Genomic DNA, 57,671 nt, shown 5'->3' with positions numbered 1-57,671 from the left:
TACGGTCGCCAGGAAATCGCCGACACCCTGCATGCCCAGGCGTTGCGCCTGCCCTACTACCACTCGTTCTCGTCGATGGCCACCGACACGCCAATCCTGCTGGCCGAGAAGCTGATCCAGCTGTCGCCGGTGCCGATGTCCAAGGTGTTTTTTGGCAACTCCGGCTCCGACGCCAACGACACCCAAGTCAAGCTGGTGTGGTACTACAACAACGCCCGCGGCCTGCCGCAGAAAAAGAAAATCATCGCGCGCAATCGCGGTTATCACGGCGTGACGGTGGTAGCGGCGGGCCTCACCGGCTTGCCGGGCATGCACGCAGGCTTTGACCTGCCGCTGCCGTTTATCCGCCACACCACCGCCCCGCACCGCTTGTGGCAAGCCGAAGCCGGACAAAGCGACGCGGCCTTTGTCGCACGCCTGGCGGCTGACCTGGAAAACCTGATCCTGGCCGAAGGCCCGGACACCGTGGCCGCGATGATCATGGAGCCCGTCATGGGCGCCGGTGGCGTGATCGTGCCGCCAGCCGGTTACTACCCGGCGATGCAAGCTGTACTCGACAAGTACGACGTGCTGCTGATTGCCGATGAAGTGATCTGCGGTTTCGGTCGCCTGGGCACCCAGTTCGGCAGCGAAAAAATGGGCATGCGCCCCGATCTGATGACCGTCGCCAAGGGCATCACCTCAGCCTACGTGCCGCTGTCGGCGTGCATCATTTCCGAGAAAATCTGGCAAGGCCTGCTGCTGGGCGGCGAAAAATACGGCGCCTTCGCCCACGGCTACACCTACAGCGCCCACCCGCTGGCTGCTGCGGTGGCCTTGACCAACCTGCAAATCATTGAAGACGAAGGCCTGGTGGCGCAAGCCGCGGCGCGTGGTGAGCTGATGCATCGGCTGCTGCGCGAGACCTTCGCCGATCACCCTGCCGTCGGTGAAATACGTGGCGTCGGACTGATGGGCGCGGTGGAGTTTGTGGCCCGCCGCGATCCGGCCACTCCGTTCGATCCGGCCCTCAAGGTCGCGCCGCGCATTGCTCGCGCCGCACTGGAAGAAGGCCTGATCACCCGCGCCTTGCCTCAGGGCGATTCGATTTCCTTCTCGCCGCCGTTTGTTATCAGCGAGGAAGAAGTGGCCGAAATGGTCGCGCGCGCCCGTCGCGCCGTGGACAAGGTCTTCACCCAGTTGCACGCCGAAGGCCACTGGAAAGGCTGAAACCCCGGAGCCACCGACGCACCTCGCGCCGGTGGCTTTTTTATCAGGCGTCGGGGTGCTTGCGCCGGTAGGCACGCCACGTCGTCGCCCAGCGTGCCGGGTCTTCCAGCGGACCCGTGTCGAGGCGCCCGATCGGATGATTGTGCGGCGCAGTGCGCACCAGTTCGGGGGTGTCGTAGGCTTCCTGGCACACCTGCGCCAGCACCGCGATCCAGTAATCGATGTCTTCCTTGGACCACATCTCGCCCGCCTCAGGTGTAAACGGCTGAGCGATCACCCAAGGTTCGTGCGCCAACCAAAAGGCATCAACCCCGTAATCAACCATCCGGTTCTGCACATCGTAAGCGCTGATTCCTGTTTCGCGCTCCAGCACTTCAAGGCTATAGCGGGTCATTTCCAGACGCCATGCCTTGACCTGCGGATGCGAACACGTCACCCCGCGAATCTCGCTGAGCTTTTTGCCCATGTAGTTGTTGGCCAGCACCGACAGGTCCGAGGCCTCGGCAATGCCTTCGATCCCCATGGCCCGCACCCAGGCGTAGGCCTTGATCACCTGCGGCATATTGCCCAAAAACTCGCGCACCCGGCCAATGCCCAGCTCAGTGCCCGCCTCTAGCCGAAACCCTTCCGGTTCTTGCACCAACAACGGGCCGGGCAGATAGGGAATCAATTCTTCACTGCAACCATAAGCCCCCACCGCCGGGCCGCCACCGCCCTTGGGCGCACCGAAGGTTTTGTGCAGCATGAACATGCACGCATCAAAGCCCAGGTCACGGGCCCGCACTTTGCTCATCACTCCGTTGAAGTTCGCGTGATCGTAGAAGCACAAACCTCCCGCCTCTTTGACCACCCGCACCCATTCGGCAATGTCCGGATTGTAGATGCCCATGTCGTCCGGGTTATTGATCATCAGCGCCGCCGTGCGCGACGACACGGCCGCCTTGAGCGCATCGAGCGAGGGATAGCCGTTTTCTTCCAACGGCAACGTGATGATTTTGAAACCCGCCGTGGCGGCCGTCGCCGGGTTGCACGGGTGCGACTGGATCGAGGTGATGATTTCGTCTCGGGTGTCCAGTTCGCCGCGCGCTGCGTGATAAGCACGGGTCACGCACACGTGCAAAAAGGCCGCATCGGCGCCACCCGCCGCCTGAAACACAAAACGGTCCATGCCCGACAGCGCACGCAGGTTCAGGTCCAGGTTATGCATGATTTGCAGCGAACCCTGTAACGTCGAATCGGGCTGGCGCGGGTGCAGTTGCGCCACGTCGTCACGTGCAGTAATCGCCTCATTGACGCGTGCGTTGTACTTCATGGTGCAGGTGCCAAACAGCGAAATCCCCATCATGCCCAAGGTCTGCTGCGACAGATGCAGATAGTGGCGCAGCACATCAGGCTCGGACATTTGCGGCAGTTGCGGCACGGCTTTACGACGCATCGCTGCCGGGATCGCACTCAGGTCACACGGCACACTGGGCGCCGCAAAGACCACGCCGCGCCGCCCCGGACGGGACAAGGTCATGACCACCGGCTCGTCCCAGACAGCCGCCTGATAGCGGCGCAATTTGACAGGTTCATTCATGGTTCAGTACCTCGCGAAGGGCATCGACCAAGCGGTCGATATCAGCGTCCTGATGCAATTCGGTCACACAGTACAAAGCAATTTGGCCCATGCCGGGAAACTCCTGGCCAAGGTCGTGCCCGCCGAAAATCCCCCGCGCCAGCAAGGCTTGATTGATCATCGCCACCGACTGGCCGCTGGCAGTGAAATCGACCACAAACTCTTTGAAGAAGCCGCCGCCATAACGGATCGAAACCCCCGGTAATTCACCCAAGCGACGGGCCGCCTGCTGCGCCTGGGCCACGATCAACTCACCGACATCGACAAACCCCTGCGGCCCCATCAGCGACATGTACACCGCATTGGCGATGGCCCACAGGTACACCGAGTTGCCGGTCCAGTCCTTGCCGTTCTCACGCAGCCCGTAAGACGATTGCTCGGCCAGTGACAAGCCAAAACCGACTTCACCGGGGCGCGAAGTCGTGGTGATACTGACCAGCAGCGTCGGGTATTCGCGGGCATAACGCTCTTCGTCGCGGGTGGCGATAAAACCGCCCAGCCCACCGCCGCCATACATCGGAATGCCCAGCGTCTGCGTGGTGCCGACCACAATGTCGGCACCGTAGTCCGGCGGCGGTGCCAGCACCCCCAGCGAGATCGGGTCGACACCGACCACAAACTCCGCGCCATGAGCATGAGTCAGCTCGGCGATGGTCGCCGCCGCACCGTCGATCAGGCCAAAGTAATTCGGCGTTTCCAGATACACCGCTGCCACATGGCTGCCCAGCTTGCGCTTGAGGTCGTCCAGGTCCATGGCCCCGGTCAATGGATCGGCGGCGACAAACTCCACAGTCAGCTCATTGGCCATCCGGGGCTCACAGTAATTGCGAATCACCGCCAGTCGCTCCGGATCGATAATCATCGGCAGCAGCAAGGTGCTGCGCCCGTTGAGCCGCGAGGCCATGCGCAAGGCATGCCCGGCCGCGCAGCCCCAGCTATAGACCGGCAAGCCGACATACTCGCAACCAACCAGTTCACCCAACTGACTGCTGAACTCGAACCATGCCTGACAGCGCCCCTGATCTGAAGAAGGTGTGCCCCACACCGAGGTCAGAAACTCACTGCGCCCGGCAATTTCATTGCAGATCGCTGGCACGTGATGCTGCCAGCAACCGCCCCCTAGAAAACTCAGCATCTCGCTGCAATTGTGGTTTCGAGCGAGCGTTTCACGCAGATGACGACTCAAGGTCGCCTCTGAACGCATAGCGCCCATAAGTTCGGGAATTTCTTTTAAGCGATGCGCCTCAGGAATCTGTTCGAAAAGCGCTTCAATGCAATCGACACCAAGCACATCGAGCATCTCCTGCTTGATATCAGGCACAGCATTCGCCATAAACGGATGGGCAGAACTGGGTTGACTCATCTTACCTCCGGACGCAATATTGGAATGAATGCGAACTTTAGTTTGTATTGCGCACAATCTACGTGGCAATGCTGACGCTCGCAACCGCTCAATGAGCCGAAGGCAGGTATCGATGGCATTCAAAATTGGCGTGGTCATTAACCCCTTCGCCGGGCTGGGCGGTCCCGTAGGCCTCAAAGGCAGCGATGGTGCCGAGACCGTTGCCCTCGCCCTTGCGCTGGGTGCCAGACCGCAGGCCCATGAGCGCTGTGTTCGGGCCTTGAAGCGCTTGGTCGGCGGTGATGTGCAAGTCTTTACCGTGGCGGGCGAGATGGGCGAACGGGCTTGCGAATCAGCAGGCTTGCCCGCGCAAATCGTCGTTACGCCAGCGCTTGAGCACTCGTCCCACGACACAGTTCAAGCGTGCCGCGCATTGCTCGCGCAGTCCGTCGACCTGCTGCTGTTCGGCGGCGGCGATGGCACGGCCCGCGACGTGGCGACCGCCTTATCCGCAACGCGCACGCCCCTGCTGGGTATTCCTTGCGGGGTGAAAATGTATTCCGGCGTGTTTGCCCGCTCTCCCGAACATGCCGGTGAACTCGCCCGACATTGCCTCAACGGCCAAGTCGCCAGCCGCGAAGCTGAACTGCTCGACATCGACGAACACGCCTCGCGTGCCGACCGCGTCAGCACCCGCCTATACGGCTACGCCCCGGTGCCCGCCGACCCGCGGCACATGCAAAGTGCCAAGTCTGGCAGCAGCCATCCGGACCGGGCCATTGAAGCCGAAGCCGCGCTATTCGCCGCCCGCATGCTCCCCGGACACGTTTACTTCCTCGGCCCCGGCAGAACCCTTCAAGCACTGGCTGGCCACCTCACGGGGGACGGCACACTGCTGGGCGTTGACGCCTACCTCGACCACACCTTGATTTGCCGCGATGCCAACGAGCGCGACCTCTTGACGCTCGCGGCCCGCTACCCGGCCCATGTGGTGGTCAGCCTCACGGGTGGCCAAGGCTGCCTGTTCGGGCGCGGCAACCAGCAAATCAGCGCTCGCGTGCTGGCAGCCATCCCCGCAGCCCATCTGCACGTACTGGCCAGCGCGGCAAAAATTGCCGCATTGCCCCAAGGCCAGATGTTTGTCGACAGCGGCGATCCGGCTGTTGACGCCCGCCTCAGTGGTTTTATCCGCGTACACACCGCCCCCGGACGCAGCGCCATGGTGCGCGTCGTGCACTGACTTTCTTGCCCCCTGACAACACCTGGAGAACCCATGAACACACCTTCCCCCCTGGTCGCCATTATTGGCGCAGGCAGCATCGGCGTGGCCTTCGCCATCGTCTTCGCCCGAGCGGGCTGGCGCGTGCGCCTGCAAGACCCGGATACCCGGCGCCTGCAATTGGCCCACGAAGAAATCAACAGTCGCTGCGTCGAGTTGCAGCATTACGGCCTGCTGCAAGAAACCCCTGAAACCCTGAACGCCCGCGTCGAACTGTGCAGCGACCTGGCCAGTGCCGTGGCAGGCGCCCGCTTGATCCAGGAGTGCGCACCCGAGCGCCTTGAACTGAAAATCGAGCTGTTCCGCCAATTCGACTGCCTCGCCCCGCACGACGCCATCCTTGCCAGTTCTTCGTCGGCACTGACCGCCTCCAGCTTCGCCGACACCCTGCCCGGCCGCAGTCGCTGCCTGGTGGCACACCCTGGCAACCCGCCGTACTTGTTACCGGTGATTGAAATTGTCCCGGCGCCTTTTACCGACCCGCAACACGTCGAGCGCGCCATGGCGCTGTACACAGAGGCAGGCTTATCGCCCGTGCGCCTGAACAAAGAAATCGAAGGGTTTGTGTTCAATCGCTTGCAAGGGGCCCTGCTGCGAGAAGCCTATTGCCTGGTACGCGACGGCGTCAGCTCGGTCGCCGACATCGACAAAGTCGTGAGCCAGGGCCTGGGCCTGCGCTGGACCTTTATGGGCCCCTTCGAGACCGTCGACCTCAACACCCGTGGCGGGATTGGCTCGCACGCCCTGAAAATGGGCCCGGCCTATGCCCGCATGGGCGCCGAACGCGGCCAGCACGACCCCTGGACCCACGATCTGGTCGCCAAGGTCGAAGCCCAACGCCGCGCATTGGTCCCACTGCAAGACTGGGAGCAACGCGTGGCGTGGCGAGACCGGGCATTAATGGAGCGCGCCCGTGATGAGTTGAAGCGCCAACTCAAGTAGATCATTACCTTTGCAACACCGATTCCCCGGCCTTGGGTGGCAGCCGCAGGTTATCCAGCAGCGCGAGGGTTGCGATCACTGCCACACACAGGAAGGTCAGTTGGAAGTCGGTCGTTTGCGCCTGCCCCGCATTGCCATGCAGGCTCATGGCAAAGCGCAACAGCAAGGCGCCAATGGCCACGCCCATCGCCATGCTCAATTGGAAGAACATGCTGAACAAGGTGGAAGCATCGCTTATCTGGGTTTTGGGCACGTCGGCAAAACCCAAGGTGTTGTAGACGGTGAACTGCATGGAGCGGGACAAGCCGCCCACGAACAGGATGAACAGGATCAACGCCCAGCTCATGTGTTCATCCAGCAAGGCGCAGGCGGCAATCGCCAGCACCCCGAGGATGCCATTGACCATCAATACCGGGCGAAAGCCCCAGCGCTGCATCACCCAAGTGGTGAATGGCTTCATGGCCAGGTTGCCGGCAAATACCGCCAGCACCAACAGCCCAGCATCGAATGCCGACAGGCCGAACGCCAGTTGAAACATCAGCGGCAGCAAGAAAGGCAAGGTGCTGATCGCAACCCGAAAAACCGACCCACCGAGCAGGCTCACACTGAAGGTGCGCACGCTCATGACGCCCAGCGCCAGCAGCGGTTGCGCGTGCTGGCGCATGTGGCGCCAGGCAAACAGGCCGAGCAGCAGACCTGCACCGCTCAACAGCAGGCCCGGCAGGAGACTGCCGCGGTTTTGCCCAAGCATTTCCACGCCATACAACAACGCCGAACTGGCGATGCCCACCAGCAGAAAACCACTGAAATCGAAGGCCCGGGCACTGACGTCGTGCGCCTTGGGAATCAACACCAAGGCGCCGATCAACGCGAGCAGGCCCAAGGGCAGGTTGAGGTAGAAAATCCACGGCCATGAAGCGTGAGTGACGATAAAACCGCCCACCGGCGGCCCGACTATCGGGGCCACCAGGCCGGGCCAGGTGATGAATGAAATCATCCGCACCAGGTCTTTCTTCTCGGTGGCGCGCAGCACTGCCAAACGCCCGACCGGCACCATCATCGCCCCGCTGATGCCTTGCAGCACCCGCGCCATGACGAACGTTTCGAGGCTTTCACTCAGGCCGCACATCAACGACGACAGACTGAACAGCACGATGGCCACGCTAAAAACCCGCCGCGAGCCGAAGCGATCGGCCAACCAGCCACTGAGGGGAATAAACACCGCCACCGCCAGCATGTAGGCGCTCATGCCGATGTTCACGTCCACGGCGGTCACGCCAAATGTCCTGGCCAGATCCGGCAACGCGGTACTGATCACCGTGGCGTCGAGGTTCTCCATAAAGAACGTGACGGCCACCAACAGGGCGATCAGGGTTGAACGGCGTGGGGACATTAGGCACCTCTGTTCAGCGATGGCAACGCCCGACACTTTACGCTCGATGCATCAATAGAAGGGTGAAAAACGTAGTACCCCTCTATTACCTACCGGCCTGCGCTTGGGCTCATGATCAATTGAAAGGTGCTTATAACAAGAATCAGGCATTCCAAAAAAAGCAGGTAGAGGCAATGGCAAAGTTTATTCACAGCATGATCCGCGTAGGCGATCTCGAAAAATCCATGGGTTTCTATCAGCAGGCGTTTGGGCTCATCGAGTCTCATCGCCTGGACTTCGATGATTTCTCCCTGGTGTATTTACGAGATGTCGAAAGTGGCGCAGAAATCGAGCTGACCTGGAACAAAGGCCAAACCGAATACACCCATGGCACGGGCTACGGGCACACCGCCTTCGTGGTGGATGATCTCGACCAGCAGTTCAATCGGCTGACCGAGCTGAAGTTATCGCCCGCCCCAATCAAGGAGTTCAAACGGGACGGTGCGTTGCTTGCGCGCTTCTTTTTCATCCAGGACCCCGATGGCTACAAGATCGAGGTATTGCAGCGTGGAGGTCATTACCAATAAAAGCGGCTGACGGGACAGGTGTTACGCCATAGCGCCCTATGACCTTTCCCGTGAACCCGCGATCTATGATTTGCCTGTGACACTGTTACTCCTAAATAAAAATAAGAAGGAGACATTTCATGCAAGACCTAAAGGTCAATCGTCGTCGTTTCCTGCAAGGAAGTGGCGGTTTTTTGTTAGGCACCCTCATGTTCGGCTCCGGCCCCATTGCGTTACTGGCTCCCAGCCGGTCATGGGCCATGGAAATGAACACACTGCCCAGCGATACAGCATCCAAGTTGCTGCTCGTGGTGCGCCGCATTTATCCCCATGACCGTATGGAAGACGCTGTCTACGCCTTTGCCGTGAAGGCGCTTGATGAGCGCGCGTCTGCCGATCCTTCCGTGTTGCCACAGCTTGAGAAAGGCTTGTCTGAACTGGACAGCCTGGCAGGCGGCAAGTGGTCGAGCCTCAATGAAAACCAGCAAGTCGCCCTGCTCGAAAAAATCCAGGATTCAGCGTTTTTCAAACAGGTGCGCGCAACCTCGGTCAACTCGCTCTACAGCAATGAACTGGCTTATGAGCATTTTGGCTACGAAGGGGCTTCCTTTCCCAAGGGTGGCTACCTGATGCGTGGCTTCAATGACCTGAAGTGGCTACCCGCCGCGCCAGCCGAAGCCAGTCCCCGTGCGTTTTCTTGAGGAGCAGCGAGCATGACGACTTACAGTTTTGACGACGATTCAGTGGTCATCATCATCGGCTCCGGCGCTGGGGGCGGCACGCTGGCCAACGAGCTGTGCCAAAAGGGCATCCCGGTGGTGCTGCTTGAGGCCGGCGCACGGCAATCCCCGGCGACGTTCATCAACGATGAATGGCCTTCGTTTGCACAATTGTCCTGGGGCGACACCCGCACCACATCGGGCTCTTGGCAGATTGCCAAAGACTTCCCCAACCTGCCCGCCTGGATCTGCAAAACCGTGGGCGGCACCACCACCCATTGGGCGGGCGCCAGTATTCGCCTGCAAGAGCACGAGTTTCGCGCACGCCAGATGTACGGCGACGTTAAAGACGCCAGCGTGCTGGACTGGCCCTTGACCCTGGCCGAGCTGGAACCCTATTACGAGCGCGCCGAAAACAAGATGGGGGTTACACGCACGAACGATATTCCCGGACTGCCAGGCAATAACAACTTCCAGGTGATGTACAACGGCGCCACCAAACTCGGTTACAAGGAGTGCTCGACCGGGCACATGGCGATCAACAGCCGTGGCCGTGATGGACGCGCGCAATGCATGCAGCTCGGGTTCTGTTTTCAGGGCTGCAAGATGGGCGCGAAGTGGTCAACGCTCTACACCGAGATCCCCGCCGCTGAAGCCACCGGCAAGCTTGATCTGCGTACCCAGGCGCATGCCGTGCGCATTGAACACGACGCCAAAGGCCGCGCCAACGCCGTGGTGTATGCCGATGCCAAGGGCCAGTTGCAGCGGCAAAAAGGCCGCATCGTGGCCATTGCCGGCAACGCCATCGAGACACCGAGGTTGCTGCTGAACTCCTCCAGCTCGATGTTTCCACACGGCTTGGGCAACGGGGCGGGCATGGTCGGCAAGCACTACATGCGCCACACCACCGGTTCGGTTTTTGCTGAATTCAGCGACCCGGTGCACTTTTATCGCGGCACGATCATGGCGGGATTGATCAGTGACGAGTCGCGTTTCAACCCGGATCGCGGTTTTGTCGGCGGCTATGAAATGGAGACCATTTCCCTAGGACCTTCGTTTATGGCCGCGTTTTTCAATCCGGGTGCCTGGGGCCGGGATTTTACCCGCGTGATGGACAACTACACGCACCTGGCGGGTATGTGGCTGGTGGGCGAAGACATGCCCCGCGAGACCAACCGCATCACCTTGAGTGACACCAAGGACCACCTGGGCATCCCCGTGGCCAACGTGCACTACGACGATCACCCCAATGACCTGGCCATGCGCGAACACGCCTTCAAACAAGGCAGCGCGGTGTACGAAGCGGTGGGCGCGCTGAAAACCCACCGCGTTCCGCCCTACCCTTCAACCCACAACCTGGGTACCTGCCGCATGAGCCTTAAAGAAGCTGATGGGGTGTGCAACAAACATGGCCAGAGCCACGAAGTGCCCAATCTGTTTATCTCGGATGGGAGTCAGTTCACCACCAGCGCGGCAGAGAACCCTACGTTGACCATCGTCAGCCTGGCCATTCGACAAGCGGATTACATTGCCGAGGCGTTGAAAACCAAGGCGGCGTAATAGACAACAAACCCACCTTGGAGCTGCTGAAGGCTGCGATCTTTTGATACCGGTTTTTGCCCCCCGTATCAAAAGATCGCCCCTGCACACAAGCACTGCACGCTGATGCGCCGTTCAATGGCTCATGAAATTCAAAGCGTCATGATTGGCCGTAAAAGCGCCTGTCCTTCGTAAAGCGCCGACAAATACCGTTCACGCATCTCCTCAACAGTCATGCGCGACGCGTGAGTCGTTAACGTCAACGTTGCCTGCAATTGCCCTTCCCTATCAATCAGCGGCACGCTCAGCACCCGCATGCCCACTTCGTATTCCTGATCCACCATTACGTAACCCCGCTCGCCCGCCAAGGTGATTTCGCGGCGGATCATTGCTTCGTCGGTGAGTGTGTAAGGCGTAATGGCCTGAGGCAGGTTGCGTTTGAAGTAAGCGCCAAGCGCTTCCTGCGAAAAACTCGCGAGCCACAGTCGTCCGCTGCCGGTGCAGTACATCGGCACCCGTGACCCGGGGCGGATCGACATTGAGGTTATGTGGCTATAACGACTGCGCACCACATGCACAATGTCATCACCGTCGCGAACACCTACCGACACATGCTCCTGGGTGGTACGTGCCACCTGCTCGACAATGGGCCGCAACATACGCGGCAGCACGGCAGAATCGACATAAGCCTGTCCGATACGCAAGGTCTTGGCGGTTAACCAGTAATGGCGGCCGTCAGTCTGCGCAAAGTCGTCATGCACCAAGGTCAGAAGAAAACGCCGGGCAGCGCTCTGGGTCATACCAGCCATGCGCGCTACTTCAGGCACGCTCAGACGCGGGTGCTCTTGAGAAAACAACTGCAACAGCGCAAGGCCTTTTTGCAGGCCGACGATCAAATCCCGTGGGTGGATGGTGGGTTGCTTCATCACTTGGACTCTTTTATTGCACATTGACTGCGATTATCGCACTGACAATGCGATTATCAACCTGACCAGCCTCAGGCTCGATTGTTCGCTGTGTTCACCGCTTGCAGTATTGGCCCTACAACACAGCCAATAAGCGGGAACATCCCATGATTCAGGGTTCGACTGAACTGGTCGCCATCGTCGGCTCACCGGTAGCCCAGGTGAAATCGCCGGAAAATTTCAATCGCTGGTTCGCCGACCACCAGCAGAACGTCGTCATGCTCGCCATCGACCTTGCGCAGCCGGCTTTGGATGACTTCCTACAGACCCTGCGCGGCTGGCAAAACTTGCGCGGGTGCGTGGTGACCGTGCCTTACAAGCAGATGTTGGCCAGCCGCCTGGACAGCGTCAGTGACCGCTCGGCGGCGCTGCGCTCGGTCAATGTGATTCGCCGCGAACCCGACGGCCGACTGGTGGGCGATATCGTGGACGGCGAAGGTTTTCTCAACGCTGCTCGCAAGCAGGGTTTCAATCCAAAAAACAAACAGGCCCTGGTAATTGGCACTGGCGGCGTGGGAAGCGCAATTGCGTATTCGCTGTGCCAAGCCGGGGTGAGCCACTTGGTGATCAGCGACATCAGTCACGAGCGTGTCGAGGTGCTGGGTGAACTCTTGCGCAGCACGTTCCCCGAGAGTGTGATCAGTACCAGGCCGGCTTCGCTTGAGCACTTCGACCTTGTCGTCAATGCCTCACCCGTCGGCATGGGGGCAACCCGCGATGACGGGCCCCTGCCTTTGCCAGCAGCGCTGATGGAAACCCTGAGCGCCAACACCCTGGTGGCCGATGTCGTGACATCACCCGCGGTGACACCGTTTCTCGCCTTTGCCCGAAGCCTCGGCTGCCCAATTCAGACTGGCCCCCAAATGGCCCTGGCCCAGTTGGGCAACCTCGGTCACTTCATCGGCGTGACTCCGTTGGATATCTGATTTTCCGGCCGTGTCCTTAACAGGCGTTAACAATGAACACTACGACCTCTCTGCCGCCTGCCGATGCAGACCTGACCTATGACGTGATTGTCCTGGGTAGCGGGGCCGCCGGTTTCGCCGCCGCAGTGACTGCCAGTTGCCACGGTCTCAAGGTCCTGCTGGTGGAAAAGACCAATGCCTTCGGCGGTACATCGGCGATTTCCGGTGGGGCTGTGTGGCTGCACGATACCGATCAGGCCCGGGTCGCCGGGCATCACCTGCCCGCCGAACAGATGCGCCGTTACCTGAAAGAAGTGATCGGTGTTGGCTACAACCCGCAATTGATCGATGCCTTCATCGAGCAGGGGCGTGAAGCTCTGCGGTACCTTGAAACCCACAGCGAACTCAAATATAGCTTGCGGCCGCTCTCGCCCGACTATTACCCGGACTTGCCGGGAGGCACTCAAACCGGCCGCGCGCTGGAAATAGACGAGTACGACGGGCGCCGCCTTGGTGAGCATTTCAAAGCCCTCAAACGCCCCCCGGACGGCATGCTGCTGTTCGGCGGCATGATGGTCAACCGTGTCGACATTCAACACTTTTTGAGTTTCAAGCGTTCGCCGAAGTCCCTTTGGCACTGCCTGAAACTGATGGGACGTTATGCCATCGACCGTCTCAGCCACCCACGCGGCACCCGCCTGACCGTAGGCAATGCCTTGATCGCGCGCCTGGCCACCACTGCCCTGACCAACGGAGTCGATATATGGCTCCAGGCGACGCCCGAGGAGTTGATCACCGAACAGGGCTCGGTCAAGGGGGTGCAGATTTCCAGAGGGGGAGTCACCCGTTCGGTATTCGCGCGTGGCGGCGTGGTGCTGGCCATGGGCGGCTTTGCTGCAGGAGCGCATGCCGCAGAACAGCGGCCATACACTGATTCGGAGCACTGGAGCATGTCACCGCCCGCCAACGTCGGTGACGGGCAACGGTTGGCTGCGTCGGTCAACGCTGCAATCGGTCACAACCTGTCGGCGAATTTCTTCTGGGCCCCGGTCTCTGTGTTGCACAAGGCCGACGGCAGCATAGAACGCTTTCCGCATCTGGTCACCGACCGCGCCAAACCTGGCGTGATCGCGGTCAACCGTGCCGGACAACGCTTCGTCAATGAATCCGACTCCTACCACTGTTTCGTCGAGGGCATGTTCGCCAATAACGGCGCGAACGCCCCCTGTTGGTTGATCTGTGACAGCGAAGCCCTGAACAACTATGGCATCGGCCTGGCACGACCGCGCCCCGTCGACAACAGTGCTCTGATCGAGGCTGGTTATCTGCTGCGTGCCGACAGCCTCAGCGAATTGGCGCGCATCGCCGGCATCGACGCGAGCGCTCTGGAGCACACCCTGGCGCAGTTCAACGCCGATGCCGAACACGGTGTCGACCGCCAGTTCGGCAAGGGCAGTACGGCCTACAACCGGTACATGGGCGACCCGCTACATCAGCCGAATCCATGCCTGAAACCGCTGCTCAAGGCGCCGTTCTATGCCGTGCGTTTGTTTACCGGCGACCTGGGTTCAGCCCGTGGACTCGTCACTAATGGCCAGGCCAACGTGCTCGATCGCAGCAACACGCCGATCCCCGGACTCTACGCCGCCGGCAACGAAATGAATTCAATCATGGACGGCACCTACCCAGGTCCCGGAATCACCCTCGGCCCCGGCATCACATTCGGTTACCTCGCCGCCAGCGATATTGCACGCCGACTCGATCAACACACGACATAACCATCCTGCACTGGAGAACACCATGTACTACGAACTGCGCACCTACACGATTAAACCAACCAAGCTCGGCGACTGGCTGGCCCTGTACAAAAGCGCCGCATTGGCCGTGCAGCAAGAACACTTGGGCAATCTGGTTGGCTTCTTCACCACCGAAATAGGTGAGGTCAATCAAGTGGTGCACATCTGGGGCTATGACAGCCTTGACGATCGCATGACACGCCGCAACGCCATGGCGGCAGATGCGCGTTGGCAGGAATTCGCGCGGCAGAACAAGGCGCTGGATGCGGTGGTGACGCTGGAGTCGCGACTGCTGCGTCCGACCGACTTTTCCCCGCTCAAATAACCCCGTCGCAGCATCGCGCCGCTTCTGATCGGGAGCGGCCAACCTCATTCACTCTCGCGGTATTTTTTATGTGCATCAGCGACCCCCTGCTTTGTGATGTCCTAGTCGTCGGCTCTGGTGCCTCTGGGCTGGCAGCGGCGGTGACTGCCGGGCAACTGAACCTTGACGTCATCGTGGTGGAAAAGGAGCCGCAACTAGGCGGCACCAGCGCTTGGTCAGGGGGCTGGCTGTGGATTCCGCGCAACCCATTGGCCATCGCCGACGGCATCGTTGAAGACGTGGAGCAGTCGAGGGTGTACCTGCGTAACGAACTGCACAGCGAAGTGCTCGACCCTCGCGTGGAGGCGTTCTTAGAACAAGGCCCGAAGATGGTTGATTTTTTCCAACGCCATACTGAGGTGCAGTTTTTCTCCGGCAGCAAAATGCCTGACTTTCACGCCAGCGAAGGCCACGCAAAAGGGGGGCGCTCGGTCTGTGCGCAACCCTTTGACGGTCGCCTCCTTGGCCCTTGGATCAACAAACTACGACGCCCGCTCGACATGATTAGCCTGGCAGGAATGGGCATTGCCGGCGGCGCCGACCTCAACCATTTTCTCAATGCCCGCCAGTCACCGTCCTCATTGCTCTACGCCGGTAAGCGCCTGTTGCGCCACGCCCGCGACCTGCTCCGTCATGGTCGGGGCATGCACCTGGTGAACGGCAATGCACTGGTCGCCCGCTTGCTCAAAAGCGCCCTGGATTGCAAGGTCCGCCTGCTGACTGACACGCCCGTGCGAGAACTGCTACGTGAGGGTGAGCGGGTGGTCGGGGCACGCGTCGAGTCTGCCGGACGCTTGATCGAAATTCGAGCCCGACGTGGTGTAGTGCTCGCTTGCGGTGGTTTCCCCCACGACCGGCAGCGCATCGCACGCCTTTTCAAGCATGCGCCCCATGGCACCGAACATTTCAGCGCAGCGCCCAAGGGCAACACCGGCGATGGCCTGCGCCTGGGCGAGAGCGTCGGGGCATGCGTGGCATCCGACCTGAGCAATGCCGCCGCTTGGGCACCGGTGTCGCGTGTGCAGCGCAAAGATGGGGGGTTCAGCGGTTTTCCGCACCTGATGGAACGAGCCAAACCCGGGTTCATCGCCGTGCGCAACGATGGCCGACGCTTCGTCAACGAAGCCGACTCCTACCACGACTACATGTGCGCACTGTTTGCAGCCACGGGTTCCGGAGAAACCCCGACATCGTGGCTGATCTGCGATCACCACGCCCAACGTCGCTATGGTCTGGGCTGGTCCAAACCTTTTCCGTTCCCAACTGCGCGGTACGTACGCGAGGGCTACCTGTTCAAGGCCCCGACGTTGATCGAATTGGCACGCCAATGCGGCATCGATGAGCAACAACTGGAAGCCACCGTCAGCGCCTTTAACATTGACGCCGAACTGGGTCGTGACCCGCTCTTCCATCGCGGAGAATCGCACTACAACAAAGCCCAAGGCGAAGTTCTACACGGGCCAAATCCGTCCCTTGGTAGCCTGCGCAAAGGGCCGTTCTACGCGGTTAAGCTGGCGCCCGGCAGCCTTGGCACCTTCGCCGGTCTAAAGACCGATGCCTGCGCGCGGGCATTAGACGAACACGACTCGCCCATTCCAGGGCTGTTTGCCGTGGGCAATGACATGAACAGCATCATGAACGGCCATTACCCTAGCGGTGGCATCACTCTCGGTCCGGGTATGACCTTCGGTTACATCGCAGCAAGAGTGCTTGCCGGCCAGCCAGTGAACTGAAAAACACCCGATTAACTGGCCGCTTTATAAAGGTGAAGGGCCGCCGAGCAGATGAACGCTCGCGGGGTGATCAAAAAGCCATCGGGAGTCTGCAATGAGCACTACGGAAAAAAAGGCAATACCTGCACGATTGGCGTCCACCTATCCAGATGTTCAACAGGCATTGGACGCTATTATCCCAAGCAAAAAGATGGAAGTGGCAACGCGTATCGTTTTGTGGGCAGCCAATGAAGCTGGCTTAAACACAGCCGATATAGTTGTCGCACTTTCAAAAAATGATCCCGTGCTGTTCGACGAACTTATCGCCGACATGGAGGAGCAGCAATTCAGACTCTTTGAGCTCGGAGACGAGAGGCACCTAGCGTTTTTCAATAAGGCCCGTGCTTATAACGCTAGCGCATGGTTAGTCCGTGGCGTTCCACATGAAGCAATATACGAGTCCATTTTTTCGACGGAGAAAACGCTCGTCGCTGATGACTTTTTCAAGAAAAAATAAACGCTGCGACCCGTAAGCATTTCATCTAATCCACGTCGTTTTTTAAACGCCTGTTAATGGGCGATATCGATCGAAAAATGCTGCGCTTCAGTACTCATCAACAATCACCCAACGCAAACAGTGACTAGGTTTTGTTATTAATCACCCATTAAATCGATGCATTTAAACGAATCGTGATGCCTCGCCTACAAGTACGACAGCACGCCCAAGCATGGACAAAACCGACAACTATCGAGACTTTTACACCCATTAAGAGGGGCATTAGCCAACGCCAAAAAAATTCGCTAAGGTAAGGCCCAGGTACTCTCGTAGACTATAAATATAATGAACACGATTCCCTACTATGTCCTGTTCGGCGAGTCGACTCCGCCGGTCTGGCATGACTTCCTGCACGTCGAATCAATCTCACACCGCTCAGGTAGTTACAACTGGGAGATCGCCGCCCATCGTCACGACGGGCTGTTACAGATGCTGTACCTGCAAAGTGGCGAAGGCCAAGTGCTACTGGACAACCAGTGGGTCAAGGTCAAGGCGCCGTGCTTGCTATTTATCCCTGAACAAATCGTTCATGGCTTCGCTTGGCACGGACAGGTCGACGGGCATGTGATTACGGCCGTCCAGCACCCGCTGGTAAACATCATCCAGGTGCTCTCCCCCCGCCTATTACCGCAGATCCAGAAGCCCTATATCGTTGCTCTACCGCATTGGGCGCCAGTCGATAACCCGCTGATGCCGCTGTACCGAGCGTTGTACGAGGAGTATCACGGCCGTGGGCGGGAGCACGTTGCGTGCAGCATGTCATTACTCCTCGCACTGGTGATCCAGATGCTACGCCTGAGCGAGGACACCGAAGGCCTGCCTGCGCACCATCATGATCGACGTAGCCAGCAGATCATTGCCTTTCGCGAATTGGCGAATCAGCATTTTCGCGAACACCTGTCGCTCAATGACTACGCCAGTCGCCTCGGTATTACCGTGGTAACCCTAGGACGCCTGTGTCATGAACAGTTGGGAATGACGCCAATGACCTTGCTGAACGCCAGGCTGATCCTTGAAGCCAAGCGCGAGTTGGCCCATTCGTCCCAGAGCGTTAAGCAGATAGCCCATGGCATGGGCTATCTCGATGTCGGCTACTTCAGCCGATTCTTTCGCAAACACACTCAGCTCAGCCCCAGCGAGTTTCGCCAGCAGGCCCACGCCTCGCGCCAGTGAACGCTCAACCGCAGCGCGCTCGGCCAACACGCGCGGTAGCTTGACCCATTCTTGTAACGGCCCGCGTAATCACCCCAGCTTTTCCCCTGTGTGTCTGGGCACTCGCGATAGAGCTACCTTCTCGGCCGATTGCAAAGGTTGTGTCAATAGAGAGGCGTGCCGACACTGGCAATAAATCGCCAACGCGGCAACGCCAGCCGGAATCAGCATCGTCATGCAGATCTCAGCCAGCGACCAACCCAGACTGAGCATCTGCGCACCTGCGAATGCACTCAAAACAGCCCCTATCCGACCGACACCGCTCATCCAGCTAGCGCCCGTGGCGCGGGCTTGAGTGGGGTAATAACTGGCCGCCAAGGCGTTCATGCCGACGGACACCCCGTTGAGCCCGAAGCCGACGATACAGGCGACTGCACACAGTAAAACAAAATGACCGGTGGACTGGCCGATGGCAAAGATCGCCACACCGCAGCCCAAAAATGCAAGCGTCAACACGTTACGCTTGCCCCAACGATCCATCGCCCAGCCCACGAAAATGGCACCCGCTGGACCACCAACCTGAAAGATAGCGGTGACCACAGCCGCATCAGCAACGCTGTATTGGCCGACCTCTTTTATCAACGTCGGCAACCAGCCGCTAAAGAGGTAAACCATAAACAGGGCAATGATGTAGCCGACCCAGAGCATCAGCGTGCCAAACAGATAGCGCCGCGATAGCACCAGACCAATGGCGCCAGCCGCAGGCTTGCCCACTTGGGGCATCAGAAACGTTATGTTTGCAGTCACCAGACCAGGTGCCAGCTGCTTCATGATGGCGTGAATACGTTCAGACGCCGCACGCTGCGACACCAGAAAGGTCACCGACTCCGGTAGCTTGAAATACAGGATCGGTAGCACCAGTAACGGCAAGACGCCGCCCAGTACCAACACACTTTGCCATCCTAAATTCGGGATCATCCAGGCACTGGCAAAACCTCCCACTGCTGCCCCTAACGAGAAACCGCAAAAAGCGACGGTGATGAAGAATGAACGGCTGCGTGCCGGTGCGTACTCACTCACGAGGATACTTGCGTTCGGCATAGCGGCGCCCAGACCAAGGCCGGTCAAAAAGCGCAAAGCGACCAAGGTTTGCACATCCGAGGCGAAGGCTGTAGCGATGGTCAGCCCCCCAAACAAGCCGATACTGCATAGCAGCACGATCCTTCGGCCATACCGATCAGCCAGCGGTCCGGCCGTTAATGCACCGCCCGCTAACCCAATCAACGCAGCGCTGAGTACCGGACCCAACGCCTGCGGCCCCAACCCCCATTCCGCTTTTAACTGCGGTGCTATAAAGCCCATGATGGCGACGTCAAAACCATCAAGGGCGATGATCAGAAAACCGAAAAATACAACCCATCTCTGAAAGCGACCCACCGGGTGAGTATCGATCCACTCACTCACATCAATCGTTTTTTGCTGGTCCATCGAGTGTCCCTCATTCTTATTATTGTGGTGACTCAATCGTGTAGGTCACTTACTTGGAGTGATCCAAGCTTGCCAAGTGCACCGGTCTGATAATGCACGTTTCCTGAGCCACGATCAGATGACGGGTCGCCTGTAGATAAGCGCCGAAATCTGGATCACTGTCGCGAGCCATGCTGCGCTTTTCCATGTCGTCGAGGCTGTCGTAACCCCATAGATGAACCACCTGGTTCAGCGGGCCGATGCTACTGGTGTAGAACGCCAGCGGTGCGCCCAAATGCTTGAGCAGCAGAGGCATCGCCAACTGGTCGAACGCGTTGAGAAATTCAGCCATCCCGCGGGGCACGATGGTGTAAATGCGATGATCAACGACTGGTTTGGATAGGATCATGCGACCTGCTCCTGTTCGGTGTTTTCAGTGCCCAAAGAGGTCTTGGCCAAATGACGGCCAGTGATGAAACCGAACGTCATGATGGGTCCCAAGGTGATGCCGGCACCGGGGTAATTCCCACCCATGATGCTGGCGCGGTCATTGCCCACCGCATAGAGCCCTGGGATCGGGCTGTTTTTCTGGTCCAATACTTCACCCACGGTGCTGGTTCGCAGCCCATCGAAAGTCCCCAAATCGCCCATCACCAATTTGACCGCGTAGTAAGGTCCGGCACCGATGGGTGCCACGCAGGGATTAGGCTTATGTTGCGGATCCGCGAGGAAGCGGTTGAATGCTGTCGTACCACGACCGAACTCAACGTCCTTGCCTACGCTTGCACCTTGGTTGTAGCGCTCAACTGTTTGCTCAAGCCCGGGGCCGTCAATGCCCGCCTTGAGCGCCAACTCAGCCAGCGTACGGCCCTTTAACAGGTAACCATTGCGCAACAACGTACCCAGAGGCATGGGGGATGGCTTGGCAAAACCCAGGCCGTACTTGCCCAGCGTCCGGGCATCGCAGACCAGCCACATGGCGGTCTGGCTGCGCGTCACGTCGTTGTTGATCATGGCCTCGCCGACGTCATGGTAAGAGTTGGATTCATTGGTGAAGCGTCGCCCGGCGACATCGACGCCAATGATGCCGGGCTTGTAGCGATCCAGAAGATGCGGGAATGCAGTGAACTCCCCGTCACCGGTTGGCACTTTCGAGACCGGCATCCAAGCAGCCGCTGCTTGCAGACAAATATCCACTTGCCCGCCCACTGCTTCAGCCATTCGCAGACTGTCGCCAGTATTACTGTCGGGTACCGGCGAAAAATGCTCGCCTCCGCGTTTCACATGGGGGTAAGCCTCGCGTAATCGCTGCGTGTCATGGGAGAAGCCACCGCTCGCCAAGACAACGCCGCGGCGCGCATCGATGCGAAATTCGCCTTGGGCGCCAGAAGCCAGCACACCTGTAACGCAACCTTTTTCCTTGAGTAATTGCCGAGCGGCGACTCCGGTGACAATAGGAATGCCAAGATCAAGCGCCGACTTGGCCAGTCGCGCTGCCAAGGCATTGCCGCTGGTCACCTGAGTACCGCGCCGATACATCATCATCTCGCGCATATGCGTACCCAGCCGCTTGGCCACGTAAATGAACGACGTCAACGAGCGCGTAGCATTGAAGAAGTGTTTTAAATCAGCGTTGGACGAGTTGAACATCATGCCGATGAACGTGATGGTTTTAAGCGGGGGCCGCAAACGCTTCATATCAGCCCCTAACTCTCGAATATCGAACGGCGCGGCGAGGATCGAACGGCCGATGGCGAGCCCCCCGGGCGCGTCGGGGTGATAGTCAGGATATAAGGTGGGCACAAACTTGACGCAGGTCTCGCGCTCGAAGAACTCGACCATCTTCGGGCCGTTCTCCAGAAACGCTTCCACCGCCGGCGCGTCGTAATGCTTGCCGGCCTCAGCACGTAAGTAGGTTCTGGCCAAGTCGAGGCTGTCGCCGCTGTTTTGCGCCTTGCCAAGGTGGTTGTCGGGAATCCACAGAACCCCGCCAGAAAATGCCGTGGTACCTCCAAAAAAATCGGCCTTCTCAATGACAATCACATCAAGACCGGCCTTTTTCGCGACAATTGCAGTACTGAGCCCACCCGCCCCGGCACCGATGACAAGCACATCGCACACCCGATTCATGGTCGCGCCCCCACGAAACCTGGCCGCGGCAACAATGCCATCGGCATACTTTCAAAACCGCCATCTACTACCAATTCGGTACCGTTGATATAGCTGGATCGCGCACTGGCCAGAAATAACACGGCATCGGCTATGTCCTGCGGCTCGCCAATGCGGCAGCTGGCAGTCATGGCGCAACGTTGTCGTTCGATGTCGGGGTCGGCGTAAAAGGCTGCTGACAGGGGGGTACGGATCAGCCCAGGGCAAATGGCATTACTGCGGATGCCACGGTCGCCCCACTCCACCGCGAACTGTCGTGAAAGCATCGCGACTCCGGCCTTGGCAGTGCTGTAAGCGCCGCTCCAAGGCTGCGGCGAATGGGCGGCAATAGAGGCGATATTAATGATACGGCCACGGCCTTGAGCGAGCATTTGCTGCCCGAATGCCTGGGCGCACAGTAAGTAGCCACTGAGGTTGACCGAAAGCACCTGATTCCATTGTTCAAGCGTTATGGTCTCGAGGGACGCCGCGCGCAGGACGCTGGCGTTATTGACCAGAACATCGCAACGGCCATGGCGTGCCTGAACCTGCGCAGCGGCTTGCCGAACACTGTCTGGGTCGCTGATATCACAGGCTAAGGCGCTGACTGGCACTTCACTGTGCTCACTCAAATTCGCGGCCAGCTCGGTGCATTTGCTGACATCCAAATCAAGCAATACGACCGAAGCACCTTGCTTGACCAATTCACGCGCGACAACTGCACCGATGCCGCCTGCGGCCCCTGTCACTACACACACAGCACCGCTCAGGCCGAGCCAATCATTACTCTTATAATTGTTCATTCACTTCTCCAGCGTGTGCCGCTGACAAACGACACTTCGACTGAAATCAGGTTAAGCCGCAACCTGCGGCCCTAGAATGAACAAAACCCGCAATATTCAGCACTTTTCCTACAAAAAACTCAGTGGATGACTGACTGCTGGCCATCTAGATCAACATGACCGGCCTTGTTCAACCGGAGGACGAAGTCAACGTTGGCGCAGCCATCTTTGCCCCCTTAGCGCTCCTTGACTGACTGCGTAAGCGGCCTCGTTTCAGGCTTTTTTGCAAAGACCTTTTGCGGCAACAGAAGCCAAGCCAATGCTGGCAGCAGGATCAAGGCGCCCAGCATGTTCACCAAGAACATGAAGGCCAGCAGGATGCCCATATCAGCCTGGAATTTGATTGGCGAAAACGCCCAAGTCGACACCGCGACTGCCAACGTCATTGCGGTCAGCAATACCACCTTTCCTGTAAACAACAGCGCCTGATAATAGGCTTGGGGCAAGGTGTCTCCGGCGCGCATTCGAGCGAGAATCACGCTCAATACATAGAGCGCGTAGTCGATGCCAATGCCCACGCCGAGCGCAATCACCGGCAGTGTCGCCACTTTAACGCCCATCCCCAACACCACCATTAGCGCCTCACACAGAATTGAAGTGAGGATCAATGGCAGCATCGCGCAGAGGGTTGCTCGCCAACTGCGGAAGGTCAACAGGCATAACAGACTGACCGCGCCGTATACCCAGAACAGCATTTCATGCATGGATTTTTTCACCACGATATTGGTCGCAGCTTCGATGCCAGCACTGCCAGCGGCCAACATGAACTTGACCTCTGGTACCTGATGTTCGCTGATAAATTTCTCGCTGGCCTCCACCACTCGGTTCAGGGTATCGGCCTTGTGGTCAGTCAAGTAAACGTAAAGCGACAGCATCGAACAGCCCTGGTTGAACAGCTCTCGCGGTGCACGGGTCTGCACCGCACCCAACGCGCCGTCATTGGGGATCAGCTCATACCATTTGAAGTTACCTTCGTTGTAACCGACTGTGGCTATCTTGCTCAGCGCCGCCATGGACGTGGTCGACTCCACGCCAGGTAATTGCTCCAGCCTCCAGGCCAGCGCATCCACCGCTGACAGGCTGGGGTAGCGAGTGCACTGATCTTCCGGGGTCTTGATCATGACCACGAAAATATCCGAGCTGGCTGCGTAGTTGCGCGTCATAAATAGCGCATCACGGTTGTAACGCGAGTCGGCTCGCAACTCCGGCGCACCGGGATCAAGATCACCAATCTTCAGATGAAGGCTCACAGCAAAACCGAGTGCTGCCAGCAGCAGACCGCCCAACATCGCGCCAATGGCCCAGCGCCGCTGAGTGAACAAATCGAGAAAACGCCACAACGGATGTTTGATCTGCGCTTGCAGCTCGGCGGTTTCCGAGCTCAGGCTGCGCTGTGCCGCTGCCGGGCTGACCCCGATATAACTGAGTAGGATCGGTAGCATGATCAGGTTGGTGAGGATCAGCACCGCCACACCAAGGCTGGCGGTTATCGCCAGGTCCTGGATTACTCGGATATTGATCAACAGCAACACAGCGAACCCCACTGCATCACAGAGCAGCGCCGTCATGCCTGCGGCGAACAGACGGCGAAAGGTATAACGCGCGGCCACCACGCGGTGGGTGCCGCGCCCAACGTCCTGCATGATGCCGTTCATCTTTTGTGCGCCATGGCTCATGCCGATGGCGAACACCAGAAACGGCACCAACGCCGAGTAGGGGTCCAGCTCATAACCGAGGATGGCGAGCAGACCCAGCTGCCAGAGCACTGCCACCAGCGAACACGTCACCACCATCAAAGTGCTGCGCGCGCAGCGGGTGTAGCTATACAGCACCACCATGGTTACCAAGACCGCGACGACGAAAAATAGCAGGACCTGGGTTAACCCCTCGATCAGGTCGCCTGCGATTTTGGTGAAACCGGTGATGTGAATCCGCAGGTTATCCGTCTGGTACTTGTCCCGTAGGGCTTCCAGTTGCCGAGAAAACTCGCCGGAGTCGAGGGCTTTTCCGGTCTGCGGGTTGATATCCAGCAAGGGCACAAAGATCACACTGGATTTAAAGTTGCCGGCTACCAACTGTCCGACCTCGCCGGACCGGGCGACGTTGGTCCGCACCTGTTCAATACTGGCGGCGGAGCCATCGTAGTCATCGGGGATTACCGTGCCGCCATCCAAGCCCTCTTCCGTCACAGCCGTCCAGCGCGTGGTCGGAGTCCATAACGACTTCATGTAAGGGCGGTCGACACCCGGCAGCAGGTAGAGTTCGTCGTTGAGCTTGGCCAGGGTATCAAGGTAGTCCTGGGTGAAGATGCTGCCTTCCTTGACCTCCACGGCGATGCGCAGCGAATTGCCCAAGCCGCTCAACTCGCTGCGATGTTCCAAGAAGTTAGCGACATAGGGGTGGCCGGTCGGGATGGTCTTTTCATAACTGGCGTTGATGCCGACACGGGTGGCCTGCCAACCCAACAGCAAGGTCACCAGCAGACACAGCAGGATAACCAGTGGTCGATGGTTGAAGATCGCCCGTTCGGCAAAGTTGCCTGAAGTCTGGTCGAAGTCTGCCAGGCGGCCGATCACGGTTTGGATTTTGTCGTCTTTCAAGTCTGACTCCTGTTGCACGGGCTAAGGCCCGATAGCACTGCACCATGAAGGTTCAAGGTTTGCCGGTTGCCTGTGGGGCCTGGTCGGCGGCCACGCCACTCAAACCGACGCTGGCCAGACTGCCATCGGCCGCTTGCTGCACGGCCGCGACGGTCGTGCCACTGCGGCTCAGACGTTTTACAAAACTGCGGCCCTGGTCATGGCTGAACAAAAGCTCACCGCTTTGGCTGGCCATCAGCAGGCTGCCGTCACGCAACTCGATGGCGCTCGCCAGCGTTGACTCCACGCCAGTGTCGAGGCGCCGCCAACGGTTGCCGCGATCATCGGACCACCAGGCGTTGCCACGCAAACCGTAGGCAATCAAGGCGCCGTCACGGGTGCGGAGCAGACCGAAAAAGCTGCCTTCATAGGGTGATTTCAAGGTCTGGAAGGATTGCCCGGCATCGGTCGAACGCAACAGCAAACCGCGCTCCCCCACCAACAGCAGATCAGTGCCCGAGGCGCGGATGCCATACAGGTTCAGGCCCTGCGGGTTGTCCACATGCTGCATCCAGGCTTGCCAGGTTTGCCCGCCGTCGTCCGTGCGGTAGATCTGGTTGTAGGCACCCACGATGTAACCCTGCCGTCGATCACTGAAGTACACATCGAGAAAGGGCTTGTCCGGCCCGTCGCGCAGCAGATGCTGTGCCTGTTCCAGGTGGTTGGCACCACCCGGCTGATCGGTAATACGCTGCGCGGCCTGCACTGCCAGCTTGGCGGCGCGTTCACCATCGAGCTGCTTGTGCCAGGTTTCACCGCCGTCTTCGCTGTGCAACACCACGCCCAGATGACCAACCGCCCAGCCCTGCTCGGCGTCGACGAATTGCACCGCCGTCAGGCTGACGCTGACCGGCACACTGGCCTGGCGCCAACTTTTTCCCGAGTCGTCCGAGAGCAACACGATGCCCCTTTCTCCGACAGCCACCAAACGGTCCCCGGCCCGAGCCAACCCGAGTAATACCGCGCGCGAGGCCTTGCTCGTCAGCACTGCCTGCTGCTGCAGTACCGCGAATGTCCCAGCCTGCGCAGCGAAGGACGTGCTCGCCAACAGACACAACGCCAGGGCGCAGCCCCCCCATCGCAGGCCGAAACTCGCAAAAAATCTTTCAACGTTCATGTCTTTATCCCGCTTGGAAAAACGCACGCGACCGCGACGGGCTTTCACCCGCCACAGCCGCCCAGGGTTCAACGCATGTTTTCGTTGGCCATGGCATCCGGCGTAAAGAATGAGGCGGAAGGTTTTGCAACTTTCTGGTACTGCACCGCCAAGTCATTGCTTGAGGAGTTGAGGAAGTAGGCACCAGTGTCCAGGTTATAACTGCCCCACATAACCTGTGCGGTGAGCGCTGGCAGGTCCGGTGCCAGCAGCGTCAGCGAATACATCTGGCGTCCAAGTTTGCCCTGAGCGTCATAACCGTCAGCCATCAGGATCTGCCAAGAGTCCTCGTCGATGTAGTAGGTCCGACGCGGCACCACATGGCGTTTACCCGGTTTGAGCGTGGCCTCGACCACCCAGACCCGATGTTTCTCCCAACGCACCAAATCGGGGTTGAGGAAGTTCTGCTTGACCAAGTCATCGCTCTTGGCCAGACCGGCGCGGTTATTGTTGTAGGCAACGATCAGTTCTTTCTTGCCCATCAACTTGAGGTCGTAGCGATCGGTAGGCCCGAACAGCATGAACGCTTCATCAAACAGTCCAACCCCCGAGGTGACGAAGTCCGGCGTGTCGTAGGCGATGTTCGGCGCTCGACGCACCCGGCGTTGACCAACCAGGTACTGCCAGGCCGCGCGGTTAGCCGGGTCCAGGTCCCAATGGGTCATCAGGCCTTCACCGGCCTTGGACGATGGCAGTTCGGTGAGTAGTTTGCCAATCAGGTATTTGCCGGAGAAGTTTTCCAGACTGCCGTTTTCGACGTAGTAGGGAAACTGGTAGGTGTACTGGGCACGAGTCGCCTGGACTTTCTTGCCGCCCGCTGTCATCAGCCACGTGTCAAAAGGCGAGTTGATGGTATCGCCGCCCTGCCAGGAAAGGCGGTAGTTCCACAGCACTTGCGCACCATTCTCCGGAATCGGGAACGGAATGCCGCCGTAGGCATTAGTGACTTTCTCGGTCTCAACGTCCAGCGTGGCGCGGATGGCATTCTTGGCGGTATTGCCATACACCCATTGCGGGGCGGCTGCAGAGCGATGGGTCGGGTAAACGTCCAGTCGGTAGTCCGGGTATTTCTTCAACAGAACCTTGGTACCCTCGGCCAGTTCACTGGCGTACTGCTCCATGTTCGAGGCCTTGATCGAGTACAACGGTTTCTCGCCGGCGAATGGATCGGGACGTTTATCACCCGGCTTGTAACCCGGCGCGACCTGGGTGAAACCACCTTCCCAGGCTGGAATGCTGCCATCGGCGTTACCCGCCCGTTCACCGCCAAGGGGCGTCAGCTCGGATTTCAGGCGTGCTGCCTGCTCAGGCGACACCGCTGCCTGTGTCAGGCTCATGCCAGCAAGCGCCAGGGTAAGGACGCAGGTGTTGATAAATACTGTGTTCTGCATGGCGAATCCACCTTATTAGAATGAGGTTTTCACGTAGAGCGAGACGAAGTCGCGGTCAGCCAGCGACTGCCCATAGCTGAAATTCCCGTCCTCGCGCAGCCCGGCTTTCGGTGCACCGAAGAAGTTCACGTAATTGAGGCCAACGTCCCAACGCTGCAAGTAAGTGGCTTTGAGCCCGACACTCCAGTCGCCGGAATGGGTATTGCCGAAACCCGACTTGTTGACCGCCGAAGAGCGCCCGTCGAGCACCACGCCCATGCCGATGGGCACAGTCAGGTCGATCCCGTCGACAATCTGGAAGTACGCTGGCTCCACCAATACGCGTAACGCCGTCGCATCACGGGTCGTATTGGCATCCAGAGCCGCCGCGTTCTCAGTGATACTTAGGGTTCGGTTCCAGGCCAGTTCGGCCAGTGCCGAGCCGCCATCCCAAAAAGCGGTCGGTGATAAAAGGTAAATCGCTGACAGGTTGGCGTGCGCAGTTTTGCCCCGAGCAAACAGCGAGTGGTTGTCGCCGTCGGCATCGATGCCCGCTGCCACCACTTGCAGATTGCTCACCAATGGCGCATTCCAGCGCACGGAGGTTTCACCGGCAAAGTTGAACGGGCCATAGGCGGTGGAAAAGCTGACGCCAGCCGTCTTGATATCTTCGGCGTAGACCTGACGGTACGAGCCCAGGATGGGCAAACCGGTGGCCGCCGCCGCTGCGCCGTCGAGGTAGGCATACAGCCCAATCGGGGTTTTGTCGTGATACTGCGCAGCGTAAAAACCCAGCTCCAGTTCAGTCCCGGTCGGTTTGAAGCGGATCTGCATGCCGCCCTGCCCCGAATTCCTTGGTTTTAGATCACCGCCATTCACGGTGTCGTTACCAAAAACCTCATGCAGCGAACCGCTACCGTAGCCGATGGCGTCGACATCGCTCAGGTAACTACCGGCGCCGGGCAGATTGGAACGCTCCCACTCAAACTGGTAGTAAGCGCCCACTGACAACTGCGGGTTGATCTGCAACTGCCCGGAGATCTGATTGACCGGACGCAGGATCTCCTTGAACTGGGTCCCCGGCACGCTAAGCAACTTGACCACGTCAGTTGGACCCTGCGCATTGGCAATCCCGTTGCCTCCGTAGAACAGACTTTCGCCGTAGATCAGGCTATGCCGCCCCAACCGCACCACACCCTGGGAATCTTCGCCGAGGTCACCTCGCAGGAACACAAACGCATCGAGGATTTCGCCATCGCGACCATGTAGCTTGCGGGTCTCGCGGAGAAAGTGCGGTTGCTCGCTGCTGTCGGTGTCCTGGTTGTAGATATCGTCGTACCAGGCCGCACCACTCACACGCAGCCCGTAATTTTTCCGACTGAGGTCCATTTCGGAAAACAGGTCCAGGCGATTGGAGACCAGGCCTCTGCTGAAGTTTTTATCGCCCTGGCTCTGGATCGAGGGATACAGGCCGTTAGCGGTTGGCGCATTGAGCAAACGACTGTCATGCCCCTGAAGACGCCAAGCCTGGCTGTACTTGATGGTGTTGTCCCAGCGCAGTTTCCAATCGGAATCACCGAGGTCCATTTGCGCGGCCTCGACCCTCTCGATCATCACGCCTGCACTGCATAACGCCAGAAACAGGGCGCAATTTTTGAAACGAAAGCAACGTTTAACGTTGTCCATAGACGCTCCTCATTATTTTTATTTTCGGCATAGCGTTGCACGTGTGGCGAGGGGGCAGCCCTCTCGCCACATAGCTTTAGATGTAGGTGGAGGCCAATCCGCCATCGACTGCCAGGTTGACGCCGTTGATCCAGCGCGACTCGTCGGCACACAAGAAAGCAATAACCGCCGCCACCTCATCGGCATAACCGGGGCGTTTTATGCGATGGGCATCAGCCTGGACTCGGGACTCACCGAGCATGCTGACAAAGTCGCTGAGGATGGGCGTGAAAACGGGGCCTGGCGCCACACTGTTCATGCGCACGGAATGTTCCATAAACCAAGGCTGGGCCTGGAGGTAATTCCAAACGATCAAGGCTTCCTTGAAATACTGGTAGCAGGTCTCGGCGGGGACCGGGTGCTCGGCCAACCAGTCTTGCGCGGTGGCAAAACCTTCGATGCGCGCCAGCGCCTTGTGCAGATCCAGGCGTTGTGGCCACTCGGCGCCGAGGATTGAGGCAACATTGACGATGCTGCCGCCAGCCGAGAGGCGTGGCAGTAACGCACTGCTCAGGTGGCGCACCCCCAGGTAATTGACCTGTGCCAGCAATAGCGGATTTGCAGTGCCCGGGACCCCGGCGATGTTGCACAGACTGTCGATCCGTGTCGGCAATTGCGGCAACAGCCGGTCGATACGCTCGGCACTGCTCAGGTCACCTTGGACAAAGCCGTCCAGGGTCATGTTCGGGGCCTTTAGGTCTATGCCTATCACGTGCGCACCGTGAAAACGCAGCAGACTTGCAGTGGCTGCACCGATACCCGAGGAAACCCCGGTCACCAGCACGATCTTGTTGTCGAGTTTCATAGTGTGTCCTCTTATTATTGTTGTGTATTCAACCGGCTGACCCAGCACACGCTAAGGCCTGCTCCCGTTAGAACGGGTAGCGCGGCGCGGTGTCCTTGATCGTCACCCACTGCCATTGTGTGTATTCGTCCCAGTCCGCCGGGCCGCCAACGCTGCCGGCATTTCCCGAACTGCCACGCCCACCAAATGGATTGATGCACTCATCAGCCACTGTCTGATCGTTGATATGCAGCAGACCGCAATTGAGGCGCTCGCCGATCGCCATCGCACGCCCGACCGAAGGCGAGATGATCCCCGCGGACAAGCCATACTCGGTACGATTGGCCAACTCGATGGCATCCTCGTCGTTGGTAAAACTCACCACCGTGGCGACTGGACCGAAGATTTCCTCGTCGAACGCACGCATCCCCGGACGCACGCCAGAAAGGACCGTAGGTTGATAGAAGAGCTGTTCAAACTCGCCGCCGGCTTCCAGCGTTGCCCCGGCCCTGACACTCTCAGTGACGATTTCATGCACGCGCTGCAACTGGTGTTTGTTGATCAGAGGGCCCAGCACTGCTTCACCACGCGCGGCATTGCCGACGGTGATTGCGCGCGCTTTCTCTGCAAGCCTGCGCACCAGTTCTTCGGCGATTGACTCATGGGCCAGGATGCGTCCGGTGGCCATGCAAATTTGCCCCTGATGCAACCAAGCCCCCCACGCGGCGTTGCTGGCCGCCCGTTCAAGGTCGGCGTCTTCGAGCACGATCAGCGAGTTCTTGCCGCCCAACTCCAGGGCCACTTTTTTCAGATGTCGCCCGGCCACCTCTGCGACTTTGCGGCCCGCTGCGGTTGAGCCGGTGAACGCAATCATCCGTACATGCGGGTCGCGGCACAGCGCCTCGCCAGCCACCGCTGCACCCGGTAAAACCTGCAACAACCCTTTGGGCAGCCCGGCCTCCTCAAATAACCGGGCGATGATGAAGCCACCACTGACCGGCGTCTGTGGATCTGGCTTGAGCACTACGGCATTGCCGGCCGCTAATGCGGGGGCAACCGAGCGCAAGGAGAGCACCAGAGGAAAGTTGAACGGAGATATCACCCCAACCACGCCATGGGGCAGCCGACGTGCATAAGACAAGCGCCCCGCCTCGCTCGGAAGAACCAGGCCGTGAGACTGAGACAGCAGGCCTGCCGCCTGATGCAACAAGACAATCGCCTCACGGACCTCATGCTCCCCCTTGAACAGACTGCTGCCGCTTTCCCGTGCGATGTACAGCGCCAGTTCGGCAAAGTGTTGCTGAGCCAATGCTGCGGCTTTGCGGAAGATCTCGGCCCGCTCGCGCGGGCCTAATGCCGCCCAGCCCGGCTGTACTCGGGAAGCGTTGAGACTGGCAAACGCAATATCCGCAGCATCAGCCAAGCCGGAGACCGTCAGCACCTCGCCGGTAGCTGGCTCTCGTACGCTATTACTGCCGCCCAATGGGCGTACCCAATCACCGTTGAAGATGCGCTCGCACCACAACTCGTCCCGCAGAAAATCAGAAGGTTCACTCACCGACATTTGGGCCTCCCGGCTCTTGTGCTTGTTATCGCCCGACGACACCTTGCTCAAGTGCTGGAATCGTCTGCGTCGTCAAAGCACTAGAGCAAGGGCTGTGCCGTCTTCTTGAGTGCGTCCGTTATTTAGATGGAAAAGGCTCTGGCTTGAGGGTTAAAGACGAGTACTCAACGATCGCGCAATGGCCTCTGCGCTCGGCCAGCATCAGGTCACTTGTTCAAATGATAAAGTTATGTTTAATAACTATTAATCAAGTTACTCATTTAGACCATCCATTGCATCAGGGGCATACCATGATTAACCCCCACTTGCTGTTGCAGAGTCTCGCACTGCGCGAAGCGCATTTCTCGCCCCGTGGGGACAGTACCCAACTGGCCGATGGCAACTCACCGACCCTGGCCGAGTTGACCGAATGCCTGTTTTTTTCCCCTGTCGACGGACGCATCTGGCTCAACGATCAGCGCATGCTGCTGTTGCACAGCTCATCCTTCGGCGCACTGCGGCGCGAAATCATTGACCGCCAAGGCCTGGAACAGACCCGTGGGCTGTTTACCCGCACCGGCTACCTGTCTGGGGCACGCGATGCGCGGCTGATCCGCGAGCGTTGGCCGGACGCTGATGCAGCGGCGATTTTCTCTGCTGGCACTCGCCTGCATACCCTCGAAGGCATGACCAAGGTCGAGCCCCTGCACTTCAAGTTCGACGCAGACTCCGGCTTCTACGAAGGTGAATTTCTCTGGCATCACTCCTGCGAGGCCGACGAGCATATCGCCGCCTACGGAATCGGCCAGGACCCGGTATGTTGGACCGAACTTGGCTATGCCATCGGTTATGTCAGCGGGCTGTTCGGCCGCATGGTGATCTTCCGTGAAATCGAATGCCGGGGCATGGGGCACGAGACCTGCCGTGTCGTCGGCAAGACCGCCGAACAATGGGGCAATGTTGAACAAGACCTGAGTTATCTCACCGCCTCGCCATCCAGCGTCACGCCCAGGCAGCGTCCGGCACCAGCACCGGCCCCCGATGACAGGTGGGAAATGCCGGGCGAGCTAAAACCTATCGGCGCCAGCGCCGCTTTTAACGCAGCCACCCTTGCCTTGCAGCGTGTTGCGCCTACCCCCGCCACGGTATTGTTCAGCGGTGAATCCGGGGCCGGGAAGGAGCTATTTGCACGCCAACTCCATCAGTACAGCCCACGCCATCAAGCGCCCTTCGTGGCCCTCAACTGTGCCGCGATCCCGGACAATTTGATTGAGGCTGAACTGTTCGGTGTCGAGCGCGGCGCCTATACCGGGGCAACCCATTCGCGCCCAGGGCGCTTCGAGCGGGCCCACGGCGGCACCTTGTTTCTCGATGAGATCGCCAGCCTCAGCCTGCCCGGCCAAGGCAAGCTACTGCGGGCCTTACAGGAGCGCGAGATAGAGCGAGTGGGCGGTGCTCAGCCAATAAAGGTCGATGTGCGGGTGGTGGCGGCAACCAACGTCGATTTGCGCAAAGCGGTAGCCGCTGGAGACTTCCGAGAGGACCTGTTCTACCGCTTGAACGTCTTCCCCATCACCCTGCCGCCACTGCGTGAACGACGCGACGACATCCCGTTATTGGTCAATGCGTTCCTGCGGCGCTTCTGCCAGGACTACGCGCGCAAACCGGCCGGGCTGACCATGCGCGCGCTCAAAGCATTGCTGCGCTACGACTTCCCCGGAAACGTGCGAGAACTGCAGAACCTGATAGAGCGCGGCCTGATCGCCAGCGAGGATGGTCAAGCCATCGACCTGATCCACCTGTTTCGCAACGAACCAATACCCCAGGAATTGTACTCTCTGGACGACAAGGGCAGCCTCGCCACAATCGACCGCAACCCCGACAGTGCACAGCGTCGCCCGGACTTGCTGGAAACCTTGACCCAGCTTGAACAAGGCTTCTCCATTGACGGCCTGGAGTCGCGCTTGATCGACGAAGCACTGCAAAAGAGCGAAGGCAATTTGGCTGCGGCTGCCCGACTGCTGGGGTTGAGTCGGGCGCAATTTGCCTATCGGCTGAAGAAGTACCAACAGTCATCGCTAGAGTAGGCGTTCGGGGGTAAGGCCGCCGAACGCTTCACCGCAAACTCCGTCTCCCAAGTCATGCTTTCCTGCGAAAGAGCGCACTACAAAAATTAGTGCTTTAAAAGTTTTACTCGACTAAGTATTTTGCATGGATGTTTGGGCTAAATCTGGCTCCCTTTTTCACAGCAACAAGGACCTCCCGTGAGCGGACTACGTGAACGTCAGAAAGTCGAACGACGCCAAGCCATCAGCAAGGCAGCGATCGAACTGTTTGAGCGCCAGGGTTTCCAAAGCACCACCATCGAACAGATCGCCAACCAGGCCGGGGTCTCGGCGCCCACCGTGTTCAAGTATTTTGGTAACAAGCAGGAAATCATTCTGGAAATCCTGCACGACGCCGACCAGCGTGCACTCAAAGATACCCGCAGCCAGATCTTCGAGATTGAGGACCCGGTCGACGCGATGTGCTACCTGGAGCGCCGGTTGACCGGTTACGCAATGGAAGTCATGCACCCCAGCCTCTGGCGTGAACTGCTGCCGCTGATTCTGTTTGGCGGCGACAATGAACTGCCCGAAGGCTATCGCGCCATGAACGATGTGCTCAGGGCTGAAATCAGTGGGTTACTGAGAGAATTGCAGCAGGCTGGCAAACTCCGCGCCGACCTCAACGTCGACTTGGCCGCGTTCTTGTTGAACGACTATTCACACCTGCAATTGTTCAGATTGGTCAACCAGGAGCAACTGGATATCGAGTCCCACTCCGCTCAGGTAAGACGAATCACCGAGCTGCTCTTTTATGGCATGCGGGCCTGAGAAAACAATCAAATGCAATCACCTCGCAAGGTGTTTGGTTGAACGCCAAAAACCAGAGGGTCTATTTTTAAATCGAACGGCGGACCGGTATGAAAAAAGATGATCTGAGCAGTTCAACGATGGAGAGTTCACGCCTGGTGCTGGGTGGGAATGTCTTTGGCTGGACCGTCAACGAACACGATTCGCTCAGGCTACTCGACGCTGCGTTTGAACGCGGCATCAACACCATTGATACCGCAGACGCCTATTCGATCTGGGCCACCGGTAATCGCGGCGGCGAGTCGGAAGCCATCATTGGTAAATGGTTGAGCCTGAACAGCCACCGGCGCAGTGAGATAAAAATCATCACCAAGGTTGGCGCCGAGCTTTCACCTGCGCAGCAAGGGCTTTCGAAAGGCCGGATCCTGCAAGCCGTAGATGACTCGCTGCGTCGACTGCAAACCGATTACATCGATTTGTACTTCTCCCACTACCCGGATGCCTCAACAACCCACGAGGAAACTCTGGAGACCTACGCTACGTTGATGGCCTGCGGCAAAGTGCGCTCGATCGGCGCATCCAACTACACCCTGGATGATCTACACGCCGCTAAACGCGCTGCCGATCACCACGCCTTGCCCCATTACGCCTGCCTTCAGGTGGAATACAACCTCTATGATCGCCATGACTTCGAGCAGCAGTTGTGTTCTTTTGCCGTGGCCGAGGGCTGCGAGGTACTGACGTATTTCAGCCTTGCCTCGGGTTTTCTCAGTGGCAAATACAAGGGCCTGATTGACCTGACGCATAGCGCTCGCCGCGAGGATCTGGAAAAGTACTTCGATGAGCGCGGCATGCGAATTTTGCGCGTTCTGCATCAGGTGGCGCAGGAACAGGAGGTTTCACCCGCGGAAATCGCCTTGGCCTGGGTCATGCACCAGCCTGGCATTGGCTCTGCCATTGCCAGCGCCACCAACCTGGAGCAACTGAATAGCCTGGCGCGTTCGACGCAGCTGAGACTGGATGCTCAAACCCTTGAAAGACTGGACATCGCCAGTTTGCGTTGAGGTGGGCTGGGTGCCGCAGGAATGACTCACATACAGCACACACGCCTGTCGAGCCCGGCACAACGTACCGGGCCACGATGATCAGCGATTGGTCTTGATGCTGGTCCAGATGCGCGTGCGGATCCGCTCCAGGGCTGGCGGCATGGGCTGCAGAGCGAACAGTGTTTTGCGCGCTTCGTCCGGCACATACATGTTGGGGTTGTTACGGATGTCGGCATTCACCAGTGCGAAGGCATCCTTGTTCGGGTTGGGGTAGCCGATTTTGTTACTGATCCGGGCAATCACATCCGGGCGCAGGATGTAATTGATGAACTCATAGGCCTCTTTGGTGTTAGGGGCGTTTACCGGCACCATCATCACGTCAGACCACATCGGCGCACCTTCCTTGGGCAAGGCCATTTCCACCCTCACCCCCTTGCCTGCCGCATCGGCCAGTTGTTTGGCCAGCGCCACGCCACCCGACCACCCCACGGCGACGCAAATGTCACCATTAGCCAGGTCCATGCCGTAGCGCGACGAGTTGAAGTAGGTGATGTAAGGCCGAATTTTCATCATCGCCGCCTGAGCCTGCGGGTAGTCCTCGCGTTTCTGGCTGTTAGGGTCAAGGCCCTGATAGTGCAAAGCAATGGGCACGATCTCGTTGGCTGCATCCAGCAAGCCAACACCACAACTGGCCAGCTTGGAGAGGTTTTCTTCCTTGAAGATCATGTCCCATGTGTTCATCTGCACATTGGCACCGAGAATCTTCTGAACCTTGTCAACGTTGTAGCCAATCAGCGTGGTCCCCCACAGGTAGGGCGCCGCATAGCGGTTACCGCTGTCGCCCGCCACCTCCAGGGTCTTCATGAACTCCGGATCCAGATGCTGCCAGTTAGGCAACTGGCTACGGTCCAGAGGCTGGACGGCACCTGCTGCGATCAAGTGGCTCAGGTTGGCGCTGCCGGGGTAGACCACATCATAGCCAGAGTTGCCGGTGAGCAACTTGGACTGCAGGGTCTCGACGCTGTCGAACACGTCATAAATAGGACGGATTCCGGTTTCCTCCTGAAAGCTCTTGAGGATTTCCGGTGGCAAGTATTCGATCCAGTTATAGATCCGCACTGTGCGCTCTTGCGCGAGGGAAACGCCCGTCGTCAGCAATGACAGCGCAACGGACAACAGGGTGTTGCGTACATTCTTGTTCATGGTGAAACACTCCTACGCGGCCGCGGCGGCTCGCGACACTTAATAGCGGTAGGTGAAGTACAGTTCCAGCGCGCTGAATTTCTGATTATCGCCGAACACTTGCTTCGCTGCGGCCAGCGGCTTGACCCAGTTATAGGACAGCGACGTATAGAGCGACGGCGTCGGGGTCCAGTCGAGAAAGATCACGCTCTCATCGGCAAACCGTCGATCGCTGACGGGTGCGCCCATGTAGTTCTTCTCGTCCAGCCAGAACTGATAGTGAATCGCCCCCAGGGTCACGGTTGGATTCAGGTGGGTTTTGAGCGAGAACTGCTGAACGTTTTCGTTGGTGTTGAACAACAGGTAGTTACCGACGATATCCCCTACCAGCCAAGTGCTCCAGTCGATGAAGCCTTTGCTCAGAGGATCCCAGGCTTTCTGGCGATTGTCGCTGAGGTTGTCATCGCCGGAAAAGCTGGCGTAGCGATAACCGATGACGGGCGTCAGGGGCAAGGTATTGAAGGCATACTCCGCCTGTCCATACCAAGCCTTGGCATCGTAATCGACACCCTCACCGCTGCCCTTCTCCAGCGCGTATTCGGCATTGAGCGTCAGGGCCGGCACCCCCGGCACTTTGGCGTTGAGTGCCCTCACGTTGTACACCGGCATGCCATCTCTGAATCGAGGAGCCGTACTGCCTTTGGGACCCAGCGCATTGACCCTCATCGCCATTGCGCCCAGCGTCACCTGCTCGTCGAGGGTGTAATCCAGGTTGGCGCCTGTCATGCGAAAGTCACCCAGATCATCGTCGGTTCGCAAGGTGAAAGCCTGGGTCTTCAGTGCCCCATGATCCCAGGCCAGGATGGCCGAATCCTTGAAAGCCGTTCTTGGGCCAAGCCAGTAAGCTCCGTCATTGAACTGATCAAGGTTGCCGTCCATGACGATGAAGCCAGTACCGATCATGTAGTTCTGCCGCCCGGCCGTCAGCGTCCATTCCCCGGCGCGGAAACCGCCGTAGAGTTCCTCAGTGGCAACATCACCATCGGAGCTGCGCGTAAGGCCACCGGCATCACCATCGCCGAAGGTGGTCGCCGCTACCAGCGAGCCACCGGCCAGCAGGCTGAAGTCTGGTTGCAGGGCGTATTCCAACTTGACGCCGGGCTTGATGTAGAACTCCTGCCAGTCGATTTTCGTACCCTCTTTTTTTCCACTGCGAGCATCGACGCGGCCACTGCCGAAGTTGACGTTACGGGTGGAAAGGGTCGCACCGCCAGCGGTGAAGTTGACCTCACCTTTGAGGTTGCCGTCCTCAAAGGTATAGCCAGCCAACGCAACGTGGGTGGTCAAAGGTAAGCCGAACGCCAAGAGCGCTCGAGATAAACGCGTCATTGAAACCATATGAAGCTCCTGTGTGATTATTGTTGTTACAGGGCAGTGAAATGGCGGCGCAGAGCGCCACCAACGCCTGGCAGAGCCAGGCGAGCAGGACGCAGATTTCTTGTATTTATTGGATGTTTCAGTGGCTTAAGTGCGCAGCAATGGCTCGCAGCATGCGCACGCTGTCAGCATCGAACGGGCTGACCGCATCGTTTAGCGATGACTGTTTGACGATCACCACACCGGATGGCTTATCGATAAACAGGTATTGGCCGTGAATACCACCCGCCATAATCGCCTGGCTGTGGTCGTTGAAGACGTACCACTGGCTGCGGTAAGAAGCGCCAGGGGTCCATTTAGAGAAGTCGGCGTCTTGGGCGTAGATCGCCGGATCGGCACCGGCGAAGAGGCGCTCGATCGTTTCGCTCGACAGCAGTTGCAGTCCATCCAGGCGACCATTGTTGGCCAGAAGGCGGCCGAAGCGCGCCATGTCACGCGGGGTAGCACTGAACCCGGCACCCGCGACACTGCGGCCCCAGGGGTCGGCCATAAAGTAGCCGTCACGCTCGCACCCCAACTGCGCCCAGATGCCTTGCAGTAACTGATCGCAGGCCTTGCCCGAGGCGCGCTCCATGACCCAGGCCAAGGCTTCTGTGGTGGCCGTCACGTAATGAAAAAAGCCACCGTGGGTGCCACGTTTTTTCAGAGACGGCAGGTACTGGTACAGCGACTCGAACTGGGCGTACTGCGCGGGTGCAGGCTGAAAACCGCAGGCATAGCCGTATTGCGAACTCTGCGAGTTAGGGTCGTCATAGACCTCGTTGTACTCAATGCCCACGGCCATGTCGAACAGCTGGCGCACAGTGGCATCACCAAACGCGCTGCCCACCAATTCAGGCACATAAAACGCGACGGGCAACGCTGGATTAAGTACACCGTCACTGACCAGTTGCTCACCCAGTGTGCCGATCAGTGACTTGGTCACCGAGAACATGATGTGCCGGTCGCGGGGCCGTTGACCGTTGAAGTAGCGCTCGAACAACACGGTGTCGCCCTGCATCACCAAAAACGCATCGGTCTGACTGGCCACCAGGTGGTCGATGACGCTGATACCCAGACCACACTCGCTATCGAAATGAAGTTCATCCAGCGCTAATGGGGATTCTTGCAACGTACTGACTCGCCCTGAGCCCGCCTGCACATCAATGCTGGGACGCAGGCGCGCCAAATTGCGGAACCCCCACTGGTTGAACGGGGGGCTCATCCAGTTTTTCCAGGTGACGCGGCGCATAGGCTCTGCGGGGAAGCCTTGCATAAGCAAAGGCGCGAGGCGTGTGTCGAGTGAAGATTCGTTGGTCTGGACGTAAAGACAGGCCAGTGAAGGCATGGTGTTCTGACTCATCGGGTTGCCCCTGAAAGTGACTCTGCATAAGAGCAGATGCAGGAGAATAATTATCCGATAATATTCTTTAGTCAATAAAACTTTTACTCAGTAAAACGTTTTCTATTGTTGTGCTTTTGCGAGCACACGAATCGATCCGTTGGCTGAAAAGCCATTGTGTCCGCTCAAAGACTGATGTTATGTTGATAACACCAAGCAACAAAATGACATACACATAACAATCACCTGTCGGCGCGCGTTGATCCTTATGGGAAAAAACAATTTTTTTCAGTTGCTGGAACACGAGTTTTCCAGTTTGACGCCGACCGGCAAGCGCATTGCCAGTTACTTGCTGGGCAACCCGCAACAGCTCCCTTTCGAGTCCGCGGACAGCATTGCGCTGCAAGCCTCAACCACGGGCATTTCGGTCGGGCGATTCTTGCGCTCTTTGGGGTATCAGAACCTGGATGACGTCAAACAGAGCCTGCGCGGTGACGTGCCGACGTCCTGGTTGATCACCGACCGAATTGCCGCCTTTCGTGCGCAAAGCAACGGCGGCGACGCGCTCGACCATTCCATGCAGCGTGAGATCGAGGCCATCCAGCACGTCTATGAGTTGGCGCGCAGCGAAGCCTTTGCCCAGATCGTCAAACGCATCCACGAAGCCGATGCCGTGTTTATTATCGGCATCCAGTCCACGCGCGGGATTCTCACCGCCTTTCACAGCCATCTTGAGTACATCCGCCCCAAGGTTTACTACGTGGACGGCCTGTCCGGCATTTACGCCGAAACGCTGAACTCCGGCTTCGACAACCCCTACGCGATCATTGCCGACTTTCGGGCGTATTCCAGCGTGACCCAACACTTTTGCAACGCGGCCCTTGATAACGCGTTGCCCCTGGCCCTGATCACCGACCTGCAATGCCCATGGGCCCGCGACTACGCGCTGGATCTGTTGCAGATCAAAACCGATGTTGGCCAATTCTGGGATTCTCCGGCGCCGCTGGCATGCCTGCTGAATCTCATGGTTTCAGCTGTTGCGCAGCAATATGGCGAACATCTGGACGTCCGTTTGGCCAAGAACCGTCAACTGCAAAAAGCCTTCGGCCAGTTCGAAGGTTAAGCGCATTGCCCCAAACGAATCGCCCCAGGAGTGAGTGTGTGAATCAGAGCGTTACCAGCCCCAGCCCACTGATTGAGATTGATGCCCAGCAGTTTCAGGTGCAGATCAACATGATCTACGCCACTGCCGACAATCTGGCCGGCAAAGTGATCTACCCGACCACCCGTTGCCTGCTGCATCGCGATGCCGCCGCCTGCCTGCGCAAGGCCAGCGAACTGGCGCGACTGGCCGGTTTCAGCCTGCTGATTTATGACGCCTATCGGCCGCCTGCCGCGCAGTTCCTGTTATGGGAAGCACTGCCCAACGGAGACTACGTGCGCGACCCGCATCTGGGCTCACACCACAGTCGCGGTGTCGCCGTGGACTTGACACTGGTGGACGGCGACGGCGTAGCACTGGATATGGGCACGGGTTTCGACACGATGGAAGAAACCTCGCATCAGTTCTACCCGGACTTGCCCGTACAAGTGCAACGCAATCGCCTGCTGCTGTTGGGGGTGATGCTCGGAGCCGGCTTCCAGCCGATCGCCAGTGAGTGGTGGCATTACGAATTACCCAACGCCGATCATTACCCCTTGATCCACGAATAACACCTGTTTGAGCCGTAACGGGCCGATGAAACCAAAGAGTTTCAGGGCCAGCGCAACGCCTGAAAAGAACAACAAAAACGCTGCAAACATGCTTCACCTGCTACTGCCCGGTTATAGATTCCAAAAAAAACCTGACCCACTTCCAGACATCGAATGTTGAAGGAAACCGGCAATGACCGTCATGAACTCCGTGAACCGCCACACCCCTCCCCGTGCCCGCACACTGGCGCTCAGCGTCTTGTGCGCAGCCTTGAGCCTCGGCGCCTGGCAAGCAGCAACTGCCGCCGTGGCACAAGACACGCTGATTATCGGCAAGCCCGCCGACCCGCAAACCCTCGATCCCGCCGTGACGTTTGATAACAACGACTGGACCATCACCTACCCGTCCTATCAGCGTTTGGTGGGCTACAAGACCGACGGCGACAAGAGCAGCACCGAAGTCGAGGGCGATCTGGCCGAGAGCTGGACCGTTTCCCCGGACAATCTGGTGTGGGAGTTCAAGCTCAAGACCGGCAACAAGTTCGATGACGGCAGCGCAGTAGACGCCGCGGCAGTGAAATTCTCGTTCGACCGCTTGATGACGCTCAAGCAAGGGCCGTCAGGCGCGTTCCCGGAAGACATGGTGGTCACCGTGGTTGACCCGCAGACCATCCGCTTCACCTTGAAAACGCCATTTGCGCCGTTCCTGTTCACCCTGGCCCACAACGGCGCATCGGTGGTTAACCCGCTGGTGGCGAACAAAGGCGCAGAAACCAACGCCTGGCTGTCCAGCCACACCGCAGGCTCTGGCCCTTATCGCCTGGCCAACTGGCAAAAAGGCCAGTCGCTGACCCTGGAGCCAAACCCTTACTACGCGGGCCCCGCCCCTGCGTTGAAAACCGTGGTACTGAAGATCATCGCCGAGCCGTCGGTACGCCGTTTGCAGCTGGAACGTGGCGACCTCGACATTATTGAAGACATGCCCGAAGACCAGTTGGGTGCACTGGCCAGCAAGCCTGGCATTGCGGTCAAGGAGTACCCGTCCTTGCGGGTGACTTACCTGTACCTCAACAACAAGAAAGGCCCGCTGACCAACGTCGACGCCCGCCGTGCGATCACCGAAGCGGTGGATTACAACGGCATCGTCAAAGGCATCCTCAAGGACAAGGCTGAGCTGCTGAACGGGCCGATTCCCAAAGGCATGTGGGCGTATGACAGCTCGCTGCCGAACATGAAACAAGACATGACTGCAGCAGCCGACAGCCTGGCCAAAGTGCCGAAGAAGATCACCCACCTGAGCTACATGTACTCGGACAAGGACGCCAACTGGGAACCGATTGGCCTGACCCTGCAAGCGGCCCTGATGCCGCTGGGCATTAATCTGAAGATGGAGAAGACCGCCAACGCCGCCCTGCGCGAACGTGTTGGCCAGGCTGACTACGACATCGCCGTTGGCACCTGGAGCCCTGACTTCGCTGACCCGTACATGTTCATGAACTTCTGGTTCGACTCCAAAATGCAGGGCCTGCAAGGCAACCGCTCGTTCTACAGCAACCCTAAGGTCGACACATTGATTCGTGAAGCGGCCACCACCAGCGATCAGGCCAAGCGTGTTGAGCTGTATCAGGACGCCCAGAAACAGACGCTCAACGACAGTGCTTACGTGTACCTCTACCAAAAGAGCTACACCTTGCCGATGCGTGATTCGGTCAAAGGCTATGTGTTCAATCCCATGCTTGAGCAGGTGTTCAACCTGGGCAGCATGAGCAAGTGAACCAGCGCTTTCGTGCACGCCGCTAAAGGCGTGCACGGTTTTCTGATGTCTGTCGTTTGAGTAACAGAGGTGCCTTATGGCCTTCCTGACGTTGTTGCGCAAGCGCCTGCTTGGCCTGTTGCTGGTCGTGTTCGGTGTTTCGCTGATTACTTTTGCCATTTCCCACCTGATCCCTGGCGACCCCGCTCGGCTGATTGCCGGTGACCGCGCCAGCGATGAACTGGTGGCCGGTATCCGCCATCAACTGGGGCTGGATTTGCCGCTGTACCAACAATATGGCCGCTACCTGCTGGACCTGCTGCAGGGCGACCTCGGCACGTCGATCCGTACCAATCGCCCAGTGCTCGAAGACCTGCAGGCGTTCTTCCCGGCGACCCTGGAACTGGCGGTGGTCGCGTTGTTCCTGGCGATTGTGGTGGGCGTGCCGCTGGGCGTGTTGTCGGCCGTGTATCACAACCGCGCCATCGACCAAATTGCGCGGACCCTGGCGGTCACCGGGATTTCGACCCCGGCCTTCTGGCTGGGACTGGGCGCCATCGTGCTGTTTTATGGCCACCTGGGCTGGCTGCCCGGCGGCGGGCGTCTGTCCGAAGGGCTTGCCCCGCCAACCACGATCACCGGGTTTTACCTGATTGACGCCCTGCTGGCCGGGAACTTCAGCCTATTTCTGGATGCGCTTAAACACCTCATCCTGCCCGCTGCCACGCTGGGCTTCGTGACCCTGGGGGTGATCGCCCGGCAGATTCGTTCAGCCATGCTCGACCAGCTTGGCGAGGACTACATCCGCACGGCCCGCGCCTATGGCCTGTCGCGCTGGACCGTGATCCTGCGCCACGCCCTGCCCAATGCACTGATCCCTTCGGTGACGGTACTCGGGCTGACCCTGGGCGACTTGCTCTACGGCGCGGTGCTGACCGAAACCGTCTTCGCCTGGCCCGGCATGGGCGCCTACGTCGTCAAGTCGATCCAGTCACTGGACTTCCCGGCGGTGATGGGTTTCGCCATTTTGGTGTCGTTTATCTATGTGCTGCTGAACATGGCCATCGATCTTCTGTATCGCGTGATCGACCCGCGTATCGGCGAGGTGAATTGAAATGTCTGTGCCTCTGACTACCGCCGTGCACACCCCGCGCTGGCGTGAAAAGTCCGCCTATTTGATCCATCAGATACGCCGCAGCCCGCTGACCATGGCCGGGCTGGCAATCACCCTGATGGTGCTGCTGTGCATGCTCTTCGCACCGTGGCTGGCCAGCCACGACCCCAACGCCCTGAACCTCTCCGAGCGCCTGGCCGCGCCCTCTGCCGAGCACTGGTTCGGCACTGACGAAGTGGGCCGTGACCTGTTCAGCCGGGTGCTGTTCGGCAGCCGTCAATCGGTCGGCGTCGGTTTGTTCGTGGCCTTTTCCGCCTGTTTTATCGGCGGGCTGCTGGGCTGTTTTTCCGGGGTGATTGGCGGACGTTTCGACGCCGTGACCATGCGCATGATGGACATCATGCTGTCGGTGCCCTCACTGGTGCTGATCATGGCCCTGGCAGCCGCCCTGGGCGCCAGCCTGTTCAATGCCATGCTGGCGATCACCCTGGTGCGGATTCCCTCGTATGTCCGATTGGCCCGCGGCCAGTCTTTGAGCATTCGCCAGATGGGCTACGTCAAGGCCGCCGAAACCTTCGGTGCCGAGCGCTGGCACATGGTCCACTGGCACGTTGCGCGCAACGCCATGCCACCGTTGCTGGTGCAACTGAGCCTGGACATCGGCAGCGCCATTCTCATGGCCTCGGCCCTGGGCTTTATCGGCCTGGGTGCGCAACAGCCCACCGCTGAGTGGGGGGCAATGGTCGCCACCGGGCGCAACTACATTCTGGATAACTGGTGGTACTCCACGTTCCCGGGGCTGGCCATTCTGATCACGGCGACGGGCTTCAATTTGCTGGGCGATGGCGTACGCGATCTGCTCGATCCACGCCAGCAGGGGAAATAAGCATGTCTACTTGCAATCCAGTGTTGGCCATCGACAACTTGAGCCTTGAGTTCCCGGCCTACAAGAGCAGCGTCAAGGCCCTTAACGGCGTGTCTTTGCACGTCAACCCCGGCGAAATTGTGGGCGTGGTCGGCGAGTCCGGGTCGGGTAAATCCGTCACCGCGATGCTCAGCATGCGCTTGCTGCCCGAGCGCAGTTACCGGATCACCTCCGGGAGTCTGAGCATGCTCGATCGCGACATGCTCAACACCCCTGAAAAAGAGCTTTTAAAGATTCGTGGCCGTGATGCGGCGATGATCTTCCAGGAGCCGATGACCGCGCTCAACCCGACGCGGCGGATCGGGCGACAAATGCTCGACGTGATCATCCATCACCAGAAAATCAGCACCCAACAAGCCCGTGCCAAGGCCATCGAGCTGCTGCGCGACATGCACATCGCCAGCCCCGAGCAGGTTCTGGACAGTTACCCGTTCGAGCTGTCGGGCGGCATGCGCCAGCGGGTCATGATTGCGCTGGCGTTCTCGTGTGAGCCGCAGTTACTGATCGCCGATGAGCCCACTACGGCGCTCGACGTGACGGTGCAACGTCAGGTGCTGCTGTTGCTGCAAGAAAAAGCCCGACAAAAAGGCACGGCCATTCTGTTGATCACCCACGACATGGCACTGGTGTCGCAGTTCTGCGACCGTGTGTACGTGATGTACACCGGCGCAGTGGTTGAACAAGGGCTGACCGCCGATGTCATGCGCCATCCGCGCCACCCTTACACCCAAGGCTTGCTCAGCGGCTTGCCGGAAATGGTCGAGCCGGGGCAGCCGTTGATGACCATTGCCGGGCAAGTGCCGAATCTTTCGCGCCTGCCTGCGGGCTGCACCTTTGCTGAACGCTGCCAGCATGCAATGCCGATGTGCAGCGAACGGCCGGTGTTGACCGCCATCAACCAGGATCAACAGCGTAAAAGCGCTTGCTGGCTACCGCATAAGGAGCTTTCGTGATGAACAGTGCTGTGTCTGAATCGGTGGCTGTTGTGCCTCACGAGATCCTTCAATTGACCGACGTGCGCGTGCGCTTCCCCGTCAGTAATGACTGGCTGGGGCGGCCTCGGGGCTATGCCCATGCCCTCAATGGCATCGACCTTCAGGTCAAGGCCGGGGAAACCCTGGGCATCGTCGGAGAGTCCGGCTGTGGCAAAAGCACCCTGGCGCAAGTGCTGATGGGCCTGGTTGCCCCCAGCAGTGGCGCGTTGAACTGGGCCAACGGCAAAAAAGGCCAAGGCAGCAGCAATGTGCAAATCGTCTTCCAGGATCCGCAATCGTCACTGAACCCGCGATTACCGATCTGGCGCATCATCACCGAACCGCTTTATGCACGCGGCATGCGCTCACGCCAACAGATGCGCGACATTGCCTCGAAAGTGGCAGCCCAGGTCGGGATTCGCCCGGAATACCTGGACCGTTTTGCTCACCAGTTCTCAGGCGGCCAGCGCCAGCGAATCGCCATTGCCAGAGCCTTGTCTTCGGACCCGGACATCATCGTCCTGGACGAACCGACCTCCGCGCTGGACATCTCGGTGCAGGCGCAGATCCTCAACCTGCTGGCTGAATTGCAACGGGCGCGTAATCTGACGTACATCCTGATTTCCCATAACGTCTCAGTCGTTCGGCACATGTCCGACCGTGTGGCCGTGATGTATCTGGGGCAGATCGTTGAGTTGGGCAGCGCGGCGCACGTCCTTGACCAACCGCGTCATCCGTATACCCGTTTGCTCTTGGAAGCCGTCCCGCGATTGGGCGTGCCATTGCGTGCCGAACACGTGGCGGCACCGACCGAGCTGCCGGGTAATCGGAACCTTCCGCAGGGATGTTTTTTCCGCGAGCGTTGCAGCCTGAGCACCGAAGGCTGCCAACAACTCCAGGCGCTACAGGCGGGTGTCAGGTGTCATGTTCAGTCTTAAATACAGCGAGAAACCTGTAGGAGCCTGGCTTGCCAGCGATGCAGACGATGCGGTTTTTCTGTTAAACCGCGTCGATACCTTCGCGGGCAAGCCCGCTCCCATGGGGTCAGGGAGTGGTCGGGCTTCTCATTCAAACCCGCGAATGAGCGGGCCCGCTCTACAGGTTTACGAGTACCGTTTTGATTGAAGCTTTTAGTACAACTCGGATACGTGCATGCGACGCGTGTTGCTTCTATGGGTGTTTGCGTTTGAGGTGCATGGCTAAATTGCTTTTTTGACGAAAGCTTTGGGTGCAACCCGCGTACGTGCATGTGAAAGGTCTCGCCCCTGTATGAACATGTTGATGAGATGCTAAAGCGTGTTTCTGACTAAAGCTTTTGCCGCAGCCCGCGTACGTGCATGAGAAAGGTTTCGCCCCTGTATGAACGCGTAGGTGATTTTTTAAATTGCTTTTATAACCAAAGCTTTTACCGCAGCCCGGATACTCACATGAGAAAGTTTTCTCCCCTGTATGAATGCGTAGGTGAATGTCTAAAACATCCTTCCGGGCAAAACGGGATGGACAATTGGGGCATGAAAACCGTTTTTCTCCAGTGTGAGAGAGCAGGTGTCTAGTTAGATTTTGCATATTTGTATAACTTTTCCCGCAGCCAGGCTCAACACAGTCAAAACGCTGCAGTGCTGGCACAGCAGGCACTCGGAATTGGTCTTGCGAAGATGTGCCAGGCTGTGGCCCTGGTGCCTGTAAGCCGAGTGGGGGCAACAAACCCATATCAAAATCACTCAGAGACGGTGCCGGTGAGGATGGGGTTGAGAACAGACCCTCATCAAAATTATTGATATACGCCGCAGGTGTCGGCGGAGCATTGGCGAATGAGTCCCTTGAATCACCTATATCGCTGAAACTATCTAACGATTCGTCTCCAATATATTGATCTCGAAATTGTTCAAACCCAGATTCAGATCCGGCCGCTTCGGCAATCAGACTCCCATCCGCTCTGCGTTTGATCCGCCCATCCGCATCCACATGCCCCATCGGGGCGTTGCCCACAAATCTATACAGGTTCAGCCCATCAATGGCGCCGCCCGGGTCGGGGTTCAGCCAGCGATATAGCCACGGGGCGTAGTAGCGATAGCCGTAGTAATACAGGCCCGTGGCATCGCGCTCCTTGCCTGAGTAACGAAGGGTTTTGTAACTGGCCTCCACTTCATTGCGCCCGACCCAGCACGCGGTGCCGCCGAACGGGTAGTAGGTTTCCTGGCTGATGAGTTGGGCCTGATCATCCAGTTCCAGGGTGCTGGAACCCAGGTGGTCGTCGAAGGTGTAGCGCAGTTGATCGTTCTCAAGGCCGCTGGGCGGTGTGTCCCAGTGCAACCATTGCACGCGGCAGCGCCCGGCCTGAAGGGTGACGACTTGAAGATTCTCTTGGGTGGCGCTGTTGGTGCGCACTTCCAGCCCCGGTAGGTAGCGGGTTTCGGCGAGGTGGCTGTTGGCCTGCGCTTGCCAGGTGCGGACTTTGCGCAGGCGTTTGCCTCCACCGCCATAGATATACCGTTCTTCGTCGTTGGCAGCGGCCTTACGCGTGACCTGGGCGATAGCGCACAGTTGATTTCGGGCATCCCACTGCAGGGGTTGGCCGGGTTGCAGGGTCAGAAGATTGCCATTGGAATCGTAGGTGTGTTCAGTCTCGCCGCTGCGAATAACACGGTTGTTGTGTGGGGCGATGTGTAGCGTTTGGGTGTGATCACTCCCCCCTAGGTGAATGCGCTCCAGCAGATTGCCCGCCGCATCATAGCGATAGGTTTCGCTGTAATTGACCACCCGGCTGGTGTCCGGGGTTTGCCAGGTCGGCAAGTCCGGGCCGAGTGACGGCTGGGCGGTCTCCCAGCCGCTGGCATCAATCAGTTGGTAGAGGCTGTCGTAAGCAAAACGGCGAATGGGTTCGATGCGCTGATTGGCAAAATGACGGGTGCCCAGGGTTGTGTCTTCAATCTCAATGAGGTTGCCGACCGGGTCGTAGCGGTAGTGCAAGTCTTGCAAGAGCCGTTTACCCGGCACTTGCGCCTGTAGGCGAGCCAAGCGGCCAGTCGCCGATTCGTGGGTCAGAAAAGTGACAACGCCATTGCCAGCGGTTTCGCTTTCGACTTGAGAAAAGGCGTTGTAACGGATGTTGCTGACCAGGATTTTAACCGCGCTGCTGCCCGCGGTTTGCAGGCCGGTATCGCGTAACTGCCCAGCCACGGTGTGGCTGAAGTGTTGTTGATGCCCTTCGGCATCGGTCTGTCTGAGCAGTTCACCCGCAGCGTTGTAGTGCCAGCGGTTGATGAACGGCTCGACCTCCTCCAGCAACGGGTCGCGCTGCGCCTCGGACTCGGGCCAATGTGGCAGGTCAAGGCTGCGCAAAAACTGCTGGGTTTCTTCCAGCGATCCGCCTGCCAGGCCGTACTCGGTCATGTGCCGTGTGCCCGCCGGGTCGTCGTGCCGCAAAAGCCTGCCGCAGCGGTTGTGCCGGGCGCTCTCCACGCTGGTGCTGGCGTAGGTAAAACGCTCGATCACATGGGTGCTGTTTTCAGTCACGCTGACCGGGCGCATCGAGTCGTCATAGGTGGTTTGCCAATGGCTCTCGCGGGCGTCCCACACCTCCAGCGTCTGCCCGGCCTCGCCCGGAAGGCTGAGCCGCCACCCGGCATCGGTGCTGTCAGTGGCCAATACCTGACCGGACAGGCTGTACACGGTCAGCAGGTTGGCAGGGGCAGTAGAGTCCGCGAACAGCCGAGGGTCGCGCTGCGCCACCAGCCGCCCCATGGGATCGAACGTGCTCCACGTCACCCGTTGCTCAGGGGTTTGCCCACTCACTGAACACGCAAACGCCACCGAGCGAACTGGCAATCCGCGCGGCTCGATGACCGCGAGTGTCGGTGTGCGGGCGTGGAGCGACGTCATAGGCAGGCCCTCCAGAACTTTCTGCCACACAGCATGCGCTCAAGGCGTGAGTGCGTCTGCTGTCAGAAATGACAGTCATGATCTGGGTGGCTGCCTATCACTGAATGGCGGGCAAGCCCGCTTCCACACTTGAGTCGCGTTGCTGCCCCCGCAAGTCATATGACTGACGGGAACCCAGAGAATCAAGGACCTAATCGCGCGTAAACAGCTCGACCATCACCCGCAATAAACGATCATCCTCCCCCGCCGCCGCAATCACTTGCAGCCCCACTGGCATGCCCTTCACCCACCCCACAGGCAGGTTGATGGCAGGCAGGCCGGTGAGGTTCCAGGGGCTGGTGTAGCTGAGCACGGCAGCGCGGACGTCGATGTCTTGCTCACCCACCCGTATCTCCCGTGCGTTCACTGCGGGGGCGGTAATCGGTACGCTCGGCGAGACCAGCACGTCATAGTCTTCGAATAACCGCGCCATGTGCGCCTGATAATGCTGCTGGGCCCGCTGGGCTCGAATGTATTGCCAGCCGCGGACTTCTTGCGACAACTCAAGGCGCTCGCGCACTTCTGGGTCGAACAATTGCGGCGCCTCTTGCATGCGCTCGGCATGCACGTCGTAAGCCTCGGCACGTTGCAGCATCAACAGGGTTTCTTTCATGCCAGCGGCCATGGAGGCCAAGTCCGCTACTTCATGCAACGTATCGCCGAATACCTGCTTAGCCGCCTGATAAACCTGTTGGTCGACTTCAGCGTCGACCGGGCCGAAGCTGCCCGAACGGATCCAGCCAACCCGCAATGGCCGCGGCTCAGTTGCCGCCGCGCAAGCCCGACCCGCTAACACCTCGAAGAGCAGCCGCGCATCCTCAACGGAGTTGGCTATCGGCCCGACATGGTCGAGGCTGGACGACAGCGGGAACACGCCGTCCAGGGGCACAACAGCATAGGAAGGCTTGAAACCGACCACACCACACAACGCCGCCGGAATCCGGATCGAACCGCCGGTGTCAGTGCCCAGCGCCAGCGGCACCATGCCACTGGCCACCGCAGCCGCACTCCCCGCGCTGGAACCACCGGTAATGCAACGCGCGTCCCAGGGGTTGCGGGCCGCGCCTTGCAGCGAACGGTCGCCAGTTGGCCCGTAGGCGAATTCATGGGTCAGGGTTTTGCCGACAATCACCGCGCCCGCCTCACGCAAGCGCTTTACACACAGCGCATCACAGCTCGGTTTAAAGCCGTCGAAATGCGCCGAACCATAGGTGGTGACGTAATCGAAGGTGTCGATGTTGTCTTTGACCGCCACCGGGATGCCGTGCAGCGGGCCCAAATCTTGGCCTTGGGCCAGCCATTCATCAGCCTTGCGGGCCTGGGCCAGTGCAACGGGTGCATCGACCTGTACAAAGGCATTCAGGGTCGGGTTGAGGCGCTCAATGCTGTCGAGGGCGGCTTGGGTCAGCTCGACACTCGTCAGGCTGCCCGCACGCAAGCGCTCGGCCAGCACCCTGACCGATTGGCCAAAAAAATATCCAGTATGGGTAGGCTTCACCAGGCTCATACAAACAACTCCATCAAACTGCAGCAGGTAGAGGGGATGCCGCCTGTCGACCACCGGGACGCACCATCAACATGGCGCTCATGCCCAGTGCAGTGGCGACTGCCGCGGCCACAAACATCGACGAATAGCCGTAGCGAACAGTCAGGTAGCCAGTGAGCATGGGGGCGATAAACGAAGCGGTGTTGGCGATGAAGTGAGTCATACCACTGTAGGCACCCACTCGATTCGACGGCGCGGTGTCGATTACCACGGCCCAGTACACAGAGTTAGGCAGCGCGTTGAGGGCGTTGGCCAGGGTCATCAGGGCGATCACGCCCCATACGGTCTGGGCTTGCGACACCATGATGAAACACAGCGTGGTCAACAGCAGGCAAGTCGCGGCCAGCCAGCTGCGGGCGACTTTCAGGTTGCCGGTACGACGCAACAGCAAGTCAGAGATTTTGCCACCCAGCAACACGGTGAAACAGGCACCGGTCCAGGGAATCATGCCCATGTACCACAGCGACGACAGGTTGTAGTGGAACTCATCCTGCAAGTATTTGGGGGTCCAGGTCAGCAGCAGGAAGGTCACGTACACAAACGAAAAGTAGCCGACCGCGTTGAGCAGCAGGTCTTTGTTCTTGAAGAAGTGCCAGACCGGCGTAGCGGTCGTGGTTGGGGTCGACGCATTGACCGATTCGGCGCGTTCTTTGCGCAAAAACTCAAGCTCTGCTTTGGACACACGCGGGTTTTCATCGGGGGTGTTGGTGAAGCGCGTCATGAAGAAAATCAGCAGCGCCAGGCTGATAACGCCCAGGATCACAAACATGCTGCGCCAGTCGCCGGTCAAGGTTTGCAGGCCCACCGCAATCGGGGCGGTCAGCAGTGCACCCAGCGGGGTGCTGAGCAGGCCGACCGAGACCACAAAACCACGCTCTTTAGGCGTCGCCCAGTTCGCCACGCTCTTGTTGATGACCGAGTAAGCCGGGCCTTCGGCAAAACCGAACATCACCCGGATAGTGGCGAAACCGGCCATGGCCGAACCGCCGAGAAACGCCAATCCGAAGTCGCCAGCAAACGCGGTGGCAATTTCAAAGATCGACCACGTGGCCCCGGCAATGAACCAGATGCGCTTGGCGCCAAACCGGTCGGCCAGAATACCGCCAATCAACGCACCGAGGATGTAACCGTAACCGAAGTAACCCAACACCTTGCCCCAATCGGCCTTGTCGAAACCGTACTCGGGAAGAATGCTCGCCGAGGCATACGCAATCGCGCCACGGTCGATGTAGTTGAGCAATGCCATCAGCATGATCAGGAAGAAAATCTGGTAGCGGAAAGACGGGATAGCTGGGCTATTCATAGAGATCTGACTCTTCAAATGATGGCAGAAGTCAAAAAGTCGGCCGCGTCCGGCGTTTTTTTATTGTGTGACCCAAACGTTTGGGTTGGCGAAATGTAGAGCGAGTAAAAATTTTAGTCAAACGTTTGGGTAAAAATTTTCTCCGGCCGAAAAGCGCCCACTCGGGTAGAATCCGCGCGCTCATAACAGACAGCAGGAAGCCTTCCACACATGCCGAATCCATCTCGCCCCGTCACCCTGAAGTCCATGGCGACCGCACTTGGCGTGCACGTATCCACCGTGTCACGGGTGCTCAATGGTGACCCGGCCGGGGTCGAGCGGGCGGCATCGGCCGAGGTGGTCGAGCGTATTCGTGCGTTGGCGAAAGAGCTGGATTATCGACCGAACACGCAGGCATCTAACCTTAAATTACGCAAAAGCGAAGAAATCTGCGTACTGATGCCGCGCATCACCGACCTGGTGATGGCGACCATTTACGACAGCATCGACAGCACCGCCGAACAGGCGGGCTACCTCACGTTCGTCTCCAACACCGACGATCAGCCAGTGCGCCAGATGCAACGTGCCGAACATGCCTTGCGCCGCTCGGTGGCCGGGCTGATCGTGGCCGACTCGCACGTGGGTGATACCCAGCCACTGTTCGAGTTGCTGATCCGCAAACACATCCCCTACGTGCTGGTCAGCCGCCAGATAGCCGGGCATGTCACGGCGTGCAGTGATGATGAGTTGGGCGGCTGGCTGGCGGCTGAACACCTGTACCGGCTGGGCTGGCGAGATGTCGCGATTTTGGCGGGCGAACGCCATGCTTCAACCGGCGCTGACCGCACGCGCGGTTTCACCCGCTACTTTCGCGAACAAGGCATCAACCTGCGCCCGGAATGGACCCTCAACGGCCCATTTGACAGCCTCACCGGACACCAGCAAGGCGAATACCTGCTGGGGCTGAGCCCGCGCCCGCAAGCGTTGTTTGCGGTCAACGACTTCCTCGCCATCGGCCTGATGGGCGCCGCACGGGACAAGGGCCTGGTGCCGGGCAAAGACATCGCCGTCGTGGGTTTCAACGACATTGCCCTGGCCCACGAACTGACCGTTCCGCTGACCAGCGTGCGATTGCCATTGGCCAAAATGGGCCAACAGGCGGTTGAGTTACTGCTTAAACGGATCAAAGGCGAGACGGCGGAGTCGATCATTCTGACGCCGCAGTTGCAGGTGCGGGCGAGTTCATCAGTGTCGCCAAAGCCGTTGTAATCGCTGCGCTTCAATACCCGCCAAAATCCGATCATAACGGCCCTTATCGAGTCAGTTTATTTCCCCTGTTTTGTAGTCCAACTTGATATGTAGTCACCTACACAAGGCAGCGGACTACACACCAAGCGGACACAACCGACAGACGTCAGCACTGATAAATCCTCTTACTGAATACCCGCAACTCAGCGGGTCAACACAATAAAAAAGAGGTGTCAGCCATGAACGAAGCTGTCAGTGCTGTGCGCGTTGCTGTTGTGCAATTCGATCCGCAGGTGGGCATACAACATAGCCAGGCCAATCTGAAACGCAGCCTGGAGCTGGCCCGTGAGGCGGCCTTGAACGGGGCGAATCTTATCGTGCTGCCGGAGTTGGCCAACACCGGGTATTTGTTCGGCACTCGCCAAGAAGCTTTCCTGCATGCAGAACTCATTCCCGATGGCCCAAGCGTGCAGGCCTGGCTCAATTTTGCGCGAAAGTATCAGGTGTATCTGGCCGCAGGACTGGCCGAGCGGGACGGCATGCAGTTGTTTGACTGCGCGGTGCTGCTGGGGCCGGACGGCTTTGTTGGCAAGTACCGCAAGGCCCATTTATGGAACCGAGAAAAGCTCTGGTTCACCCCCGGAAATCTGGGTTTCCCGGTGTTTGATACGCCGATTGGGCGCATCGGTCTGCTGATTTGCTGGGACATCTGGTTTCCCGAAGTGCCACGCCTGCTGAGTCTGCAAGGTGCTGACATTATCTGCAGCCTGAACAATTGGATCTGGACGCCACCGCCGCTGTTCGATGAGTCCGGTAAGTGCATGGCCTCGTATCTGACAATGACCGCTGCTCACGCCAATAACGTGTTTATTGCCGCCGCCAATCGCATCGGAGAGGAACAAGGCGAACGCTATCTGGGCTGCTCGCTGATTACCGGAACCAATGGCTGGCCCATCGGCGAAGTGGCTTCGGCTGACGAGCAGACCATTCTGTATGCCGATATTGACCTGACAAGCGCACGCAGCGCGCCGATCTGGAACAACTTGAACGACCTGCACCGCGACCGCCGTGTCGATGTGTATGAGTCAATGCTCGGTTATATCGATCACCCTCAACTGCCACGTTAACGAGGACGCCGTCATGCCGTCCTTATCGCCAAAAGAGTCTTCAAATACCGCCGTGCGTTACCTTGCGTTGCTCATAGCTTTCACGCTGGCGACAGTCGCGCTGATAAGCGGTTTATCCTGGCTCTACGCCTCGTCGACGTCAGGTTATTGGCCCGGATATAGCGACATGATGGGCGACTGGCCTTCACCGCTTGCGTGGCTGCGCTGGGTGGTCGGCGATATCAGCGAAGTCGCTTTTTACAAGCACGAGTTCGCCTCATTGGGGTTGTTGTTGGGTGGTGCTCTGGGCTACTGGGCCAGTCGTTACGCCAAAACATGGCAAGGGTTCAGCATTAGCTATGGCACAGGGCTGTGGCCTTGGTTGGTCACCAGCTCACTGCTGGGGTTAGCACTGAGCAATGCGCTGTGGGGCTGGACGTTGACTGCCCAGACCTGGCAGCCGACGTTCGCTGCCTTTGTGTCATTGCCCGCCGCGATGGTGTTGATGTTTGGTGGCGGCTGGAAAGTCACCCTCAACGGCGCGATTCTAGGTGCCCTGCTGGTTACACCAAGTTGCCTGCTGATCGTTAATTTCGTCTGCCTGCCCTTGGAGTTGACCGTGGTGGTTGGCAATGTATTGGGCATGGCACTCGGCAGCGCAGTCGCTTTTGGCGTGTGCCGTTTAGTGCCCGCACTGGTCAGAAGTCAGGTCGAACAACACGTTGCGAAACCTGAAGCCGTACCGCCCCCTGACTACGGCATGGTCTGGACGATGCGCCGGGTATTGGCAGACTTTTCCGAAGCGCCGTTCTTTGGCAATGAATGGGCCAGCCTGGGGATGCTCGCAGGTGTTTTACTGGCTTACGCGTTGAACCCCTTCAGCCCTGCTTATGGTTCAGGCCTGTTGCTGCATCTGGTGGCAGCGCAAGCATTGACCTCGCTGCTGGGGGTGATTATTTGGCGTGGCCAATGGCAAAAACGCGGCTGGTATCCCACGTATGTGCCCTTGGTGTCGGTGGTTCCGGCATCGGTGCTGACCTTCGGAGGCAGCGCAACGGTGATGGTCGCCAGCGCTTTGCTCGGGGCACTCATCGCCCCGCCTCTGGCGTGCGCCATTGCCCAGCGGTTGCCGACGTATATGCACCCTTACATCGGCAATGTGTTGTCGATGGCGATGAGCACGCTGCTGATTGTTCCGGTGATTGGTTGGCTCACCGTGTAGGGATCTCCCGCAGGCTGCGATCCTTAAAACAATCAAAAGATCACAGCCTGCCATAGCTCCCACGGGTGTCGAGTCCGCTCAAGAGATGCACCTAAACGATCTTGCCCCCCCTTCCCTCACGCACATCCGAGCGCCATCACTTATAACTAAAAGATATTTCATATTCGATACATATATTGGATTGTTCCTAGTGAAATGCTTTTAATCCTCGCCCCAACGTCTTGTGTTTGCTGATTTTTCGGCGACTTCTGTTTTCGGTATTTTCTTATGATCGCGCCTGCCGCTGTAGCGCCTGAACCGTTGATTCGTGCGCGTGGCCTGAGTAAATCGTTCGGGGCCAACCGTGCTCTGGATCGTGTGGACTTACAGATTTTCCCCGCCGAAGTTGTGGCGTTGTTAGGAGCCAATGGCGCTGGTAAATCGACGCTGGTGAAGATCCTTGCCGGCAGTCAGTCGCATGACGCGGGCGAGCTTCTGGTTGAGAGGACGTTGCAGCGTTTCAACTCGCCGCTTGCGGCACGCAAGGTCGGCATTGTGGCGGTGCATCAGCACGTCAACGACGGTATTGCGCCCGGTTTGAGCGTGGCGGAAAACCTGTTGCTCGATGAGCTTTGCCAGCCAGGTGCAGGGTTCTGGCTAGCACGCAAGCAGGTGCTGGAACGTGCGGCGCGCATTGCAGCCGGGTTAGGTCTGGATTTGCCGCTGGAACAGCCGATTGAAAACCTCGGTCAAGCCGAACGCCAATTGGTGGTGCTGGCGCGGGCTTTTGCGTTGCAGCCGCGGTTGTTGATTCTCGATGAACCAACCGCGGCGCTGTCGGATACCGAAGCCCAGCGGTTGTTTACACTGGTAGAAACCTTGCGCGAGCGTGGGGTGGCGATTCTTTATATTTCCCATCGTTTGTCGGATTTGCAGCGTTTGGCTGATCGCGCTGTGGTGCTGCGTGACGGCAAGTTGGCCGGCGAGTTTGGCGCGCATCAGCTCACCGAAGCGGTGTACGCGATGCTCGGTGAAGCACCGGATACTCGACCCTTTGAGCCACGTCCAGCGGGCCGCGAGGTGCTGAGTTTGCGCGCCGTGAAAGTTACGCCGCACGCCGCCGAGTTTGATTTAAACCTGAACGAAGGACAGGTGGTGGCGCTCACCGGGTTGCTGGGCGCAGGCAAGAGCGAAATTGCCGAGGTGATCTTTGGTGTGCGCCGTCCGGCTGCCGGAACCTTGCAGGTGGACGGGGTCGAGGGGCTGTTCAATTCGCCCCGACAGGCGATTCAGGCCGGTGTGTTTTATGCCGCTGAGGATCGCGCCACTCATTCGTTGATTCCGGGGTTTTCCTTGCG

46 protein-coding genes and 1 pseudogene (2 of these 47 cut by a window edge) are annotated in these 57,671 nt (G+C 58.8%); 27 read left to right on the top strand and 20 right to left on the bottom strand.

Features of this window, described 5'->3' with window-relative positions; all coding sequences use genetic code 11:
* On the top strand, window positions 1-1,209 hold the 3' portion of the coding sequence (locus RHM56_RS09720) for an aminotransferase (protein ID WP_322240910.1). Its footprint begins 195 nt before the window's first position; the window shows 1,209 of its 1,404 coding nt (coding positions 196-1,404); its start codon lies beyond the left edge, outside the window; the stop codon is at window positions 1,207-1,209.
* A gap of 43 nt (window positions 1,210-1,252) precedes the next feature.
* On the opposite strand, the gene gcvPB is transcribed toward RHM56_RS09720, so the two are convergent.
* The gene (gcvPB, locus tag RHM56_RS09715; RefSeq protein WP_322240908.1) at window positions 1,253-2,788 is read right to left on the bottom strand and encodes an aminomethyl-transferring glycine dehydrogenase subunit GcvPB; all 1,536 of its coding nucleotides are present in this window, start codon (window positions 2,786-2,788) and stop codon (window positions 1,253-1,255) included.
* Window positions 2,781-4,190 (bottom strand): aminomethyl-transferring glycine dehydrogenase subunit GcvPA, encoded by a 1,410-nt coding sequence (gcvPA, locus tag RHM56_RS09710; protein WP_322240906.1) that lies wholly within the window; start codon window positions 4,188-4,190, stop codon window positions 2,781-2,783. Before gcvPA ends, gcvPB begins: the two co-directional genes overlap by 8 nt.
* 112 nt (window positions 4,191-4,302) lie before the next feature.
* On the opposite strand from gcvPA, the gene RHM56_RS09705 reads away from it, so the two are divergent.
* Together RHM56_RS09705 and RHM56_RS09700 are read left to right on the top strand one after the other, a co-directional pair.
* On the top strand, window positions 4,303-5,409 hold the full coding sequence (locus tag RHM56_RS09705; RefSeq protein ID WP_322240904.1) for an ATP-NAD kinase family protein: 1,107 nt from the start codon (window positions 4,303-4,305) through the stop codon (window positions 5,407-5,409).
* 33 nt (window positions 5,410-5,442) lie between these two features.
* Entirely contained in the window at window positions 5,443-6,390 is a 948-nt protein-coding gene (locus RHM56_RS09700) for a 3-hydroxyacyl-CoA dehydrogenase (RefSeq protein ID WP_322240902.1), read from the top strand.
* Between the two features lie 4 nt (window positions 6,391-6,394).
* Here RHM56_RS09700 and RHM56_RS09695 read toward each other — a convergent pair whose 3' ends face one another.
* Window positions 6,395-7,783, bottom strand: a complete 1,389-nt coding sequence (locus tag RHM56_RS09695; RefSeq protein WP_322240900.1) for a DHA2 family efflux MFS transporter permease subunit — start codon at window positions 7,781-7,783, stop codon at window positions 6,395-6,397.
* A gap of 173 nt (window positions 7,784-7,956) precedes the next feature.
* Here RHM56_RS09695 and RHM56_RS09690 point away from each other — a divergent pair, with 173 nt between their 5' ends.
* The 3 genes from RHM56_RS09690 to RHM56_RS09680 all read left to right on the top strand — a co-directional run bounded on the left by RHM56_RS09690 (window position 7,957) and on the right by RHM56_RS09680 (window position 10,607).
* Window positions 7,957-8,349 (top strand): VOC family protein, encoded by a 393-nt coding sequence (locus RHM56_RS09690; protein ID WP_322240898.1) that lies wholly within the window; start codon window positions 7,957-7,959, stop codon window positions 8,347-8,349.
* 119 nt (window positions 8,350-8,468) lie between these two features.
* Window positions 8,469-9,029: a tat (twin-arginine translocation) pathway signal sequence gene (locus RHM56_RS09685; protein WP_322240897.1), complete on the top strand. Its 561-nt coding sequence runs from the start codon at window positions 8,469-8,471 to the stop codon at window positions 9,027-9,029.
* Window positions 9,030-9,041: 12 nt separating this feature from the next.
* Entirely contained in the window at window positions 9,042-10,607 is a 1,566-nt protein-coding gene (locus RHM56_RS09680; protein ID WP_322240895.1) for a GMC family oxidoreductase, read from the top strand.
* Window positions 10,608-10,738: 131 nt separating this feature from the next.
* Here RHM56_RS09680 and RHM56_RS09675 read toward each other — a convergent pair whose 3' ends face one another.
* On the bottom strand, window positions 10,739-11,512 hold the full coding sequence (locus RHM56_RS09675) for an IclR family transcriptional regulator domain-containing protein (RefSeq protein WP_322240892.1): 774 nt from the start codon (window positions 11,510-11,512) through the stop codon (window positions 10,739-10,741).
* 146 nt (window positions 11,513-11,658) lie between these two features.
* Between RHM56_RS09675 and RHM56_RS09670 the strand changes: the two genes are divergently transcribed.
* The 6 genes from RHM56_RS09670 (at window position 11,659) to RHM56_RS09645 (ending at window position 18,057) form a co-directional block, all read left to right on the top strand.
* On the top strand, window positions 11,659-12,477 hold the full coding sequence (locus RHM56_RS09670) for a shikimate dehydrogenase (protein WP_322240890.1): 819 nt from the start codon (window positions 11,659-11,661) through the stop codon (window positions 12,475-12,477).
* A gap of 32 nt (window positions 12,478-12,509) precedes the next feature.
* Window positions 12,510-14,234, top strand: a complete 1,725-nt coding sequence (locus tag RHM56_RS09665) for an FAD-dependent oxidoreductase (protein WP_322240888.1) — start codon at window positions 12,510-12,512, stop codon at window positions 14,232-14,234.
* Window positions 14,235-14,256: 22 nt separating this feature from the next.
* Window positions 14,257-14,577, top strand: a complete 321-nt coding sequence (locus tag RHM56_RS09660; protein ID WP_019408258.1) for an NIPSNAP family protein — start codon at window positions 14,257-14,259, stop codon at window positions 14,575-14,577.
* Window positions 14,578-14,645: 68 nt separating this feature from the next.
* Window positions 14,646-16,349 (top strand): FAD-dependent oxidoreductase, encoded by a 1,704-nt coding sequence (locus RHM56_RS09655; protein ID WP_322240886.1) that lies wholly within the window; start codon window positions 14,646-14,648, stop codon window positions 16,347-16,349.
* 94 nt (window positions 16,350-16,443) lie between these two features.
* Window positions 16,444-16,845, top strand: coding sequence for a hypothetical protein (locus tag RHM56_RS09650; RefSeq protein WP_322240884.1), 402 nt, complete (start codon window positions 16,444-16,446; stop codon window positions 16,843-16,845).
* A gap of 324 nt (window positions 16,846-17,169) precedes the next feature.
* Window positions 17,170-18,057 (top strand): helix-turn-helix domain-containing protein, encoded by an 888-nt coding sequence (locus RHM56_RS09645; protein WP_322240882.1) that lies wholly within the window; start codon window positions 17,170-17,172, stop codon window positions 18,055-18,057.
* Window positions 18,058-18,126: 69 nt separating this feature from the next.
* On the opposite strand, the gene RHM56_RS09640 is transcribed toward RHM56_RS09645, so the two are convergent.
* The 5 genes from RHM56_RS09640 to RHM56_RS09620 all read right to left on the bottom strand — a co-directional run bounded on the left by RHM56_RS09640 (window position 18,127) and on the right by RHM56_RS09620 (window position 25,093).
* The gene (locus RHM56_RS09640) at window positions 18,127-19,524 is read right to left on the bottom strand and encodes an aromatic acid/H+ symport family MFS transporter (RefSeq protein ID WP_322240880.1); all 1,398 of its coding nucleotides are present in this window, start codon (window positions 19,522-19,524) and stop codon (window positions 18,127-18,129) included.
* A gap of 49 nt (window positions 19,525-19,573) precedes the next feature.
* Window positions 19,574-19,912, bottom strand: a complete 339-nt coding sequence (locus tag RHM56_RS09635; protein ID WP_322240878.1) for an NIPSNAP family protein — start codon at window positions 19,910-19,912, stop codon at window positions 19,574-19,576.
* A complete protein-coding gene (locus tag RHM56_RS09630) occupies window positions 19,909-21,633 on the bottom strand; it encodes an FAD-dependent oxidoreductase (RefSeq protein WP_322240876.1) in 1,725 nt (574 codons plus the stop codon). Before RHM56_RS09630 ends, RHM56_RS09635 begins: the two co-directional genes overlap by 4 nt.
* A complete protein-coding gene (locus RHM56_RS09625) occupies window positions 21,630-22,454 on the bottom strand; it encodes an SDR family oxidoreductase (protein WP_322240874.1) in 825 nt (274 codons plus the stop codon). Before RHM56_RS09625 ends, RHM56_RS09630 begins: the two co-directional genes overlap by 4 nt.
* Window positions 22,455-22,669: 215 nt before the next feature.
* Window positions 22,670-25,093, bottom strand: a complete 2,424-nt coding sequence (locus tag RHM56_RS09620; protein ID WP_322240872.1) for an efflux RND transporter permease subunit — start codon at window positions 25,091-25,093, stop codon at window positions 22,670-22,672.
* Window positions 25,094-25,226: 133 nt separating this feature from the next.
* Between RHM56_RS09620 and RHM56_RS25945 the strand changes: the two genes are divergently transcribed.
* Window positions 25,227-25,373: a hypothetical protein gene (locus tag RHM56_RS25945; RefSeq protein ID WP_416194910.1), complete on the top strand. Its 147-nt coding sequence runs from the start codon at window positions 25,227-25,229 to the stop codon at window positions 25,371-25,373.
* Window positions 25,374-25,523: 150 nt separating this feature from the next.
* Here RHM56_RS25945 and RHM56_RS09615 read toward each other — a convergent pair.
* The 5 genes and pseudogenes from RHM56_RS09615 to RHM56_RS09595 all read right to left on the bottom strand — a co-directional run.
* Window positions 25,524-26,249: pseudogene (locus RHM56_RS09615) on the bottom strand (WD40/YVTN/BNR-like repeat-containing protein); the annotation flags it as partial.
* A 68-nt stretch (window positions 26,250-26,317) separates the two neighbouring features.
* Entirely contained in the window at window positions 26,318-27,679 is a 1,362-nt protein-coding gene (locus RHM56_RS09610) for a DUF1329 domain-containing protein (protein ID WP_322240868.1), read from the bottom strand.
* Between the two features lie 15 nt (window positions 27,680-27,694).
* The gene (locus RHM56_RS09605; RefSeq protein ID WP_322240866.1) at window positions 27,695-29,344 is read right to left on the bottom strand and encodes a DUF1302 domain-containing protein; all 1,650 of its coding nucleotides are present in this window, start codon (window positions 29,342-29,344) and stop codon (window positions 27,695-27,697) included.
* A gap of 76 nt (window positions 29,345-29,420) precedes the next feature.
* On the bottom strand, window positions 29,421-30,188 hold the full coding sequence (locus tag RHM56_RS09600) for a coniferyl-alcohol dehydrogenase (RefSeq protein WP_322240864.1): 768 nt from the start codon (window positions 30,186-30,188) through the stop codon (window positions 29,421-29,423).
* 67 nt (window positions 30,189-30,255) lie between these two features.
* Window positions 30,256-31,731, bottom strand: a complete 1,476-nt coding sequence (locus RHM56_RS09595) for a benzaldehyde dehydrogenase (protein WP_322240862.1) — start codon at window positions 31,729-31,731, stop codon at window positions 30,256-30,258.
* Window positions 31,732-32,021: 290 nt separating this feature from the next.
* Here RHM56_RS09595 and RHM56_RS09590 point away from each other — a divergent pair, with 290 nt between their 5' ends.
* From RHM56_RS09590 to RHM56_RS09580, 3 genes are all read left to right on the top strand, one after another.
* The gene (locus RHM56_RS09590; protein WP_322240860.1) at window positions 32,022-33,797 is read left to right on the top strand and encodes a sigma 54-interacting transcriptional regulator; all 1,776 of its coding nucleotides are present in this window, start codon (window positions 32,022-32,024) and stop codon (window positions 33,795-33,797) included.
* Window positions 33,798-33,974: 177 nt separating this feature from the next.
* Window positions 33,975-34,586, top strand: coding sequence for a TetR/AcrR family transcriptional regulator (locus RHM56_RS09585; protein ID WP_322240858.1), 612 nt, complete (start codon window positions 33,975-33,977; stop codon window positions 34,584-34,586).
* Window positions 34,587-34,675: 89 nt separating this feature from the next.
* Window positions 34,676-35,629, top strand: coding sequence for an aldo/keto reductase (locus tag RHM56_RS09580; protein WP_322240856.1), 954 nt, complete (start codon window positions 34,676-34,678; stop codon window positions 35,627-35,629).
* Between the two features lie 81 nt (window positions 35,630-35,710).
* Here the strand turns inward: RHM56_RS09580 and RHM56_RS09575 are convergent, their stop codons facing one another.
* The 3 genes from RHM56_RS09575 to RHM56_RS09565 form a co-directional block, all read right to left on the bottom strand.
* Entirely contained in the window at window positions 35,711-36,814 is a 1,104-nt protein-coding gene (locus tag RHM56_RS09575; protein WP_322240854.1) for a polyamine ABC transporter substrate-binding protein, read from the bottom strand.
* 39 nt (window positions 36,815-36,853) lie between these two features.
* Window positions 36,854-38,191, bottom strand: coding sequence for an alginate export family protein (locus RHM56_RS09570; protein WP_322240852.1), 1,338 nt, complete (start codon window positions 38,189-38,191; stop codon window positions 36,854-36,856).
* Window positions 38,192-38,309: 118 nt separating this feature from the next.
* Complete coding sequence (locus RHM56_RS09565) at window positions 38,310-39,572, bottom strand: serine hydrolase (RefSeq protein WP_322240850.1); 1,263 nt, start codon at window positions 39,570-39,572, stop codon at window positions 38,310-38,312.
* 247 nt (window positions 39,573-39,819) lie between these two features.
* On the opposite strand from RHM56_RS09565, the gene RHM56_RS09560 reads away from it, so the two are divergent.
* The 7 genes from RHM56_RS09560 (at window position 39,820) to RHM56_RS09530 (ending at window position 46,947) form a co-directional block, all read left to right on the top strand.
* Complete coding sequence (locus RHM56_RS09560) at window positions 39,820-40,674, top strand: MurR/RpiR family transcriptional regulator (protein WP_322240848.1); 855 nt, start codon at window positions 39,820-39,822, stop codon at window positions 40,672-40,674.
* Between the two features lie 38 nt (window positions 40,675-40,712).
* On the top strand, window positions 40,713-41,264 hold the full coding sequence (ddpX, locus tag RHM56_RS09555) for a D-alanyl-D-alanine dipeptidase (protein WP_322240846.1): 552 nt from the start codon (window positions 40,713-40,715) through the stop codon (window positions 41,262-41,264).
* A gap of 172 nt (window positions 41,265-41,436) precedes the next feature.
* Window positions 41,437-43,017 carry an ABC transporter substrate-binding protein gene (locus tag RHM56_RS09550; protein WP_322240844.1) on the top strand — a complete coding sequence of 527 codons (1,581 nt, stop codon included), beginning with the start codon at window positions 41,437-41,439 and terminating at the stop codon, window positions 43,015-43,017.
* 76 nt (window positions 43,018-43,093) lie between these two features.
* Window positions 43,094-44,110, top strand: coding sequence for an ABC transporter permease (locus tag RHM56_RS09545; RefSeq protein ID WP_322240843.1), 1,017 nt, complete (start codon window positions 43,094-43,096; stop codon window positions 44,108-44,110).
* Between the two features lies 1 nt (window position 44,111).
* On the top strand, window positions 44,112-44,996 hold the full coding sequence (ddpC, locus tag RHM56_RS09540; protein WP_322240841.1) for a D,D-dipeptide ABC transporter permease: 885 nt from the start codon (window positions 44,112-44,114) through the stop codon (window positions 44,994-44,996).
* 2 nt (window positions 44,997-44,998) lie between these two features.
* Entirely contained in the window at window positions 44,999-45,988 is a 990-nt protein-coding gene (locus RHM56_RS09535) for an ABC transporter ATP-binding protein (protein WP_322240839.1), read from the top strand.
* Window positions 45,988-46,947, top strand: a complete 960-nt coding sequence (locus tag RHM56_RS09530; RefSeq protein ID WP_322240837.1) for an ABC transporter ATP-binding protein — start codon at window positions 45,988-45,990, stop codon at window positions 46,945-46,947. The genes RHM56_RS09535 and RHM56_RS09530 overlap by 1 nt, the downstream gene beginning before the upstream one ends.
* A gap of 232 nt (window positions 46,948-47,179) precedes the next feature.
* On the opposite strand, the gene RHM56_RS09525 is transcribed toward RHM56_RS09530, so the two are convergent.
* From RHM56_RS09525 to RHM56_RS09515, 3 genes are all read right to left on the bottom strand, one after another.
* Entirely contained in the window at window positions 47,180-49,891 is a 2,712-nt protein-coding gene (locus tag RHM56_RS09525) for a C2H2-type zinc finger protein (protein WP_322240835.1), read from the bottom strand.
* 190 nt (window positions 49,892-50,081) lie between these two features.
* Window positions 50,082-51,437, bottom strand: coding sequence for an amidase (locus RHM56_RS09520; protein WP_322240833.1), 1,356 nt, complete (start codon window positions 51,435-51,437; stop codon window positions 50,082-50,084).
* Between the two features lie 13 nt (window positions 51,438-51,450).
* On the bottom strand, window positions 51,451-52,779 hold the full coding sequence (locus RHM56_RS09515; RefSeq protein WP_322240831.1) for an MFS transporter: 1,329 nt from the start codon (window positions 52,777-52,779) through the stop codon (window positions 51,451-51,453).
* A gap of 210 nt (window positions 52,780-52,989) precedes the next feature.
* Here RHM56_RS09515 and RHM56_RS09510 point away from each other — a divergent pair, with 210 nt between their 5' ends.
* The 4 genes from RHM56_RS09510 to RHM56_RS09495 form a co-directional block, all read left to right on the top strand.
* Window positions 52,990-54,027 carry a LacI family DNA-binding transcriptional regulator gene (locus RHM56_RS09510; protein WP_322240829.1) on the top strand — a complete coding sequence of 346 codons (1,038 nt, stop codon included), beginning with the start codon at window positions 52,990-52,992 and terminating at the stop codon, window positions 54,025-54,027.
* Between the two features lie 218 nt (window positions 54,028-54,245).
* Window positions 54,246-55,133, top strand: coding sequence for a nitrilase family protein (locus tag RHM56_RS09505; protein ID WP_322240827.1), 888 nt, complete (start codon window positions 54,246-54,248; stop codon window positions 55,131-55,133).
* Between the two features lie 13 nt (window positions 55,134-55,146).
* A complete protein-coding gene (locus RHM56_RS09500; protein WP_322240825.1) occupies window positions 55,147-56,334 on the top strand; it encodes a hypothetical protein in 1,188 nt (395 codons plus the stop codon).
* Between the two features lie 267 nt (window positions 56,335-56,601).
* On the top strand, window positions 56,602-57,671 hold the 5' portion of the coding sequence (locus RHM56_RS09495; RefSeq protein WP_322240823.1) for a sugar ABC transporter ATP-binding protein. 496 nt of this gene lie beyond the right edge of the window; the window shows 1,070 of its 1,566 coding nt (coding positions 1-1,070); its start codon is at window positions 56,602-56,604; the stop codon falls past the right edge of the window.

The organism is Pseudomonas sp. CCC3.1, assembly GCF_034347405.1.
Lineage (GTDB): Bacteria > Pseudomonadota > Gammaproteobacteria > Pseudomonadales > Pseudomonadaceae > Aquipseudomonas.
Note: the sequence above shows the minus strand (reverse complement) of the source record. Positions and strands in the feature narration are given on the sequence as shown.

Coding starts and splice junctions, on each gene's coding strand:
- RHM56_RS09595 (WP_322240862.1), bottom strand. CDS start 31,731: ATGTCGGTGAGTGAACCTTCTGATTTTCTGCGGGACGAGTTGTGGTGC.
- RHM56_RS09675 (WP_322240892.1), bottom strand. CDS start 11,512: ATGAAGCAACCCACCATCCACCCACGGGATTTGATCGTCGGCCTGCAA.
- RHM56_RS09565 (WP_322240850.1), bottom strand. CDS start 39,572: ATGAGTCAGAACACCATGCCTTCACTGGCCTGTCTTTACGTCCAGACC.
- gcvPB (WP_322240908.1), bottom strand. CDS start 2,788: ATGAATGAACCTGTCAAATTGCGCCGCTATCAGGCGGCTGTCTGGGAC.
- RHM56_RS09520 (WP_322240833.1), bottom strand. CDS start 51,437: ATGAGCCTGGTGAAGCCTACCCATACTGGATATTTTTTTGGCCAATCG.
- ddpC (WP_322240841.1), top strand. CDS start 44,112: ATGTCTGTGCCTCTGACTACCGCCGTGCACACCCCGCGCTGGCGTGAA.
- RHM56_RS09515 (WP_322240831.1), bottom strand. CDS start 52,779: ATGAATAGCCCAGCTATCCCGTCTTTCCGCTACCAGATTTTCTTCCTG.
- RHM56_RS09705 (WP_322240904.1), top strand. CDS start 4,303: ATGGCATTCAAAATTGGCGTGGTCATTAACCCCTTCGCCGGGCTGGGC.
- RHM56_RS09605 (WP_322240866.1), bottom strand. CDS start 29,344: ATGGACAACGTTAAACGTTGCTTTCGTTTCAAAAATTGCGCCCTGTTT.
- RHM56_RS09545 (WP_322240843.1), top strand. CDS start 43,094: ATGGCCTTCCTGACGTTGTTGCGCAAGCGCCTGCTTGGCCTGTTGCTG.
- RHM56_RS09655 (WP_322240886.1), top strand. CDS start 14,646: ATGTGCATCAGCGACCCCCTGCTTTGTGATGTCCTAGTCGTCGGCTCT.
- RHM56_RS09580 (WP_322240856.1), top strand. CDS start 34,676: ATGAAAAAAGATGATCTGAGCAGTTCAACGATGGAGAGTTCACGCCTG.
- RHM56_RS09575 (WP_322240854.1), bottom strand. CDS start 36,814: ATGAACAAGAATGTACGCAACACCCTGTTGTCCGTTGCGCTGTCATTG.
- RHM56_RS09550 (WP_322240844.1), top strand. CDS start 41,437: ATGACCGTCATGAACTCCGTGAACCGCCACACCCCTCCCCGTGCCCGC.
- RHM56_RS09610 (WP_322240868.1), bottom strand. CDS start 27,679: ATGCAGAACACAGTATTTATCAACACCTGCGTCCTTACCCTGGCGCTT.
- RHM56_RS09530 (WP_322240837.1), top strand. CDS start 45,988: ATGAACAGTGCTGTGTCTGAATCGGTGGCTGTTGTGCCTCACGAGATC.
- RHM56_RS09600 (WP_322240864.1), bottom strand. CDS start 30,188: ATGAAACTCGACAACAAGATCGTGCTGGTGACCGGGGTTTCCTCGGGT.
- RHM56_RS09625 (WP_322240874.1), bottom strand. CDS start 22,454: ATGAACAATTATAAGAGTAATGATTGGCTCGGCCTGAGCGGTGCTGTG.
- RHM56_RS09510 (WP_322240829.1), top strand. CDS start 52,990: ATGCCGAATCCATCTCGCCCCGTCACCCTGAAGTCCATGGCGACCGCA.
- RHM56_RS09660 (WP_019408258.1), top strand. CDS start 14,257: ATGTACTACGAACTGCGCACCTACACGATTAAACCAACCAAGCTCGGC.
- RHM56_RS09535 (WP_322240839.1), top strand. CDS start 44,999: ATGTCTACTTGCAATCCAGTGTTGGCCATCGACAACTTGAGCCTTGAG.
- RHM56_RS09590 (WP_322240860.1), top strand. CDS start 32,022: ATGATTAACCCCCACTTGCTGTTGCAGAGTCTCGCACTGCGCGAAGCG.
- RHM56_RS09685 (WP_322240897.1), top strand. CDS start 8,469: ATGCAAGACCTAAAGGTCAATCGTCGTCGTTTCCTGCAAGGAAGTGGC.
- RHM56_RS09570 (WP_322240852.1), bottom strand. CDS start 38,191: ATGGTTTCAATGACGCGTTTATCTCGAGCGCTCTTGGCGTTCGGCTTA.
- RHM56_RS09700 (WP_322240902.1), top strand. CDS start 5,443: ATGAACACACCTTCCCCCCTGGTCGCCATTATTGGCGCAGGCAGCATC.
- RHM56_RS09695 (WP_322240900.1), bottom strand. CDS start 7,783: ATGTCCCCACGCCGTTCAACCCTGATCGCCCTGTTGGTGGCCGTCACG.
- RHM56_RS09505 (WP_322240827.1), top strand. CDS start 54,246: ATGAACGAAGCTGTCAGTGCTGTGCGCGTTGCTGTTGTGCAATTCGAT.
- RHM56_RS09500 (WP_322240825.1), top strand. CDS start 55,147: ATGCCGTCCTTATCGCCAAAAGAGTCTTCAAATACCGCCGTGCGTTAC.
- RHM56_RS09525 (WP_322240835.1), bottom strand. CDS start 49,891: ATGACGTCGCTCCACGCCCGCACACCGACACTCGCGGTCATCGAGCCG.
- RHM56_RS09665 (WP_322240888.1), top strand. CDS start 12,510: ATGAACACTACGACCTCTCTGCCGCCTGCCGATGCAGACCTGACCTAT.
- gcvPA (WP_322240906.1), bottom strand. CDS start 4,190: ATGAGTCAACCCAGTTCTGCCCATCCGTTTATGGCGAATGCTGTGCCT.
- RHM56_RS09635 (WP_322240878.1), bottom strand. CDS start 19,912: ATGATCCTATCCAAACCAGTCGTTGATCATCGCATTTACACCATCGTG.
- RHM56_RS09680 (WP_322240895.1), top strand. CDS start 9,042: ATGACGACTTACAGTTTTGACGACGATTCAGTGGTCATCATCATCGGC.
- RHM56_RS09670 (WP_322240890.1), top strand. CDS start 11,659: ATGATTCAGGGTTCGACTGAACTGGTCGCCATCGTCGGCTCACCGGTA.
- RHM56_RS09650 (WP_322240884.1), top strand. CDS start 16,444: ATGAGCACTACGGAAAAAAAGGCAATACCTGCACGATTGGCGTCCACC.
- RHM56_RS09640 (WP_322240880.1), bottom strand. CDS start 19,524: ATGGACCAGCAAAAAACGATTGATGTGAGTGAGTGGATCGATACTCAC.
- RHM56_RS09630 (WP_322240876.1), bottom strand. CDS start 21,633: ATGAATCGGGTGTGCGATGTGCTTGTCATCGGTGCCGGGGCGGGTGGG.
- RHM56_RS09560 (WP_322240848.1), top strand. CDS start 39,820: ATGGGAAAAAACAATTTTTTTCAGTTGCTGGAACACGAGTTTTCCAGT.
- RHM56_RS09690 (WP_322240898.1), top strand. CDS start 7,957: ATGGCAAAGTTTATTCACAGCATGATCCGCGTAGGCGATCTCGAAAAA.
- RHM56_RS09645 (WP_322240882.1), top strand. CDS start 17,170: ATGAACACGATTCCCTACTATGTCCTGTTCGGCGAGTCGACTCCGCCG.